The organism is Pseudomonas sp. FBCC-B35, from assembly GCF_059133755.1.
Window position 1 is genome coordinate 517067 of the sequence record NZ_CP101439.1, and the last position, 56790, is coordinate 573856.

Here is a 56790-nt window from a genome sequence, read left to right on the forward strand (position 1 = left end):
AGCTGGTGAATTACTACAAAGAGCCTGCCATCGATTTCCAGCAGACGCTGGACGAGTGCATGGCCTACGCCGAACAGCTCAAGCCGATGATGCTCGACGTCACTGCCGAGCTGCACAACCTGCGTCGTGCCGGCAAGGACATCATGTTCGAAGGCGCACAGGGCTCGCTGCTGGACATCGACCACGGTACCTACCCGTACGTCACCAGCTCCAACACCACCGCTGGCGGTATCTCGACCGGTTCCGGCGTGGGCCCGATGTACCTGGACTACATCCTGGGCATCACCAAGGCCTACACCACCCGCGTAGGTTCGGGTCCGTTCCCAACCGAACTGTTCGATGACACGGGCGCCACCTTGGCCAAGCGTGGCCATGAGTTCGGTTCCACGACCGGGCGTGCCCGTCGTTGCGGCTGGTTCGATGCCGTCATCCTGCGCCGCGCCATCGACGTCAACAGCATCTCGGGTATCTGCCTGACCAAGCTCGACGTGCTCGACGGCCTGGAGACCATCAACATCTGCGTAGGTTACAAGGATGCCAATGGTGAAGTGATCGAAGCCCCGACCGATGCCGACAGCTACATCGGCCTGCAACCGGTGTACGAAACACTGCCGGGCTGGAGCGAGTCGACCCTGGGTGCCAAGACCCTGGAAGCGCTGCCTGCCAATGCGCGTGCCTACATCACCCGCATCGAGGAACTGATCGGCGCACCGATCGACATCATCTCCACCGGCCCGGACCGCAACGAAACCATCGTGCTGCGTCATCCGTTCGCCTGATCTGCCCTCCAGGCTGATCTGACGCCGTGGCCCTGAACAGGGGTCGCGGCGTTTTTCATTGTGGGTACGAAGCTCGTATTGCTTGAGCTTGGCGTGTATCCCCGCTGCTACCGGCATAACCCTTGCTGTAAGAATTGTCTGTCGATGCCATCAAAGTAATGGCGCCAGAAAACACGAGGGTTTTACCGTGTCTGCCATCCTTTCGCTGTTACGAAGCCGCCTGTTGCGGCCTGTTTTTGTGGCCTTGGGTATCGCCCTTTTGGTGCAGGTGCTGGTGGCCGTTGCCCTGACACGAAGCACGGTTTCGGCCCTTGAGCGCGAACTGGCCCAACGCCTTGGGCATGACAGCCAACAACTCACGACTGATCTGGAACAAGCCGGCCAGGAGGTGCGCGCAGGCCTCGATGGCTTGTCTGCCAGCACTCGCCAACGCTTGAGTGCAGGGCTCTCGACACGCCTGCAGGCCGAGCAGCAGCAACTGCGCGAGACCCTCGAAGGCACCTTGAAAGAGTCCGCCAACGACATGGCAGAGTTGCTGGCCTCGGTGGCGCCGCGCGCCATCTGGGACAAGGATGTGCCGGTGTTATCGGATTTCGCCCGACGGGCGCAGCGCAATCCCAACGTTCTGTTCGTGATTTATGACGATGCAGAAGGCCAGCACCTGACCCGCTACCTGAACCGACAGAACCCAATCAACCAGGCATTGCTCGAGAAGGGGCAAGGGGAGCGGGCGCTGGACAAAGTAATCGAGGCCGCACGCCGCGACCCTGCTGTGTACATGGTCGAAGCGTCGATCAACCCGAATGGGGCAGAAATCGGCAAGGTGCTGATGGGTGTTTCAACCGCCGGCATCGATCAGCAGCTGGCCGCTCTGGATCAACGTTTCGCGGCCTTGATCACCAGCAGCGAACAGTTGGTTGGCGACAGCCTGGTGGGGGCGGCTGCCGACAGTGGCAAGACACTGCGTGAACGCCTGGAGGCTGCGCAAGGCAGCGCCGCGGCCATGCAGAACAATACAGCTCAAACCGTGCGCGATGCGGCTGCAGAATTGCGTTGGCGCATCGGCCTGGGCCTGGTGCTGGTGGGGCTGGGCGTGCTGTTGGTGGTGGCCATAGTGCTGGGCCGGCGTGTGGTGAGCAAGTTGCGCCTGTTGATCGCGGCGCTCGATGACCTGGCAGCGGGCGAAGGCGACCTGACCAAGCGGGTACCCCTGGACAGCCGCGACGAGATTGGCGACATGGCCTCAGCGGTCAATCGCTTCGTCGACAAGCTGCAACCTATCGTGCGCGAAGCCGGTGACGTGGCCGAGCGCACCGGTGTGGAGATCGGCGCCATGACCCAGCGCAACGCAGGCGCCGATGCCGCCGCCGCGTTGCAGCGTGATGAGGTGGCGGCCAGCCTGAGCGACCTGTCGAGCATGGCTGAAGAAGCCCAGGCCGAGAGCCATGCCATGCAGGCCGCCTTGCAGCAGGTGGTGGACATTCGCCAGGCCACTGACGAAAACAGTCGCACCTCGACGCAACTGGCCGGGCTCATCGAAAACCTGGCCGGGCAGGTGGATGCAGGCTCGCAGGTCATCGAGCGCCTGGCCAAGCAAAGCGAGCAGATCGAGGTGGTGCTGACGGTCATCCACGGCATTGCCGAGCAAACCAACCTGCTAGCCCTCAACGCCGCCATCGAAGCCGCCCGTGCCGGCGAGACGGGGCGAGGCTTTGCCGTAGTGGCGGATGAAGTCAGGGCGTTGGCGAGCAAGACGCAACGCTCCACCGGTGACATCCAGGCGCATATTGCCGCACTGCAGGCAGGGGCGAAGGAGGCGGTGGCCACGATCAGTCAGGCGGGTACAAAGGCCAGCGAAGGGCTGCTGGTGCTGCGTGACAACGAGCGTCGCCAGCAGTCGGTACAGGCTGCCGTCGAGCAGGTGCATGCGGCGATAGGCCTGGCCACCCGCGCCGCCGAACAGCAGGCCAATGGCGCGCAAGCGGTGCGCGGCAGGGTGCAGAACATTCATACCCAGGCCGAACGTTCAGCCGAAGTGGTGATGCAGACCACGGCAAGCAGCAAGGTGCTTGACGATCTGGCGGCCCAGCTTCGGGCAAGTCTGGGCCAGTTCCGGGCGTGATGCGCTTTGGGCCATCACGCGCGGTTCAGGTACATCCGCGTTGTCAGCAAATACACCGGCAACCCTGAAACCACGATCAGCAGCGCCGCATAGGGTGCCGCCGCTGCGAACTCGACATTGGCCGTGTGTGCCCAGACTTCGGTGGCAAGGGTCGTCATGCCGGTAGGACTGAGCAGCAACGTTGCCGTCAATTCCTTCATGGCGTCCAGAAACACCAGGGCGAAGGCCGCTGCCATCGCCGGGAAGATGATCGGCAGGGTCACTTTGCAGAACGCGGCAAAGCTGCTTGCACCCAGGGTGCGGGCCGCCTCTTCCAGCGTAGGGGATGCCTTGTTCAAGGCCGTGCGCACGGGCGACTGGGCCAAAGGCAGGAACAGCAGTGCATAGGCCAGAAGCAGTAACGCCGTGGTCTGGTACAGCGCCGGCACGTAGTGCAGGGCAAAGAACACCAGCGTCAGGGCAATGACAAGCCCGGGCAGGGCATGCAACAGGTAGGGCAGGCGTTCTGCCCAGATGGCCAGGCGCCCCTTGTAGCGCACCACCAGGAAGCTGATCGGCAGAGCCAGCACGACGCAGAAACCGGCGCCGCCTAGCGACACGGACAGCGATGTGAACAGTGCCCTGGAAATATCCGCAATGGGGAACGCTGCGGATGAACCCACACTGAGCCAGTAACCGAGCATGGCCAATGGAATACCGCTGCCCAATACGGCCAGGCCCAGGCAGAACACTTGAGCAGGTATCGCCCAGCCACGCAGCTTTACAGGTTGAGCGCGGCGTGCCACGCCCTGGCCAATGCGTACATGCCGTGCCTTGCCACGTACCCGCAGTTCCAGCCACAGCATGATCAAGCACATGGCCAACAGCACGGCGGACAACATGGCCGCGTTGGCGTTGCTGAATTCCAGCTCGAACTGCTGGTAGATGGCGGTGGTGAATGTCTGCAAGCCCAGAATCGACAGTGCGCCGAACTCCACGAGCATGTGCAGGGCGATCAGCAGGGCGCCACCCAGCATCGACGGCCACAGCAAGGGCAGGGTGACTTTCCGGTACACGCTCCAGCGGCTGCAACCCAATGTGCGCGCCGACTCCTCAAGGGAGGTGTCCAGGTTGCGTAAAGTGGCCGCCACCGGGAGGAAGATCAGCGGGTACTTGGACAGGGCCATTACCAGAATGGCGCCGCCCAAGCCTTCGAAGTCCGAGCTCAGCGAAACCCAGGTAAAGCTGCTGACGAACGACGGCACGGCAAAGGGCAGGCACAGCACCACCCCCCACAACCTGCGCCCGGGCAGGTCGCTGCGTTCCAGCAGCCATGCCAGCGCCAGGCCTACGACCATACAGGTCAGCGTAACCCCGACCATCAGCAGCAGGGTGTTGCGCATCAGCCCCCATACGTAGGGGCGCCACAACAGGTACAGCGCCTCTCGCCAGCCGGCTTCCCAGGCTTTGATGGCCACGTAGAGCAATGGCAGTACGCTCATCGCCACCAGGAAAAGCACGGGCAGCACCACCCAGATCGAGGGGCGCTTGCGGCGCGGTACGAAACGTACCGGCACCGGCTGGGTCAGGGCGGCAGTCATCAGAGCAGACCGACCTCACGCTCAAGCTCAAGGGCTTCTTCGGCATTGCCGAGGTCGGCCGGCGTGATCTTGGGCGGGCGCAACTCGTCGAACGGCTTCAGGCCGCGATCGGAAACCATGCCCTTGTGCAGTGGGTATTCGGCCGTGGTCTGGGTGATCACGCGCTGGCCTTCTTCGCTGGCCATCCAGTTGAGCAATGCCTGGGCTTCCTTGGGATGCTTGCTGGCCTTCACGGCCGCGGCACCCGAAATGGTCACCAGGTTGCCGGCGTCGCCATCGGCCAGGTAGTACAGCTTGGAGTCAAGCTTGCCGCGCTCGCGCTCCAGGGCGTACCAGTAGTAGTTGTTGACCAGCACCGCGCCCACTTCACCTTTCTCCACGGCCTTGAGGGCGACCATGTTGTTGGTGTAGGTCTTGCCGAATGCCTTCAGGCCGGTCAGCCATTCTTCCGTTGCTTCGCGGCCATGCATCTTCAGGATGGCTACCGCCTGCTCCTGGAAGGCCCCGCTGGTGGGTACGAAGCCAACGCGCCCGTCCCATTCAGGGTTGGCGAAGTCCATGACCGTGGTCGGCAGGTCCTTCTCGTCGATTTTCTTGGGGTTGTACACCACCACCCGGGTCCGCGCGGTCACGCCCATCCAGGTACCGTTGGCGGCGACATATTCCTTGGGCAGCATGTTGAGCGTGGCATCATCGATCTTTGCCAGCAGGCCCAGCTCACCCAGGTTATTCAGGGGTGGCGACTCTTCGGTATAGATGATGTCGGCCGGCGAGCGCTCGCCTTCTTCGATGATCTGGCTGGCCAGCTGGTTGCTGCTGCCCTTGCGGATATTGATATGGATGCCGGTCTTGGCTTCATAAGCCTTGGCGATGGCCTCGCCGATTTCCTTGTGCTGACCGTTGTACATGGTCAAGGTGACCGGCGCATCTGCCATGGCGGCCGGAGCGCCGATGACCAGGCTCAACACGGCGGCGGCCAGGGTGCGCATCAGCGGTTGCGGGCGGATCGTCATGCGGGTACTTCCTCGCTTACGGCTACATATTTGGAAACAATGGTAAACGAAATCGTTTCTCATGTGGCGAGGTGACGATAAATTCATTGAGCGGGGTGCTTGGGGCTATGCACGCGTCGGAAAGGGCGAGGCGTTGGGTTTTGTGCGCCATCTTGCACAACGCCGAAAACACGGAAGGGCGGGGCCATGATGCTAAATTTCAGGCAAGAAAAAACCCACTAGCAAGCTAGTGGGTTTTTGTATGGTGCCCAGGAGAAGACTCGAACTTCCACGACCGTTAAGTCACTGATACCTGAAACCAGCGCGTCTACCAATTCCGCCACCTGGGCAAAGCTTTACATCATCTGATGAAGGCGACTATTGTTCGCTTCACACAGTAGTAACAGATCCTTGGTCATCTATTACTTGAAAATTTTGGTGCCCAGGAGAAGACTCGAACTTCCACGGCCGTTAAGCCACTGATACCTGAAACCAGCGCGTCTACCAATTCCGCCACCTGGGCACACATTCGAGATAAAAGATGCTTTACAGCGCCGCTCATCTCTACTACAACTTCGGGGTTGTCCGTCGTCGTGGTGCGCACTATACGGATGCCCTCGGGGGCTGTAAAGCCCTCGATCAAAAAAAATCTCAAAAAATTCAACTTGTTGATTTCATGGGCCTATTGCCGCTCGCCGGGCGCTCCTCAGGGGGCTGTCCAAGGCTGACATTTCCGGTTTCAATACGCCTATGCCAGAATTCCTATCTATATACCCCAAGGTGAACCCCTTCTGATGGCCGATTGGCAATCCCTCGATCCCGAGGCCGCTCGCGAAGCGGAAAAATACGACAACCCCATTCCCAGCCGTGAGCTGATCCTGCAGCGCCTTGCCGACCGTGGCGAACCGGCCGCGCGCGAGGAGCTGGCGGCAGAGTTCGGTCTGCACGAAGAAGACCAGATCGAAGCACTGCGCCGCCGCCTCAGGGCCATGGAGCGCGACGGCCAGCTTATCTATACCCGGCGCGGCACCTATGCCCCGGTGGACAAGCTGGACCTCATCTGCGGCCGCGTCTCCGGCCACCGCGACGGCTTCGGCTTCCTCATTCCCGACGACGGTAGCGAAGACCTGTTCCTGAGCCCGTCGCAGATGCGCCTGGTGTTCGATGGCGACCGCGCCCTGGCGCGTGTGTCCGGCGTCGACCGCCGTGGTCGCCGCGAAGGCGCCTTGGTCGAGGTCGTCTCCCGCGCCCATGAAAGCGTGGTAGGCCGCTACTTCGAGGAAGGCGGCATCGGTTACGTGACCCCTGACAACCCGAAGATCCAGCAGGAAGTGCTGGTCACGGCCGGGCGTAACGGTGGCGCGAAGATCGGCCAGTTCGTCGAGATCAAGATCACCCATTGGCCAACGGCGCGTTTCCAGCCGCAAGGCGATGTGGTGGAAGTGGTCGGCAACTACATGGCGCCGGGCATGGAAATCGACGTTGCCCTGCGCAGCTACGATATCCCGCACGTCTGGCCCAAGGATGTGATCAAGGAGGCCCGCAAGTTCCGCTCTGAAGTCGAAGACAAGGACAAGGAAAAGCGCGTCGACCTGCGCCACCTGCCCTTCGTGACCATCGACGGCGAGGACGCGCGCGACTTCGACGACGCCGTTTACTGCGAACCCCTGGGCAAGCTGCGGATGTTCTCCGGCGGCTGGCGCCTTTATGTGGCGATCGCCGACGTGTCGAGCTACGTCCGCCTGGGCTCGGCGCTGGATGTGGAAGCCCAGCAGCGCGGAAACTCGGTGTACTTCCCCGAGCGTGTGGTGCCCATGCTGCCCGAGGAATTGTCCAACGGCCTGTGCTCGTTGAACCCGCACGTCGATCGCCTGGCCATGGTCTGTGAAATGACCATGAACAAGGCCGGGCAGATGGTCGACTACCAGTTCTATGAAGGGGTCATCCACTCTCACGCCCGCCTGACCTACAACAAGGTCAGCAGCATGCTCGAGCATTCACGCACCCGTGAAGGCAAGGCGCTGCGCGAGGAATACAAGGAAGTCGTCCCGGACCTGAAGAACCTCTACAACCTGTACAAGGTCCTGCTCGATGCCCGGCACACCCGCGGTGCCATTGACTTCGAGACCCAGGAAACTCGCATCGTCTTCGGCGAAGACCGCAAGATCGCGGAAATTCGCCCGACCGTGCGCAACGATGCGCACAAGCTGATCGAGGAATGCATGCTGGCCGCCAACGTGGCCACGGCAGAGTTTCTGCAAAAGCACGGTGTGCCGGCCCTGTACCGGGTGCACGATGGCCCGCCACCGGAGCGCCTGGAAAAGCTGCGTGCTTTCCTGGGTGAGCTGGGGCTGTCACTGCACAAGGGCAAGGACCCGTCGCCCAAGGACTACCAGGCACTGCTGGCGAGCATCGCCGCCCGCCCGGACTTCCACCTGATCCAGACCGTGATGCTGCGCTCGCTCAGCCAGGCGGTGTACAGCACCGACAACAACGGCCACTTCGGCCTGAACTACGAGGCGTACACCCACTTCACCTCGCCGATCCGTCGTTACCCTGACTTGCTGGTCCACCGCGCCATCCGCAGCGTCATCCGCTCCAAGGTCGATACCCCACACGTCAAGCGTGCCGGTGCCATGAGCATTCCCAAGGCGCGTATCTACCCGTACGACGAGAACACCCTCGAGCAACTGGGCGAGCAATGCTCGATGACCGAACGCCGGGCCGACGAAGCCACACGTGACGTGGTCAACTGGCTCAAGTGCGAGTACATGAAGGACCGCGTGGGCGAGACGTTCCCGGGTGTGATCACGGCGGTGACAGGTTTCGGCCTGTTCGTCGAGCTGACCGACATCTACGTCGAGGGTCTGGTGCACGTCAGTGCGCTGCCGGGCGACTATTACCACTTCGACCCGGTGCATCATCGTCTGTCGGGCGAACGCACTGGCCGCAGCTTCCGCCTGGGTGACACGATCGAGGTCAAGGTCATGCGCGTGGACCTGGACGAGCGCAAGATCGACTTCGAAGTGGCCGACGCCACCCTGGCCGCTCCGATCGGTCGCAAGCAACGCGGTACACCTGCTGCCGCTGCCCCGACCGAGCAAGCGCCGGAGCAAGAGAAGGCCAGGGCCACGCCCAAGCCGCGCAGCCGCAAGAGCGAAGCCTCCGAGGCGTACTTCCCCAAGGACGCCGTGCAGCGCAACGCCGAGGTGCGCAAGAGCCGCGAAATGAAAAAGGCGCTGATGACCGAGGCCCGCAGTACCAGCCACGGCAGCAGCAAGTCGGACAAGGGCAGCAAGACGTCTGGCAAGCCTACCAAGCACCGTAAAGGGCCGTCGAAATCCGGCGCATCACGCAAGAGCAAGAGCAATTCATGAGTCAGTTGGAAAAGATCTACGGCGTTCACGCGGTACAGGCGCTGTTGCAGCACCATCCGAAGCGGGTCAAGCAGATCTGGCTGTCGGAGGGCCGCAGCGAGCCGCGCCTGCAAGCGCTGCTGGCCTTGGCCGCCGAGAACCGCGTAGCTGTGGGTCAAGCCGAGCGCCGCGAGTTGGACGCCTGGGTCGAAGGCGTGCACCAGGGCGTGGTCGCCGAGGTGAGCCCCAGCCAGGTCTGGGGTGAGCTCATGCTCGAGGAGTTGCTCGAGCGCACTGAAACCCCGCCTCTGATCCTGGTGCTGGACGGGGTGACCGACCCGCACAACCTTGGTGCCTGCCTGCGTACCGCTGATGCAGCGGGCGCAACGGCCGTGATCGTGCCCAAGGACAAATCGGCGACCCTGACGCCTGTGGTGCGCAAGGTCGCGTGCGGAGCAGCCGAGGTGATCCCGCTGGTGGCCGTGACCAACCTTGCGCGTACGCTTGAGAAGCTGCAGCAGCGTGGCCTGTGGGTGGTGGGAACCGCCGGCGAAGCCGAGCAGGAAATCTACCAGCAGGACCTGACCGGCCCGCTGGTGATGATCATGGGCGCCGAAGGCAAGGGCATGCGCCGGCTGACCCGCGAGCACTGCGACTTTCTGGTGAAGCTGCCGATGAGCGGCAGCGTCAGCAGCCTGAACGTGTCCGTGGCCACTGGCGTGTGCCTGTTCGAGGCCGTGCGCCAGCGCCAGGCCAAGGGTTGATCCGATGACCGTGCCGGTCTTTTGGCCGGCACGTGCCCGCTTGAACGGATCCTGCACGGGCCGCTGTACCCGCGACGCGACAGATGCCGCGTCGAAGTGTTTCCGGTTGTTCAAATAATCGCCAATTGCCTTGCTTGTCTGTCTGGCCTTCTCTACAATTGCGCCCCTTGCCGAGCTGGCAGGTGCGCATGTGCCTCTACTCCCTGGCAAGACACACCAGTGTCATTCACTCCTTGTCTGACCAGATTCGCTGGCAGACTACTAACCCGTAAGGAGCATTCATGCGTCATTACGAAATCATCTTCCTGGTTCACCCGGACCAGAGCGAGCAAGTCGGCGGCATGGTTGAGCGTTACACCAAGCTGATCGAAGAAGATGGTGGCAAGATCCACCGCCTGGAAGATTGGGGCCGTCGTCAACTGGCCTATGCAATCAACAATGTTCACAAGGCTCACTACGTGATGCTGAACGTTGAGTGCACCGGCAAGGCCCTGGCCGAGCTGGAAGACAACTTCCGCTACAACGATGCCGTTATCCGTAACCTTGTCATCCGTCGCGACGAAGCCGTTACCGGTCAGTCCGAGATGCTGAAGGCTGAAGAAAACCGCAGCGAGCGCCGTGAGCGTCGCGAGCGTCCTGAGCATGCCGAGTCCGCCGAAGGCGACGACAGCAATGACAGCGACTCCAGCGATAACGCTGACGAGTAATCCACGGACCTTTAGAGGAGCCTATTAAATGGCACGTTTCTTCCGTCGTCGTAAATTCTGCCGCTTCACTGCTGAAGACGTGAAAGAGATCGACTTCAAAGATCTCAACACCCTGAAAGCTTACGTATCCGAAACCGGCAAGATCGTTCCAAGCCGTATCACCGGTACCAAAGCTCGTTATCAGCGTCAGCTGGCTACCGCTATCAAGCGCGCCCGCTTCCTGGCCCTGCTGCCCTACACCGACAGCCACGGCCGCTGAGACCGGGTCGTCGACAAGCAGTAAGGGATTAGCATGCGAGCGTTAGCAAGTTTCATCATGCGCGGTCGTGTGCAGGCCACCCTCGTGGTGGTCATCAGCGCGGTATTGCCGCTGCTGTTCTGGTTGAGTGCCGCTGCCGGCAGCCTTGTGCTGCTGCGACGCGGGTTCAAGGATGCTTCAACGGTCATCGCTGGCGGCTTGCTGGCAGGGTTGGCCGTTTGGGTCATGGGCGATCCGATCACCTTCATGGTGATCGCGGGTGCCCTGGCACTTGCCGGCCTGTTGCGGGCCGAGCATCCCTGGAGTCGGGTGTTGGTGGTCAGTGCCGTGTTCGCCGTGGCGTTCAGCCTCGTGCTTGATCTGGCGCTGGCCCCTACCTTCGATGCGCTGGCCAAGGCGTTTGCCGAAGCCATGCCGCAAGTCGAAGGGCAGCCGGTACTCTCCGGTGAAGTGATCCGCCCATTGCTGGTCACTTCCACAGCCGTGACAGTGCAGTTGTTCTGCGTGCTGGCCCTGGTGCTGGCGCGTTATTGGCAGGCAGCGTTGTACAACCCTGGAGGCTTCGGTCACGAGTTTCGTGCCCTGAAGCTGCCGAAACAGACCATGGTGGCCCTGGTGGCAGTGATGGTGGTGGCCCCGTTCATCGGGCCGCAGTTCATCATCCTGGCATCGGCTTGGAGCCTGGTACTGGTGCTGGCCGGCATCGCTTTGATGCATGGGCTTGTGGCGCAGGGCCGACTGGCCGGTTTCTGGCTAGTAGGGATGTACGTGACGCTGCCGCTGATCATGCAGCTGATTTACCCGTTGCTGGTGGTCCTGGCCATTGTCGACAGCCTGATTGATTTTCGCGGTCGCAAGTCCCCCAAAGGGAATGACTCCGCGAACGGTGAAGGTTAAAAGTTAAGAGGTTTTACCAAATGGAACTGATCCTGCTGGAAAAAGTCGCCAACCTGGGCAACCTGGGCGATAAAGTAAAAGTTAAGGCTGGTTACGGCCGTAACTTCCTGCTGCCATTCGGCAAGGCTACCGTTGCCAACGCCGCCAACCTGGCTGCGTTCGAAGAGCGTCGCGCCGAGCTGGAAAAAGCAGCTGCAGACCGTAAATCGTCGGCTGAAAGCCGCGCTGCCCAACTGGCCGAGCTGGAAGTGACCATCACTGCCACCGCTGGCGACGAAGGTAAGCTGTTCGGTTCGATCGGCACCCACGACATCGCTGACGCCCTGACCGCCTCCGGCGTTGAAGTGGCCAAGGCTGAAGTTCGTCTGCCGAACGGCACCATCCGTCAGGTTGGCGAATACGACGTAGCCGTGCACCTGCACAGCGACGTTGAAGCCACCGTACGTGTGGTCGTCGTAGCTGCCTAAGCTGCGCTGACTGGCTGGCCCGTCAGGTGTCAGCCGGTTAACATCGGGCACGGTCCTGTCTTCGACAGGCCGTGCCCTTTGTCTTTTTCATCCTCCAGAATTCTTTCGTGGCCATGAACGAGATCACTACCTCCGAACAGCTCGACCTGCAAACCGCAGCCCTGAAAGTGCCGCCGCATTCCATCGAGGCCGAACAGGCCGTGCTCGGTGGTCTGATGCTGGACAACAACGCCTGGGAGCGGGTGCTGGATCAGGTGTCGGACGGTGACTTCTACCGGCATGACCACCGGTTGATCTTCCGTGCCGTGCACAAGTTGGCTGACGCCAACCAGCCGTTCGATGTGGTGACGCTGCACGAGCAGCTCGACAAGGAAGGCTTGTCGACGCAGGTCGGTGGCCTGGCATACCTGGCCGAATTGGCCAAGAACACGCCTTCGGTGGCCAACATCAAGGCTTATGCCGCGATCATTCGCGAGCGGGCCACGCTGCGGCAGCTGATCAGCATCAGTACCGACATCGCAGACAATGCGTTCAACCCGCAAGGCCGTGATGCGGCGGAAATCCTCGACGACGCCGAGCGGCAGATCTTCCAGATCGCCGAGGCGCGGCCCAAGACAGGCGGCCCGGTAGGGGTCAACGACCTGTTGACCATGGCCATCGACCGCATCGACACCTTGTTCAACTCCGACAGCGACATCACCGGTATCTCCACCGGTTATACCGACCTGGACGAGAAAACCAGCGGCCTTCAGCCGGCCGACCTGATCATCGTGGCGGGCCGGCCTTCGATGGGCAAAACCACGTTCGCCATGAACCTGGTGGAAAACGCCGTGTTGCGTACCGACAAGGCCGTGCTGGTGTTTTCGCTGGAAATGCCAGGCGAATCGCTGGTCATGCGTATGCTGTCCTCACTGGGTCGTATCGACCAGACCAAGGTGCGCTCCGGTCAATTGAGCGACGACGACTGGCCACGCCTCACGTCGGCGGTGAACCTGCTAAACGACCGCAAGTTGTTCATCGATGACACCGCCGGCATCAGCCCATCGGAGATGCGCGCGCGCACCCGACGCCTGGCACGCGAGCACGGTGAGATCGCCATGATCATGGTCGATTACCTGCAGCTGATGCAGATTCCTGGTTCTTCGGGTGACAACCGCACGAACGAGATTTCCGAAATCTCCCGGTCGCTCAAAGCCCTGGCCAAGGAATTCAATTGCCCGGTCATTGCCCTCTCGCAGCTCAACCGCTCTCTGGAGCAGCGCCCGAACAAACGCCCGGTGAACTCCGACTTGCGTGAATCCGGTGCAATCGAGCAGGACGCCGACGTCATCATGTTCGTGTACCGCGACGAGGTGTATCACCCCGAAACCGAGCACAAAGGCGTGGCGGAAATCATCATCGGCAAACAGCGTAACGGGCCAATTGGCTTTGTGCGCCTGGCGTTCATCGGCAAGTACACCCGTTTCGAGAACTTGGCGCCGGGGATGTATAACTTCGACGACGATGAATAACGCCTGATCCTGCTTCACCAGACGCACCTTCTTACCTGAATCGTGGGGCGAACGTGCCCCACAAGGCGTCACGCCCCAACCGTCGCACGCTTGCCAATTCCCACGAAGACAGTCGGATTTGGTTAAAATTTGTGCTATTCTCCGCGCCCGCGATTTCCCTGCACACCAGAGCCGGTCACTGATATGCAAGCAGCCAAACCACTTTACGATTATCCCAAGTACTGGGCCGAATGCTTCGGGCCAGCACCTTTCCTGCCAATGAGCAGGGAGGAGATGGATCTGCTCGGTTGGGATTCCTGCGACATCATCATCGTGACCGGCGATGCCTACGTCGACCATCCGTCGTTTGGCATGGCCATCATTGGCCGGTTGCTGGAAGCCCAGGGTTTTCGCGTGGGCATCATCGCCCAGCCGAACTGGCAGTCCAAAGACGACTTCATGAAGCTTGGCGAGCCCAACCTGTTCTTCGGTGTGGCTGCCGGCAACATGGACTCGATGATCAACCGCTACACCGCCGACAAGAAGATCCGTTCCGACGACGCCTACACCCCGGGCGGCCTGGCGGGCAGCCGGCCTGACCGTGCCAGCCTGGTGTACAGCCAGCGTTGCAAGGAAGCCTACAAGCACGTGCCCATCGTGCTGGGCGGCATCGAGGCCTCGTTGCGCCGCATCGCGCACTACGACTATTGGCAGGACAAGGTGCGCCACTCGATCCTGATCGACGCCAGCGCCGATATCCTCCTGTTCGGCAACGCCGAGCGTGCCGTGGTCGAGGTGGCGCAACGGCTGTCCAACGGCGAGAAGATCGAATCGATCACCGACGTGCGTGGCACGGCCTTCGTGCGGCGGGACACCCCTGACGGCTGGTTCGAAATCGACTCTACCCGTATCGATCGTCCGGGGCGTGTCGACAAGATCATCAACCCGTACGTCAACACCCAGGACACCCAGGCCTGCGCCATCGAACAAGCCAAGGGCGACCAGGAAGACCCGAACGAAGCCAAGGTGGTGCAGATCCTCGACAGCCCGCGCGTGACGCGTGAGAAGTCGGTGATTCGCCTGCCGTCGTTCGAAAAGGTGCGTAACGACCCGGTCCTGTATGCGCACGCTAACCGTGTGCTGCACCTGGAGACCAACCCAGGCAACGCCCGCGCCTTGGTGCAGAAACATGGCGAGGTGGACGTGTGGTTCAACCCACCGCCCATTCCCATGAGCACCGAGGAAATGGACTACGTGTTCGGCATGCCCTATGCGCGCGTGCCGCACCCGGCCTATGGCAAGGAGCGCATCCCGGCCTATGAGATGATCCGCTTCTCGGTCAACATCATGCGCGGCTGCTTCGGCGGCTGTACGTTCTGCTCGATCACCGAGCACGAAGGGCGCATCATTCAGAACCGCTCGCACGAATCGATCCTCAACGAGATCGAGGAGATGCGCGACAAAGTGCCCGGCTTCACTGGCGTGGTATCGGACCTCGGCGGCCCCACCGCCAACATGTACCGTATCGCCTGCAAGAGCCCGGAAATCGAGAAGCATTGCCGCAAGCCTTCGTGCGTGTTCCCGGGCATCTGCGAGAACCTGAACACCGACCACAGCTCGTTGATCGAGCTGTATCGCAAGGCCCGTGCGCTGCCAGGCGTGAAGAAAATCCTCATCGCCTCGGGCCTGCGCTACGACTTGGCGGTGGAATCGCCGGAGTACGTCAAGGAGCTGGTAACCCACCACGTGGGCGGCTACCTCAAGATCGCCCCCGAGCACACCGAGCGTGGCCCGCTGGACAAGATGATGAAGCCGGGCATTGGCAGCTATGACCGCTTCAAGCGCATGTTCGAGAAGTTCTCCAAGGAGGCAGGCAAGGAGCAGTACCTGATCCCGTACTTCATCGCGGCGCACCCCGGCACCACCGACGAAGACATGATGAACCTGGCCTTGTGGCTCAAGGGCAACGGTTTCCGTGCCGACCAGGTGCAGGCGTTCTACCCCTCGCCGATGGCGTCGGCCACCGCCATGTACCACTCGGGCAAGAACCCGTTGCGCAAGGTGACCTACAAGAGCGAGGGCGTGGACATCGTCAAGAGCGACGAGCAGCGTCGCTTGCACAAGGCGTTCTTGCGTTACCACGACCCCAAGGGCTGGCCAATGCTGCGCGAGGCGCTGCAGCGCATGGGGCGTGCCGACCTGATCGGGCCAGGCAAGCATCAGCTGATCCCGTTGCACCAGCCGCAATCCGATACCTACCAGAGCGCCCGGCGCAAGAACTCGACGCCAGCCGGTAGCCACAAGGTGGGCAAGGATCAGAAGATCCTGACCCAGCATTCCGGCCTGCCGCCGCGCGCCAGCGATGGCAGCAAGCCATGGGACAAGCGCGAGAAGGCCAAGGCGGAGGCGTTCGCCCGCAACCAGCAAGCGGCCAAGGAGCGCAAGGAGTCGGCCAAGGGTGGCAAAGGCGGGAAAAAGCCGCGTCAGCCAGTCATTCCACGCTGAAACCCCGGGCCGCCTGGCGGCCCCTCCTTCAGCGACTACCGGTTACTCGATCACTGCACATCGACATCATTCCGGGCATCACTCGGGGCGCGAGAACTCGCAGATCGCGCCTGTGGCAGCGTGGGCATAGGCAGCGAGCAGGCTGTTCAAGAAACTGGACATGGGCATTTGGTACTGCTCCTAAATGAGAGGTTGTCCCATCGTCTATTAAAAGGGCATGATGTGCCCTTAGATTGGTTGTATACAATCCATTGAACAATTCAACTGGCTGGCCCATTGACATCCCCTTGACGCACGTCACCCAGGGGCTGGACGGTTTCAGGCAGTCTCGCTGTTGATAAAACCCTGCCAAGGAGATTCACGATGTTTGCGAAAGCTGTAGCGGTATCCCTGCTGACCCTCGCCAGCGCCTCTGTCTTCGCAGCCGAGTGCTCGGTAACTGTCGATTCGACTGACCAGATGTCCTTCAGCACCAAGGAAATCACGGTCGACAAGAGCTGTAAGGAATTCACCGTCAAACTCACTCACTCCGGCAGCCTGCCGAAGAACGTCATGGGCCATAACCTGGTTATCAGCAAGACGGCCGACATGCCGGGCATTGCCACCGAAGGCATGAGCCAGGGTCTGGAAAAGGACTACATCAAGGCCGACAACGCCGCCATCATCGCCCATACCAAGATGATCGGCGCGCCAGAGAAGGAAACCGAAGTGACGTTCGACGCCACCAAGCTTGCAGCAGACGGCGACTACAGCTTCTTCTGCACCTTCCCAGGCCATATCTCGATGATGAAGGGCAAAGTCGTGGTCAAGTGATTTGACCGCGCGCTAGAACACGAACTGGGGCCGCAACGCGGCCCCAGTTGCGTATTCAAGGGGCGAACGGCAGTTCGCGCTTGTGCTGGGTCTTGCGGTAATTGGCAACGATGACATCGAAAGCGGCTTGATCGATTTCCTGGCCATGCAGGAATGCATCGATTTGCTGGTAGGTGACCCCATGCGCTGCTTCGTCTGGCTTGCCCGGGTCGAGGTCTTCGAGGTCAGCGGTAGGCACTTTCTCCACCAGTGACTCCGGCGCTCCAAAATGCCGCGCGATGGCGCGTACCTGATGCTTGACCAGGCCACTGAGCGGCGCCAGGTCGCAGGCGCCGTCGCCGAACTTGGTATAAAAGCCCATGACCGCTTCGGCCGCATGGTCGGTGCCGATCACCAGACCTGCGCGCGCGCCTGCGATGGTGTACTGGGCAACCATGCGCATCCTGGCTTTGATGTTACCCACCACGAAATCCACAAGCGTGGGCGAGCCGTTTTTCAACGCCTGCGTTTCGCCTGCCAGTGCCTTGACGGCCGGGGCGATGTCGATGGTATGCGTCTCGTCCGGCTTGATGACCTCCAGGCACGCCTGTGCATCATGCTCATCGTGCTGGACATGATAGGGCAGGCGCACGGCGATGAAGGTGTAGCCCTTGTCACCGGTTTCTTCACGCAACTCGTTGATCGCGCGCTGGGCGAGCAGGGCTGCGGTAAGCGAATCGACGCCGCCGCTGATGCCCAGTACCAGGGTCTTGAGCCTTGCATTGGCCAGGCAGTCCTTGATGAACGCTACCCGCCGGGTCACTTCGGCCTCGAGGGCGGCAGCGTCGGCGAACGGCGGTTGTACCTTGAGTGCCTGGGCAATCTCTTGCTGAACCGCTTGCATGGGGTTACTCCTTGCTGGGAACTTTGAAAACGTGACGTAGGTAAGTGACGAAGTTTTCGTCACGACACTGGGTCTTGGCCGCTTCGTCTGAAATCTTGGCCACCGGTGCGCCGTTGCAATCGGTCATCTTCAGCACGATGCTCATTGGCGTTACGCCCGGAATGTCGCAGGTCAGGTTGGTGCCGATACCGAAGCTTACGTTGATGCGACCACGCAGGGCACGGAAGATTTCCAGCGCCCGTGGCAGGTTCAGCCCATCGGAAAACACGAGCGTCTTGGTCATCGGATCGATGCCCAGGTGCTGATAGTGAGCAATGGCTTTTTCGGCCCAGAGCACAGGGTCGCCGGAGTCGTGGCGCAGCCCATCGAAGAGCTTGGCGAAGTACAGGTCGAAATCGCCCAGGAAAGCATCCATGGTCACGCAGTCGGTCAAGGCGATGCCCAGCAACCCTCGGTATTCACGCACCCAGCAATCGAGCGCGGCGATCTGGCTGTCGATCAACCGCGGGCCCAGCTGTTGGTGGGCCATGATCCATTCATGAGCCATGGTGCCCAGCGGCTTGATGTCGAGCTTCCAGGCCAGGTCCACGTTGCTGGTCCCGACGAAGCGGGCCGGGAAGTCATCGCGCAACACGCGCACCACGTCCTCCTGCACGCGGCTGGAGAAACGCCGGCGGGTACCAAAGTCAGCGACCTGCATTTCGGCCAGTTCATCGGTGCTGGCGTTGGCGCGCAGCCAATCGAATTTACGGTAAAGCTGATCCCGGGCAGCGGCCAGGCGCATGTGCGGGTGCAGCGAACGGTTGCGCACCTCGCTGATGATGGCGAGCAGAGGCACTTCGAACAGGATCACATGCAGCCACGGCCCCTTGAGGCGCAGCACCAGCTGACCGTCGTCGATACCCAGGTGCACGTAGCGCAGGTTGAAGCGGAACAACCTTAGAAAGCGCAGGAAATCGGGCTTGAGAAAGCTGATGCGCTCCAGGAAGGCGAGTTGGCCGTTATCCAGCGTCAGTTCGGCAAGCTGTTCGAGTTGCTGGCGAATGTCGTGCAGGTAGGGACGCAGGTCCTCGCCATTGCGGCAGCGAAACTCCCATTCGACATCGGCGTCAGGGTAGTTGTGGAGCACGCCCTGCATCATGGTGAGCTTGTAGAAATCGGTGTCGAGCAGGTTATGCACGATGCGCTCGGCGAATGCGCTCTCGCTCATCAGGGTGGCTCCAGAAACGGCAATAGGCGGTCATTGTGCCAGTCTTTGCCATGCCGATGTGATTGCGACGCAGACCCTGCGGCGAAGCAGCGCGAAACCTTTCAGAAGAATCTGAATACGATGTCGTACCGGCCAAACCGGACGGCGTTACGTTGCGTGTCGAGTGTAGTTACGGTGCGGGCTGTAGCAGTCACGCACCAGCGGTGTGCAGTTCGGTGACGTTAATTGTTACAGGTCGGTTGCCCATTGGCCTGTGCGCCAGTTGCAACACCCTGACGGTGCGGTTGCCCTGCGCCGCGATAATCGGTGCTACCAGAGGTGGGATAGACGGTTGCACGCTCAATAAAGAAACGGGCAGCGCCCGCCCGCCACGATATGCACGGTGGGGTTTGAAGATGATGCGAATCTAATGGCACGGCCCTTGCTCAGAGCACAGGGCTGAGTCGTTGTAGTGCCAATCAAAAAAACTCTAGGAGCACCACCTCATGTCGCAGACGTTTTACAAGAAAGGTTTCCTGGCCCTGGCCGTTGCCACGGCGCTGGGTGTTTCTTCGTATGTACAGGCCGACGTCAAGATCGGTGTCGCAGGCCCGATGACCGGCGCCAACGCAGCGTTTGGCGAGCAATACATGAAAGGTGCGCAGGCAGCGGCTGACAAGATCAACGCAGCCGGTGGGGTCAATGGCGAGAAGATCGTGCTGGTCAAAGGCGACGACGCCTGCGAACCCAAGCAGGCCGTGTCTGTGGCGAACCGGCTGGTTGACCAGGACAAGGTCATTGGGGTGGTAGGGCATTTCTGCTCCTCCAATACCATTCCGGCATCCGAGGTGTACGACGAAGCAGGCGTCATCGCCATCACGCCAGGCTCGACCAACCCGCAGGTCACCGAGCGCGGGCTGTCGGCCATGTTCCGCATGTGCGGGCGTGACGACCAGCAGGGCGTCGTCGCCGGCAACTATATCGTCGATGTACTCAAGGGCCAGAAAGTGGCCGTATTGCACGACAAGGACACCTACGGCCAGGGGTTGGCCGATGCGACCAAGGCACAACTGGAAAAACGCGGCGTCAAGCCCGTGCTGTACGAGGGCCTGACTCGAGGCGAGAAAGACTTCAGCGCCATCGTCACCAAGATCCGCTCCACCGGCGCCGACGTGGTCTATTTCGGTGGCCTGCACCCGGAGGCCGGCCCCCTGGTACGTCAGCTGCGTGAGCAAGGGCTCAAGGACGTGAGGTTCATGTCCGACGACGGCATCGTCACCGACGAACTGGTGTCCACGGCAGGCGGGGCGCAGTACGTCGATGGCGTCTACATGACCTTTGGCGCCGACCCGCGTCAATTGCCGGACAGCAAGGCGGTGGTCGAGGAATTCCGTAAAGGCGGCACCGAGCCCGAAGGCTACACCCTCTACGCCTATGCCTCGTTGCAGGCACTGGCGGCCGCGTTCAACGGCGCCAAGTCCAACAAGGGCGAAGACGCGGCCAAGTGGTTGAAGGCCAACCCTGTGCAGACGGTAATGGGTGAGAAGAAGTGGGACAGCAAGGGTGACCTGACGGTGTCGGACTATGTGGTCTACCAGTGGGACAAGGACGGCAAGTACCACCAGCTGGAAAAACAACAATAACAACGGCTCCAGGCCCCGGGCGCAAGCTCCGGGGCCGGGCCCCGCGGTACCCGTCTTTATCCGAAGATCAGCACAGTGCTGCAGCGCCATGGCTGCCTGGTACCGGGCCCTGCGTGGGCAGCACCGGTGCGATCTCGATCAGGTGAGATTGCGTTATGGATGGTATTTTCCTGCAGCAACTGGTCAACGGCCTGACCCTCGGGTCGGTCTACGGCCTGATCGCCATCGGCTACACAATGGTCTATGGCATCATCGGCATGATCAACTTCGCGCACGGCGAGGTGTATATGATTTCCGCCTACCTGGCGGCGATCAGCCTGGCATTGCTGGCCTATTTCGGCGTCGAATCCTTCCCCCTGCTGATGTTGGGCACCTTGTTGTTCACCATTGTGGTGACCGGGGTATACGGCTTCACCATCGAGCGCATCGCTTACAAACCCTTGCGCAACTCCACCCGCCTGGCGCCGCTCATCAGCGCCATCGGCATTTCCCTGATCCTGCAGAACTACGCGCAGATCAGCCAAGGTGCGCGGCAACAGGGGGTACCTACCCTGCTTGAAGGCGCCTGGCGCGTCGAGGTGGGCAGCGGTTTCGTGCAACTGACCTACACCAAGATCTTTATCCTGGTGGCGGCCTTCGTTGGCATGGGCCTGCTGACCTACGTGATCAAGTACACCAAGCTCGGGCGCATGTGCCGCGCGACCCAGCAGGACCGCAAGATGGCGTCGATCCTGGGCATCAACACCGACCGGGTAATTTCCTACGTGTTCGTCATCGGTGCCGTGATGGCGGCGCTGGCCGGCGTACTGATCACCATGAACTACGGCACCTTCGACTTCTATGCCGGCTTCATCATCGGCATCAAGGCCTTCACCGCTGCAGTGCTCGGTGGCATCGGCTCACTGCCTGGCGCCATGCTCGGCGGCATCATCCTCGGCATCTCCGAATCGCTGTTCTCCGGGCTGATCAACTCGGACTACAAGGACGTATTCAGCTTCTCGCTGCTGGTGCTGATCCTTATCTTCCGCCCCCAAGGCCTGCTGGGTCGCCCACTCGTGGCTAAGGTGTGACCATGTCCGTTGCCAAATCCGTATCCGTTCCCCAAAAGACAGGTTTCGATCTCAAGCGCAGCGTAGTGGAAACCCTGATTGCAGGGCTGCTGGCGCTCATCGTGTTCGGCCCGGTCGTCGGTGTGGTGCTCGACGGCTACAGCTTCAACGCCGAACCGCGGCGTGTGGCGTGGCTGGTCGGCGGCGTGATGCTCGGACGCTTCCTGCTCAGCCTTTACCTGCAAACCGCTGCCGGTCGGCGCATGCTGCAAGGCTTCGACAATGGCGGTTCAGGCGTGCATGTGAACCCGCCGGACTACAAGTCGCGGCTGCGCTACATCATTCCTGCGCTCATCGTGATCGCCATCGTCTTCCCGATCTTTGCCAACAAGTACCTGCTGACGGTGGTGATCCTCGGGCTGATCTATGTGCTGCTTGGTCTTGGCCTGAATATCGTGGTTGGCCTGGCCGGGCTGCTGGACCTGGGTTATGTCGCGTTCTATGCCATCGGTGCCTATGGCCTGGCGCTGGGCTACCAGTACCTGGGGCTTGGCTTCTGGAGCGTGCTGCCCCTGGCGGCCATTGCCGCAGCGCTGGCCGGGTGCATCCTGGGCTTTCCAGTGTTGCGCATGCACGGTGATTACCTGGCCATCGTCACCCTGGGTTTTGGCGAAATCATTCGCCTGGTGCTCAACAACTGGCTGTCGTTCACCGGTGGGCCCAATGGCATGCCGGCCCCGGCGCCGACGTTCCTCGGCCTGGAGTTCGGTCGGCGGGCCAAGGACGGGGGCGTGCCCATCCACGAGTTCATGGGTATCGATTACAACCCCAATCTCAAGTTCGTGTTCATCTACGCGGTGCTGTTTTTGGTAGTGCTGGCCGTGCTGTACATCAAGCACAGGCTGACACGCATGCCGGTAGGTCGAGCATGGGAGGCCCTGCGCGAAGACGAGATCGCCTGCCGCTCCATGGGGCTCAATCATGTGCTGGTCAAGCTCTCGGCGTTTACCCTGGGCGCCTCGACTGCGGGGCTGGCGGGGGTGTTCTTCGCCACCTACCAAGGTTTCGTCAACCCGTCCTCGTTCACCTTCTTCGAGTCAGCGCTGATCCTGGCCATCGTCGTACTGGGCGGCATGGGCTCGACGGTCGGCGTGGTGATTGCCGCGTTCGTGCTCACCGTTGCGCCAGAACTGCTGCGCAGCTTCTCCGAGTATCGGGTACTGCTGTTTGGGGTGCTGATGGTGCTGATGATGATCTGGCGACCGCGCGGGCTGATCCGCATCAGCCGGTCCGGTGTGACCCCGCGTAAAGGAGTGGCGCCATGAGCGACGACATCATTCTTTCGGTAGACCACCTGATGATGCAGTTCGGTGGCATCAAGGCGCTCAGCGATGTGAGCCTGAAAGTCAGGCGCAATCAGATCTTCGCCCTGATCGGCCCCAATGGCGCAGGCAAGACCACGGTGTTCAACTGCCTGACCGGCTTCTACAAGCCCAGCGGCGGACGAATCGAGCTCAATGCACGGGGTAGCCATACCAACGTCATTCAGTTGCTGGGCGAGCGCTTCCAGGCGGCGGACTTCGTCTCGCCATCACGGTTCGCCAGCCGGCTGTACTACAAGATGTTCGGCGGCACCCACCTGGTCAACCGGGCCGGTCTGGCCCGGACGTTCCAGAACATCCGGCTGTTCAAGGAGATGTCTGTCGTCGAGAACCTGCTGGTGGCCCAACACATGTGGGTCAACCGCAACCTGTTGGCTGGCGTGCTCAACACCAAGGGGTATCGCAAGGCCGAGAGCGACGCGCTGGACCATGCCTTCTACTGGCTGGAGGTGGTGGACCTGGTCGACTGCGCCAATCGCCTGGCCGGCGAACTGTCCTACGGCCAGCAGCGACGCCTGGAAATCGCCCGTGCCATGTGCACCCGCCCCAAGGTGATCTGCCTGGACGAACCTGCCGCGGGCTTGAACCCTCAGGAGACCGAAGCGTTGAGCCGCATGGTGCGGGTCCTGCGCGACGAGCATGACATCACCGTGGTGCTGATCGAGCATGACATGGGCATGGTCATGAGCATTTCCGACCACATCGTCGTGCTGGACCACGGCAACGTGATCGCCGAGGGCGCGCCTCAGGATATCCGCAACAACCCGACAGTGATCGCTGCCTATCTGGGTGCCGACGAAGAGGAGCTGATATGACTGCACCCATTCTGGAATTGAAGGACCTGGATGTGTTCTACGGCCCCATCCAGGCCCTGAAGCAGGTGTCCATGCACATCGACGAAGGTGAGACGGTGAGCCTGATCGGTGCCAACGGGGCGGGCAAGTCCACCTTGTTGATGTCCATTTTCGGGCAGCCCCGCGCCGCTTCCGGCCAGATCATCTACCGGGGCACCGACATCACCCGCAAGTCCTCGCACTACATTGCCGCCAACGGCATCGCCCAGTCGCCGGAAGGGCGGCGGGTGTTCCCGGACATGAGTGTCGAAGAAAACCTGATGATGGGCACCATCCCCATCGGCGACAAGCATGCCGACGAGGACATGCAGCGGATGTATACGTTGTTTCCACGTTTGAAGGAGCGACGCAATCAGCGCGCCATGACCATGTCGGGGGGCGAGCAGCAGATGCTGGCCATCGCCCGCGCCTTGATGAGCCGGCCTCGGCTGCTGCTTCTGGATGAGCCTTCGCTCGGGCTGGCGCCCATCGTCGTCAAACAGATCTTCGCCACCCTGCGCGAGCTGGCCAAGACGGGCATGACCATCTTTCTGGTCGAGCAGAACGCCAACCACGCGTTGAAGCTGTCGGACCGGGCTTACGTGATGGTCAACGGGCAGATACGCATGACGGGTACGGGCCAGGAGTTGCTGGTCAATGAAGAGGTGCGCAGCGCTTACTTGGGAGGGCACTGAGCCCTGATGGTGTTCCAGCCCTGAGTCAATCGGGGCTGGTCAACGCTTCAAGAAAGTGGCCTGCACGTTTCACCAGGCGGTGCCTGATGTGGACAACTGCAATGGCCTCGGGCTTATGCACAGGCTCGAAGCGACTGGCCAGCCTTTGTTACCCACAGCCTGATTTAGTCCACCGTTCGTGTGGAGGTGCCTGTGGAAAACATGGTGGCATCTTTCTCCAAGCCAAGGAATTCAGGGGCTCCATAGACTTGATCGTTTTTTGATCAGGATCTAGCTGCATGACGATATCTCTACCTGACTAGTACTTTTCGAGAGTGATGTCATAAACCCGTACGCCTGTGGATAAGGTTGTGGAAAAGCGTTGGACAGACGTCTGGATGCGGCATGGGATAAAGGAATTGGCGCGGTTGAAAAAGGCAGGCGCGACCGTGTAATGCTGAAAGGGTTCCGCCTGGTGCCGCAGTTGCCCCCAATTGGCGGGGAAAGGCTTGTGGATAAGGTGCTCATAGGTGGCTGTAGCCCAGTGTATATGCGGCCTTCAGTGTGTTGATCAAAAAATGATCAGTGCGCGTGACGACTTGCCCGGCGCATCGGGCACGGGCATGCTGCGGTTTCACCCAGGATCTCTTACGTGAGGAACACTGCATGACTTCGACCGTCTTCATCACAGGCGCCACGTCCGGCTTTGGCGAGGCCACTGCCCGCCGGTTTGCCGAGGCGGGCTGGAAGCTGGTGCTCACGGGGCGCCGCAAGGACCGCCTGGATGCCTTGTGTGCCGAATTGTCTGCGCAAACCGAAGTTCATGGCCTGGTGCTGGATGTGCGTGATCGCCAGGCGATGGAACAGGCCATCGCCACCTTGCCAGCGGGCTTCGACACGCTCCGCGCACTGGTCAACAACGCCGGGTTGGCGCTGGGGGTGGACGCTGCACAGCATTGCAGCCTCGACGATTGGGAAACCATGGTCGACACCAACATCAAGGGGCTGATCTACACCACGCGCTTGCTGCTGCCCCGCTTGATCGCCCACGGGCGGGGGGCATCCATTCTGAACGTGGGGTCGGTGGCGGGTAATTACCCCTATCCGGGCAGTAACGTTTATGGCGGTACCAAGGCGTTCGTGGGTCAGTTCTCGTTGAGCCTGCGCTGCGATTTGCGCGGTACTGGCGTGCGGGTGAGCAACATCGAGCCTGGCTTGTGCGAGAGCGAGTTCTCGCTGGTTCGGTTTGGCGGTGATCAGGCCAAGTACGATGCTACCTACGCGGGGGCCGAGCCGATCCAGCCGCAGGACATTGCCGAGACCATTTTCTGGATACTCAACCAGCCGGCGCATATCAACATCAATAGCCTGGAGTTGATGCCGGTTAGCCAGGACTGGGCTGGGTTCTCTATTGATCGCTCGGCGAAGGGGTAATTTGGGTTTTTGACCGGTGGGTATGACTGAGTTCTTCTCCACGGGCGAACCCCCGGCGAAACCCTGCCGCATTCGGAATGGCTATTCGCGAACCTGAATGACCGTTGCCGTTGCCGTTGCCGTTGCTGTTGCTGTTGCCGTTGCTTTGGATTTTGCTTCTAAGCGCGCGGTAGCCCAGACAACACAGATCGCGACTTCAGGAGGCCGAGCGCAGGGCTTGCGGAGGGAGGTGACGGGCATGGATGCCCGTCAAGCGCTGGGCCCCAGGATGGGGCCTGCAGCGCGGTCCTCCCGGGAGCAAGCCCGGAGCGAGGGGACCCCGGAGCGTAGCGTAGGGGCCGGATGATAGGAGCAGGCGGTTTTTGCTTACTTTTTGACAAGACAAAAAGTGAGCCGCCGTAAGGGCGGAAGGGTGACTGTGCGCCACCCGCGCCAATGAATACCAACTCGATATATGCGCCCACGCTTTGAAGTTTGAAGTTCGATGGGTTGGTGTGGGTATTGATAGAGAGCATAGTCCATTTGCGATGGCGACGCTTAATCACCTTTTCGCCCTTACGGCGAGTTACTTTTTGTCAAACGCCACAAAAAGTAACCAAAAAAGGCTGCGCTCCGTTCATACGGCCCCTACGCTGCGCTTCGGGGTTCCCTCACTCCGGTCTTGCTCCCGGGAGGACCGCGCTGTAGGCCCCATCCTGGGGCCCAGCGCTTGACAGGCATCCATGCCTGTCACCTCCCTCCGCAAGACCTGCGTTCGGCCTTCTGAAGTCGCGAAGATCAAAAGCAAGATCAAGATCAAGATCAAGATCAAGATCAAGATCAAGATCAAGATCAAGATCAAGATCAAGATCAAGATCAAGATCAAGATCAAGATCAAGATCAAGATCAAGATCAAGATCAAGATCAAGATCAAGATCAAGATCAAGATCAAGATCAAGATCAAGATCAAGAGCAAGAGCAAGAGCAAGATCAAGAGCAAGATCAAGAGCAAGATCAAGAGCAAGAGCAAGAGCAAGAGCAAGATCAAGATCAAGAGCAAGATCAAGAGCAAGATCAAGATCAAGAGCAAGATCAAGATCAAGAGCAAGAGCAAGAGCAAGAGCAAGAGCAAGATCAAGATCAAGAGCAAGAGCAAGAGCAAGAGCAAGAGCAAGAGCATCTATAGTGGGGATGATAACGTCTAAACTTGCCGCTATACATAGCCTGTGTAGTGTTCATGGAGTGTGCAAGCGTTAACTAATTTTGAAGTTATATTTGCTAGTGCAAGAGCAGAGAACTTTGATTTTCGGTTATGTCATATTCCAAGTATTAGGCAGCGCTATTAGCAGTACGAACATGCGGCGCCATCAAGTCAAGCGCTTGATACTGTGGCAGTTCCTACAACACTCGCCCTTGTACGTATTCCAGTGACGAAAACGTGCCAGCGCACTGGACGGCTCCAGGATCTGAGCCTCACTGCCCATTACGGTAACAACATTGCAGGCCCCGACCTCACCCCTCCAATCGCTTCAACCCTTCCAGGCAGGTGGCCAGATGATAAGGCGTAGTCGACGGCATATCATGCCGGCTGACATCGCCTTGCCCGTCCCGGCATTCATACCATCCCGCTTGCCGCAAGAACCGCCCCTGCAGGGCCTGCAACAGCTTGGGCAGCTTTACATCTGCATCAGGGCGCAATGCCAGGGCCCTGGCGTATTCGGCCTGTGCCCAGATCCGCTGAGTCGCATCCAGCACATGCCCTTGCACATCCAGCATCGCCAGCACCGCCTCGTCCTTCACGCCATGGTGCTCGGCAAAAACAAAGCCCCGCTCAATGGACGCATGCAACGCCGTCCCACGCAGCAGCGGCGAAGTGTGCAGCAAATAGAACCACTCGAACTGATGACCCGGCTCGAACCAGTTATCCACAGTGCCCCGGGGCTTTTCCAGCATCACCCCGTGGGCAGGGTCGATGAAGTGGGCCTGCATCGCTGTGCATAACTGTAGAAGCAATTGCTGCACAGCCTGATCATCACGCACGGCCAACACCTGCAAGAAGGCCTCTGCCAGGTGCATCTGCGGGTTTTGCAGCGCGCCACTGCCCAGGTTGCCCCAGTCTTCACCCAGACTGGCCTCGTACAAGCCATCATCCCGGGCAAAGCGATGCTCGATGACGTCTAGCGCACCAGCCAGGGTGGAGGCCACCAGGCTGTCGCGGACCTGGCCCCAATAGTGCGCGCAGGCGAAGACGATGAACGCGTGGGTATAGAGGTCCTTGCGTCGGTCCAGCGGTTTGCCCTGGGCGTCGATGCTGTAGAACCAGCCACCGTGCTCGGGGTCATGAAAGTGCTTTTGCAAGGAGCGGAACAATGCCGCGGCGCGTTCGGCCGCGCCCGGTTGACCGATGCGGCTGCTGAACAGGTACAACTGGCGTGCGCAAGCCATGGCCCGATAGCGCTGCACCGGCAGCGGCTGATGCTCGGCGTCCAGGGCCTCGTAAGGCAACGCCATCTCGGTGTTCCAACCTGGCCCCTGCCATAGGGGCACGATGCACGCGGCAAAGTGCTGATTGAAGCGGGTCAGTTCGGGCAGGGTAGGGCGGGGGTTGGACATCTTGGCGCTCGTCGCTGTCGGGCAGGGCGCCATGGTAGCAGAAGTCGGGTCTGCCGAGCCCGTCAGCCGGGGTTGCCGAGCCCTTGCCAGTGCCGCGCACCGACGAAAATGAAGCGCAGCTGCTGGGTGATCTTCTCCTGAGGGGTCAACGCCTGCGGCTCACCCCTTTCCGGCCTGTCGATCAATTCGGGCAAGGTGGCGAACACGGTCTTGACCACCAGGTCCGCCATGACGGTAAGCGCCGCATTGTCCAGGTGCTGCCAACGCTGCATCCGGGCCAGGTCGGTGGCCAGGTCAGCGGTAATGTTTTCCCGCAATTGGGCGATGGCCTGGCGCACGGGCTGCGACCCTCCGTACTGCTCCCGTGCCAGGAATAGAAACTGGGCGCGGTGGGCAGCGACTACATCGAGAAATATACGAACTGACGCATCCGTGATACCGCCCAGCTCGAACTCGTTGTGCCGCACCAGCCGGATGGTCTGGCGGAAGGTATCGTCCACCTCATTGACCAGTGCCAGGCCCAGTGCATCCATGTCCGGGAAATGCCGGTAGAAACCGGTGGGCACGATGCCGGCCGCCTTGGCCACTTCGCGCAAGCTGATGCTGCCAAAGCCACGACCACTCTCCATGAGCAGGCAGGCGGCATCGAGCAGGGCCTGGCGGGTCTGTAGCTTCTGTTCGGCACGCGGCAACATGATGCAGGTTTCTATAAAGGGTGGCTGGGCACTCTAGTTAAAAAAACGAAGCCCGGTCAATGGACCGGGCTCGAAGGGGGAGGTCAGGTAGACGACAGCGCGGTGCGTCTTCCATAAGGTCAGCTCACCCGTGCCGTTTGCGACAAGCGATCTGCACCGCCCTCGGCGACACGGGCGCTGCGCTCGATCAGGCGATCGGAACCCCCTTCGGCAACACGGGCGCTGCGCTCGATCAGGCGGTCGGAACCCCCTTCGGCAACACGGGCGCTGCGCTCGATCAACCGGTCGGAGCCGCCTTCGGCGAGTGTTTCAAGTGGTTGGATGGTTTGAACAGCGCTCGAACGCGATTCGGCCGTCAGGTGCTGCTCGGCACCTGGCAGGGCGAACGCATTGGCTGCAAGCAAGGAAAAGGTGAGGGTCAACAGATGGCGTTTCATGATTCGGTGCTCCTCTGCGGGGCTGGAAAGTGGGTGTGTAGCCAATGCTACGCCTCGCACCTGCACAGAGAAGTTCATCCGGGTAATGGTAGAAATCGACCCCATTGATATCAGGCGTCAAAGGCTCTATTCAGAGCCTTGCAGGGCCGCCGGTGGGCTTGATGGTAGGGGTGCGTAAGGGATGCACCGAGTGAGCATGACGAGCCAAACGCACCCAGACGCGGGAAATTCTTGGCTATCCTCCCCCTGAGATAAAACCCTCACGCCTTTCATCAGTCCCAGATACATGACCCCTCACCGCTACGCTTGTTTTCGCCTTGCCGCATGGAGACTCACGCAATGACGCGCCCCGCCAGAATCATCCTCTGGACCCTGACCACACTGCTGACCGTGCTGGCAATCCTGGTCGTGGTGATTGCCACCTTCGACTGGAACCGCGTCAAGCCGCTGCTCAACGAGAAGGTGTCCGAGGCCTTGCATCGGCCCTTCGCCATCAACGGCAACCTTGCAGTGCACTGGCGCACCGAGCCTGAAGAAGGGGGCTGGCGGGCATGGATACCTTGGCCGCATTTCACGGCTGAAGACCTCACCCTGGGCAACCCGGACTGGCTCAAAGAGCCGCAGATGGTTGCACTGGAGCGCGTGGAGTTTCGCCTGTCGCCGCTGCCCCTGTTGTTTCACCAAGTCAGCATCCCGCGCATCAACTTGACCAAGCCGACTGCCAGCCTGACACGCCTGGCGGACGGCAGGGCCAACTGGAACTTCGACTTCGGCCCGAAAGACGAAAACGAAGCACCGTCCAAATGGGAAATGGACATCGGCGCGATTGGTTTCGACCAAGGTAACGTCAGCTTCGACGACCAGACGCTCAAGGCTCGCATGAAGGTCCAGATCGATCCGCTGGGTAAGCCCATTCCGTTCAGCGACATCGTGGGCAAGGCCACGGCCGAGAAGTCGGCGCCTGCACAGGACTATGCATTCGGCCTCAAGGCGCAGGGGCGCTACAAGGATCAGCCCGTGTCCGGCACTGGCAAGATCGGTGGCCTGCTGGCACTCAAAGCATCCGATCAACCCTTCCCACTGCAAGCGGATGTGCGCATCGCCGACACCCATGTGGTACTGGCCGGTACCCTGACCGATCCGCTCAACCTGGGTGCACTCGACCTGCGACTGCGCCTGTCGGGCGCGAGCCTTGGCAATCTGTTCCCGTTGACCGGCGTGACATTGCCTGACACCCCGGCATATTCCACCGATGGCCACCTTAGCGCCAACCTGCACGCTGAGCAGGGCGCCACCTTCAAGTACCAAGGGTTCAATGGCAAGATCGGTGACAGCGACATTCATGGTGACCTGGCGTACGTCGCCAGCAAGCCTCGGCCCAAGCTCACGGGCAAGCTCGTTTCCAACCAGCTCCTGTTCAAGGACCTGGCGCCACTGATCGGCGCTGACTCCAATGCCGAGCAGAAAGCCCGTGGCGGTGCCAGCAAGCAGCCGTCCGACAAGGTCCTGCCGGTCGAGGAATTTCGTACCGACCGCTGGCGCGCCATGGATGCCGATGTCACCTTCACCGGCAAGCGCATCGTGCACAGCGAGCAGCTTCCCTTCAACGACCTGTCGGCCCACGTGATCCTGGAAGACGGCCTGCTGCGCCTGGAGCCTTTGAGGTTTGGCGTAGCGGGCGGCAACCTGGCATCGCGCATCCGTCTGGACGGCCGCAACGTTCCGTTGCAGGGGCGTGCACGGCTGACCGCCAGGGGATTCAAGCTCAAGCAGCTGTTCCCTTCTTTCGCGCCGATGCAAAGCAGCTTTGGCGAGCTCAATGGGGATGCCGACATTACCGGTAGCGGCAACTCCGTGGCAGCACTGCTCGGTAGCGCCAATGGCGACCTGCGCATGCTGGTCAACGATGGCGCCATCAGCCGCAGCCTCATGGAAATCGCAGGGTTGAACGTGGGCAACTACATCGTCGACAAACTGTTCGGTGATGAAGACGTGAAGATCAACTGCGCCGCTGCCGATGTCGGTATCAAGGATGGCCTTGCCAGCACGCGTCTGTTCATTTTCGATACCGAGAACGCGATCATCTACATCAACGGCACCGCCAACTTCGCCAATGAGCGCCTGGACCTGAAGATCACACCGGAATCCAAGGGGCTGAGGCTGTTCTCCCTGCGCTCGCCGCTGTATGTGCGGGGGGCTTTCGCCAAACCGAGCGCCGGGGTGCAGGCCGTACCGCTGGCGCTGCGCGGTGCCGGCATGGTTGCCCTTGGGGTGGTCGCGGGGCCTGCGGCCGGTCTCCTGGCGCTGGTCGCGCCCAGCAGTGGTGATGATCCCAACCAGTGCACACCGTTGTTGCAGCAGATGAAGGAAGGCAAGGCGCCGGCGGCCGTCAAAGGCCGCAAGTGATGGAAGACGATGGGCGCGGCGGTTCAGAGGTCCTGCCGCGCCCTGCGGCCCTGTTAGCTGCCGAGCTGGAATGCTGGGGGCTGCGCAGCAGCCCCGACCCTCTGAGCTGCCGAGCTGGAATCCCTTGGCGCTGCGTGGCCTGGCAGCCAGCCCAGCACCTCGGCGGGACCGATCACAGGGTTCAGTAACTCAAAGGTCTGGGACAAGACAGTCGGCGCTTCACAATCACCGAGGCTGGGAACGGTCCGATCAGGGCGCCGGACCGACCGCAATGGGCTGCGAAGCAGCCCTGCGTGACGAGCATTACCGCATCAGCGGCCTTGCGTGTTGCGATTGGCCTTACAGACCGTCGAGCAGGTCGGACATGTCATCGGCGTGCTCTTCTTCTTGCGCCAGAATGTCTTCGAAGATACGGCGAGTGGTCGGGTCCTTGTCGCCGATGTACTGGATGATCTCGCGGTAGCTGTCGATGGCGATACGCTCGGCCACCAAGTCTTCCAGGACCATTTCCTTGAGGGTCGCACCTGCCACGTACTGGGCGTGGGAGTTCTTGCTCAGGTTGTCCGGGTTGAAGTCAGGCTCACCGCCCAGTTGCACGATACGCTCGGCCAGCTTGTCGGCATGTTCGGATTCCTGGTTGGCATGCTCCAGGAATTCTTCGGCAGCCACACTGGCCTTGACGCCAGAAGCCATGAAGTAGTGGCGCTTGTAGCGCAGGGTGCAGACCAGCTCGGTGGCCAGCGAATCGTTGAGCAGCTTGATGATGCGCTCGCGATCAGCATTGTAGCCTTCGGTCACTGCACCATTTTCTACATGCTCGCGTGCACGCTGGCGCAGGGTCTGGATATCGGTCATTTCAGTCGTGTTCATGTTTCATCTCCGAAAAGCATCAGGTAGTCGTAGTCAGGTAGCGGAAGCCTTACGCGCCTTTGACGGCCTCGCGGTCTTCTTCACGTTGTTTGCAGGTCTTGAAACCCTTGGCATCCACATGGCCGGTGGCATCGAAGCGCACGTAGTACGGCTGCTGCTTGCCGTCGCGGTTGAGGATGTAATCGTTGCAGGTGCCGCCATTGGGCAGGTCGATGACATTGGACGGGCTGCCGCCGATGGCGATCACGCGCTGCATGGTCATGCCATTTTCGACCTGCTTGACCAGGGGCTCGTTGCGGTAGGTCACATAGTCCACCGGGTTTTCCGGGCGGCTGCCGCATGCCGCCAGGGTGGCGCTGGCCAGAAGGATTGCCAGAGTCTGCTTGAACATCGTCCCGCTCCTTGCACAAAAGGGTATGTGCAGGTTTTGAACCTCACGCAGCGCCAGGAGTTCGATCGAGCTAGCCAATTGCCTGCGTGCAAATGGTTGTCGTGCGCTTGATGGCAAACCGGGCCTCGCGCCAGGCTTGTCTACACTGCTGGTGTCACCGTGCGTTGGGCGCGGGCTCAGGAGAACACGACATGAAACGGCTGCACATTCCGTTGCTGATGGTCGCGCTGATGTTCAGCGCCCAGGGCTTTGCGGCAACTACTACCCAGCAGGAAAAGATGAAAACGTGCAATGCAGATGCCACGGCGCAATCGCTCAAGGGCGACGCCCGCAAGGCCTTCATGAGTACGTGCCTGAAGAAACAGGTGCCACCTACCCAGCAGGAAAAAATGAAGACGTGCAATGCCGACGCCACTGCCAAGGTGCTCAAGGGTGATGAGCGCAAGGCGTTCATGAGTGACTGCCTGAAGAAGAAATGATCGGTGCCTATGCCTGCAGGCCTAACGCTGGCAGACTGCGGATCTTCTTCGCTGGCTGCCGCTGAGGCTGTATGACCTTCACCCCCCGCCAAGTCACCCTGGCAAGTTTGATCATCGTATTCGCAGGCTTGCTGATGGCATTGCCGTTGAAGCTGCTGCCCAGCCTGCTGGCAGGCCTGCTGGTGTTCGAACTGGTCAACATGCTCACGCCGCGCCTGCAGCCGTTGATTGCCGGGCAGCGTGCGCGCTGGCTGGCAGTGGCGCTGCTGGGGACGCTGGTGGTGATCAGCCTTGCGCTGTTGATCGCCGGGGCATTCAGCTTCCTGTTGCATGAAGCGGAAAATCCAGGCGCTTCGCTGGACAAGTTCATGGCGCTGGTGGAGCGGGCACGCGGCCAGTTGCCGCCGTTCATCGAGGGCTACCTGCCGGCCAGCGCGGCAGAGTTCAAAGTGGCGATCGGCGACTGGATCAAGAGCCACCTCAGTGATTTGCAACTGGTGGGCAAGGGCATGGCACACATGTTCGTGACCCTGCTGATCGGCATGATCCTGGGGGCTATCGTCGCCCTGCAGCGCATACCCGACATCTCTCGGCGCAAGCCACTGGCTGCCGCCCTGTTCGAGCGCCTGAGCCTGCTGGTCCAGGCGTTTCGCAACATCGTTTTCGCCCAGATCAAGATTTCCCTGCTCAATACCGCATTCACCGGTATCTTCCTGGCCGTGGTGCTGCCGTTGTTCGGGGTGCATCTGCCGCTGACCAAGACCTTGATCGTGCTGACGTTCCTGTTGGGTCTGCTACCGGTCATTGGCAACCTCATGTCCAACACCCTGATCACCATCGTGGGGTTGTCGTTGTCGGTGTGGGTGGCTGCGGCGGCGTTGGTCTACCTGATCGTCATCCACAAGGTGGAATACTTCCTCAACGCCAAGATCGTCGGGGGGCAGATCAGGGCCAAGGCTTGGGAACTGCTGTTGGCGATGCTGGTGTTCGAAGCGGCGTTCGGCCTGCCGGGGGTGGTAGCAGGGCCGGTCTATTACGCCTATCTCAAGAGCGAGCTGCGCAGGATGGAGCTGGTTTGAATGCGGCCACGGCGGGCCTGCTCAGGGCATAGCAGGGCCGGCGTCAGGCTTGGTCAGGCGGTGTTGACCAGCGCCACCGCCAACGAGGGGCGACCCAAGCGCCCCTTACCCCGGTCATTTCGTCACGCGCCGTAGCGCTTGCGTGCCTCGATGGCCAGCCCACTGCCGATGCTGCCAAAGATGTTGCCTTCCACATGACGTGCATTGGGCAACATCGCCGCCACGCTGTTGCGCAGGGCTGGAATGCCGCTGGAGCCGCCCGTGAAAAATACCGTGTCGACCTGGCCCTGGCTGACCCCGGCCTTGGCCAGCAAGTCCGTGACACTGGCCCGCACCCGTTCCAGCAGGCTTTCGATGGCCATCTCGAACAAGCTGCGAGACAGGTCCACGCCAAGGCCGGGTTCGATGCGGCCGAGGTCGACATGACGACTGGGCTGTTCGGTCAGCTCGATCTTGCTGGCTTCCACTTCCATGGCCAGCCAATGCCCGGCGCGCTCCTCGATGAGCTTGAACAGCCGATCCACGCCGAGGGTGTCCTCGATGTCGTAGCGCATGTTGCCCAGGGCCAGCTGCGACTTCTGTGAGTACAAGGCGTTGATCGTGTGCCAAGTGGCCAGGTTCAGGTGATAGCTGGTTGGCATCAAGGCACCGCTTTTCATGCGGCTGCCATAACCGAACAGCGGCATCACCCCTTGCAGGCTCAGCTGCTTGTCGAAGTCCGTGCCGCCGATGTGTACGCCACCGGTCGCAAGGATGTCGCTCTGGCGCTCGGCTACCGCGTGCCGCTCAGGCGACAGCCTGATGAGGGTGAAGTCGGAAGTACCGCCGCCGATATCGACGATCAGCACCAGTTCCTCCCGGCTGATGCCCGACTCGTAGTCGAACGCCGCAGCGATGGGCTCGTACTGGAACGACACGTCCTTGAAGCCGATCTTGCGTGCTACCTCGGCCAGCGTGTCCTCGGCTTCCTGGTCGGCTGCCGGGTCCTCGTCGACGAAGAATACCGGGCGGCCGAGTACCACCTGATCGAACTCACGGCCGGCCTCGGCCTGCGCGCGGTTTTTCAGCTCACCGATGAACATGCCCAGCAGGTCCTTGAACGGCAGTGCGCTGCCCAGCACGCTGGTGTCGTGCTTGATCAACTTGGACCCGAGCAGGCTCTTGAGCGAGCGCATCAGGCGCCCCTCGTAGCCTTCGAGGTATTCGTGCAGGGCCAGCCGACCGTAGACAGGGCGGCGCTCCTCGATGTTGAAGAACACCACCGAGGGCAACGTGATCTTGCCGTCTTCCAGGGCAATCAGCGATTCCGTGCCCGGTCGGTGCCAGCCAACCGTCGAGTTGGAGGTGCCAAAGTCGATGCCAAGGGCGCGGGCCGGGGATACGTCGGACATGGGGAAAAGGCTTCCGGAGGCAAAACGGCCGCGCAGTGTATGCCAGCTGGCGACAGAATCAAGACCGGTCGTCTGCCATGGAGCAACCCCAAGCGGGCCTTGAAAGGCTATGCTTGATCCCTATCTTCTCCAGCAACACGCACATTCTCACTGGTGATCCCTAGATGGACTTCAAAGACTACTACAAGATACTTGGCGTAGAGCCCACAGCGGACGACAAGGCGATCAAGGCCGCGTACCGCAAGCTGGCCCGCAAGTATCACCCTGATGTCAGCAAAGAGCGCGACGCCGAAGACAAATTCAAGGAAGCCAACGAGGCCTACGAAGTGCTGGGCGATGCGCAGAAACGCGCCGAATTCGATGAAATTCGCAAGTACGGCGGCCAGCATGGTCGGCCATTCCAGGCGCCGCCAGGCTGGGAAAGCCGAGGCGGGGCCGGAGGCGGTTTCGAGAGTGGCGATTTTTCGGACTTTTTCAGCTCGATGTTCGGCGGTCGTGGAGGCAACCCGTTCGGGGGCGCCCGTCAACAACAGCGCAGTGCCGGCAGGCGAGGGCAGGACGTGGAGCTTGAACTGGCGGTATTTCTGGAAGAAACCCTGAGCAAGGAGTCCAAGCAGATCAGCTTCCAGGTTCCGCAAACCAATGCCATGGGCCAGCGTACGGGGTTCACCACCAAGACCCTGAACGTCAAGATCCCGGCCGGCGTGACCGATGGCGAGCGCATTCGCCTCAAGGGCCAGGGTGCCCCGGGTGTCGGTGGCGGTGCCAATGGCGATTTGTTCCTGACCATCCGCATGGCCCCGCACCCGCTGTTCGACGTCGAGGGGCATGACCTGATCATCACCGTGCCGCTGGCGCCTTGGGAAGCGGCCTTGGGCACCAAGGTGGCGGTGCCCACGCTCGAAGGCAGGATCAACCTGACCATCCGCCCCGACAGCCAGAGCGGGCAGCGCCTGCGGGTGCCAGGCAAGGGCCTGGCCGACAAGCATGGCCAGCGCGGCAACCTCTATGCACAGCTCAAGGTCGTCATGCCGACCACCTCTGACGAATCTACCCGGGAACTGTGGGCCAAGCTTTCCGAGAAGGCCGCGTTCGACCCGAGGGCACAATGGAGTAAGTGATCATGAGCAGCACCCTGATCGTTCAACTGGACATGCATACCTTGTGTCAGGAAGCCGACCTTACGGCGGACTGTGTGATCGAGATCGTCGAGCACGGCATTGTGGAGCCAACCGGGCGCAGGCCTGAAGACTGGCTGTTCGACGATAAGGCACCGCTGCTGGCAAGGCGCGCGGCCAAGCTGCACCAGGAGTTGGAGCTGGAATGGGAAGGCGTGGCGCTGGCCCTGGAATTGCTCCAGGAGGTGCAGCAGCTGCGCAACGAGAACAGCATGTTGCGCCAGCGCCTGGGCAGGTTCACGCAGATGTGAGGGGAGTCAGGCGCGGGCAGGGCTGGAGCGCTGGCCTGCGCAGCCTTGTGTCACCGGGCAAGGCTGCGTGAAGGCGGCCTTGCCCAGTGTCATGACAGGTCTGGCTCGGCCCCTGGGTTCAGCACCCGCTGCATGAAGGTCAGGTCCAGCCAGCGCCCGAATTTCACCCCCACCTGCGGCATCTGCCCGGTGACCACGAACCCCAGGCGCTCGTGCAGGTGCACAGACGCTGCGTTGCCGCTTTCGATGGCCGCGACCATGACGTGCTTGCCGCCACCTTGTGCGCGCTCGATCAATGCACGCATCAGCGCCGGCCCAAGCCCTTTGCCGCGCTGATCGCTGCGCACGTACACCGAATGCTCGACCGTGTGGCGGAACCCCTCGAACGGGCGCCAGTCCCCGAACGAGGCGTAGCCCAGCACGTCGGCGCCGTCCACGGCTACCAGTATCGGGTAACCCTGTTGCGCACGGGCGTCGAACCAGGCCTGGCGGTTGGCCAGGTCCACCGGCGTCTCGTTCCAGATAGCCGTGGTGTTGCGCACGGCATCGTTGTAGATGTCGAGGATGGCCGGTAGGTCGGCAGGCAGGGCGTCGCGGATTTCGTGACTCATGGCAGCGTCTCGCAAGGTCGAAGCGTGCAGGTTAAATGGTTACCAGCCCGCGTACACCTTCGGCCTGCATGTTTTCGCCCCGGCCACGCTGTACGATCTGGCCGCGGGCCATGACCAGGTAGTGATCCGCCAACGCTTCGGCAAAATCGTAAAACTGCTCGACCAGCAGGATGGCCATGTCGCCGCGCTGCGCCAGCCGCTGGATCACCGCGCCTATTTCCTTGATCACCGAAGGCTGGATGCCTTCGGTGGGCTCATCGAGAATCAGCAGGCGCGGGCGACTGGCCAGTGCCCGGCCAATAGCCAGCTGCTGTTGCTGCCCCCCGGACAAATCCCCGCCTCGGCGTTGCTTCATTTGTTCGAGCACAGGGAACAACTCGTAGATGAAGGCAGGCACTTCACGTGCCTCGCGCCCCGGAAAGCGTGACAAGCCCATCAGCAGGTTTTCCTCGACGCTCAGGCGCGGGAAAATTTCGCGGCCCTGCGGTACGTACGCGATGCCGGCCTGCACCCGGTGGTGCGGCTTGAGTGCGGTAATGGGCTTGCCTTCCCACTCCACGCTGCCTTCGCGCACAGGCACCAGGCCCATCAGGCAACGCAGCAACGTGGTCTTGCCCACGCCGTTGCGACCCAGCAGGCAGGTGACCTCGCCCAGCCTGGCTTCGAAGGACAGGCCGCGCAGGATGTGGCTGCCGCCGTAGTACTGGTGCAGCGTATCGATCTTGAGCATGCGAGGCTCCTGAAGTAACCGGTTGTGCGACCCCGGTAGCTCACCGGTGTACGCATGATTAAACGTGCACTTGCTCAACGACCGAGGTACACCTCGACCACACGATCATCGGCCTGCACCTGCTCAAGCGGCCCCTCAGCCAGCACCGAACCCTGGTGCAGCACCGTCACATGGTCGGCGATGCTGCCCACGAACCCCATGTCATGCTCGACCACCATCAGCGAGTGCTTGCCTGCAAGCCCCTTGAACAGCTCGGCAGTGAAAGCGGTTTCGGCGTCGGTCATGCCGGCCACGGGTTCATCGAGCAACAGCAATTGGGGTTCCTGGACCAGCAGCATGGCAATTTCCAGAAATTGCTTCTGGCCGTGGGACAGCAGCCCGGCCTGGCGCGAGGCCAGCCCGTTCAGGCGCACGGTGGTCAGGACTTCGTCGATCCTGTCGCGTTGCTCGCTGCTCAAGCGCGACCTCAGGCTCGCCCACACCGACTTGTCGGTCTTGAGCGCCAGCTCGAGGTTTTCGTACAGGCTCAACGCCTCGAACACCGTGGGTTTCTGGAACTTGCGGCCGATACCCGCCTGGGCAATCTGGTATTCGCTCATGCGCGTCAGGTCGAGCGTGTCGCCAAAGTAGGCACTGCCTGCGCTGGGCCGTGTCTTGCCGGTGATCACGTCCATCATCGTGGTCTTGCCGGCGCCGTTCGGGCCGATGATGCAGCGCAGCTCGCCCACGCCGATATACAGCGTCAGCGCATTGAGCGCCTTGAACCCATCGAAACTGACGCTTACCTCTTCAAGGCTCAGCACGGTGCCGTGCCGCGCGTCCAGGCCAGGTACCCGGGCATGGCCCAGGCCTATGGCGTCGCGGCCGATACCCTGCGGGTCGAAGGCAGGTTCGAGCATGAACTCCGGGTGTACCGGGGGCAGGCCTCTCATGGCTGGCTCCTTTTGTTCCACAGGCCGACCAGGCCCTTGGGCAAGTACAGGGTCACGAGGATGAACAGCGCGCCGAGGAAAAACAGCCAGAATTCCGGGAAAGCCACGGTGAACCAGCTCTTCATGCCGTTGATCAGCCCTGCGCCCAGCAGGGGACCGATCAGGGTGCCGCGCCCGCCCAGCGCCACCCAGACAGCGGCCTCGATGGAGTTGGTGGGCGACATCTCGCTAGGGTTGATGATGCCGACCTGTGGCACGTACAACGCGCCTGCCAGGCCACACAGCATGGCACTGAGCACCCATACCAGCAGCTTGAAACCACGCGGGTCGTAGCCACAGAACATCAACCGGTTCTCGGCATCGCGAACGGCTGTCAACAAGCGCCCGAACTTGCTGCGCGTCAGCCGCCAGCACAGGTACAGGCTTGCGACCAGCAGTGCGACGGTGAGCAGGAACAGCACCGCGCGGGTCCCGGGTGCGGCGATGTCGAAGCCCAGCAGGGTGCGAAAGCTGGTGAAACCGTTGTTGCCGCCAAAACCGGTCTCATTGCGAAAGAACAGCAACATCCCGGCAAAGGTCAGGGCCTGGGTCATGATCGAGAAGTACACACCCTTGATCCGCGAGCGGAAGGCAAACCAGCCGAACACCAGGGCCAGCATGCCAGGCGCCAGCACCGCCAGGCACAAGGCCCAGGCAAAGTGCTGGGTCCCTGCCCAGTACCAGGGCAGCTCGCTCCAGGACAGGAACGTCATGAAACCCGGCAGCCCGTCCCCGGCGGCCTGGCGCATCAAGTACATCCCCATGGCATAGCCGCCCAGGGCAAAGAACAGGCCATGGCCAAGCGACAACAGCCCCGCATAGCCCCAGACCAGGTCAAGGGCCAGGGCCACGATGGCGTAACAGAGGATCTTGCCCACCAGTGTGAGCACATAGGCCGACACATGCAGGGCGTGATCGGCGGGCAGCAGTGACAACAGCGGCAAGGCGAGCAGCAGGGTCAGGGCGGCGATACCCAGCGCCAGCGACAGGCGAGGGCCGGCTTTGTGCGCGGCGGTGACAAGCAGTGGCTGGTTCATCAGTCGATCACCCGTCCCTTGAGGGCAAACAGGCCTTGCGGGCGCTTCTGGATGAACAGAATGACCAGCGCAAGGATGAGGATCTTGCCGAGCACCGCACCGATCTGCGGCTCCAGCAGTTTGTTGGCGATGCCCAGCCCGAACGCCGCCCAGAGGCTTCCGGCCAGTTGGCCGACCCCCCCAAGCACCACCACCAGGAATGAATCGATGATGTAGCTTTGCCCCAGGTCCGGCCCCACGTTGCCGACCTGGCTCAAGGCCACGCCGCCCAGGCCTGCGATGCCCGAGCCCAGGCCGAAGGCGAGCATGTCCACACGCCCGGTGGACACGCCGCAGCAGGCCGCCATGTTGCGGTTCTGGGTGACGGCGCGCACGTTCAGGCCCAGACGCGTGCGATTGAGCAGCAGCCAGGTCAGCAGCACCACGGCCAGGGCGAAGGCGATGATCACCAGGCGGTTGTAGGGCAGGATCAGGTTGGGCAGGACCTGGATGCCACCCGACAACCAGGCCGGGTGGCTGACCTCGACGTTCTGTGCGCCGAACAGCAACCGCACAGCCTGGATCAGGATCAGGCTGATGCCCCAAGTGGCCAGCAGGGTTTCCAGCGGCCGGCCGTACAGGTGGCGGATCACCGTGCGCTCCAGCGCCATGCCGACACCGGCACTGACGGCGAACGCCACGGGCAGGGCGATCAGCGGGTAAAACTCCAGGGCGCCCGGGGCGTAGCGCTGCACCACGACCTGCACCATGTAGGTGCTGTAGGCGCCGAGCATCAGCATCTCGCCGTGCGCCATGTTGATCACCCCCAGAAGGCCGAACGTGATCGCCAGCCCCAGCGCCGCCAACAGCAGGATCGACCCCAGCGACAGGCCACTGAAGGCCTGGCCGAGCACTTCACCGACCAGCAGCTTGCGTTTGACCTGGGCCAGGCTGGTTTCAGCGGCGGTACGCACCGTGGGGTCCGTTTCCATCTCTGGTTGCAACAGCGCCTCCAGGCGGGTGCGGGCCGTTGGGTCACCGGTTTCTCCCAACAGGCGCACGGCCGCCAGGCGCACCGACGGGTCGCTGGCACCGAGCTGCAGGTTGGCCAACGCCAGGCCCAAGGCTGCCCGCACGGCCGCATCCGGCTCGCTGGCGTAGCGCCGGTCGAGCAAGGCGACCTGGGCCGGTTGTGCACTCTTTTGCAACTGCCTGGCGGCAGCCAGCCGGGTGGCGCTGTCGTCACTGAGTAACCGGTGGCTGGCCAGGGCATTGTCGATCAGCCCGCGCAGGCGGTTGTTCAGGCGCACCTTGCGGTTGTCGTCCTTGGCAATGCGGCCGGCCTGCAGGTTTTCCAACAGCGCCAGCCGGCCCGGCTCGGGTTGGGCGGCCCAGGTATCGAGCAGGCGCGCCTGCTCGGCGGGCTTGGCGGCGAGGAAAAACTCGCCCTCGCTGGCTTGGGCTGCCATGGGCAGCAGCAGTAGCAGGGTAAGCAGGAATCTGAGCATGAGGCTCTCCTGTAAATCAGCGCTTACGCGCAGGCGTACCCGAACGCCGGGCCGCCTACGGGCGGGCTGCAAAGCAGCCTTGGGCCTCAGTTGCCTTTCACGGCGTAATCAGGGCGCTTGTCGTTGCCTGGGATGAAGGGGCTCCAGGGTTGTGCCCGCAGCGGTTGCTCGGTCTCCCACACCACGCTGAACTGCCCATCGTCCTGGATCTCGCCGATCATCACGGGCTTGTGCAGGTGGTGATTGGTCTTGTCCATGGTCAGGGTGTAGCCCGAAGGGGCCTTGAAGGTCTGCCCGGCCAGCGCTTCGCGCACCTTGTCCACATCGGTGGATTTGGCTTTTTCCGCCGCCTGCGCCCACATGTGAATGCCCACATAGGTGGCTTCCATCGGATCGTTAGTTACCGCCTTGTCGGCGCCAGGCAGGCCTTTGGCCTTGGCATACGCCTTCCAATCAGCGACGAACTTCTGGTTGACCGGGTTATCCACCGACTCGAAGTAGTTCCACGCGGCCAAATGACCCACCAACGGCTTGGTGTCGATGCCCCGCAGCTCTTCTTCCCCCACCGAGAACGCCACGACCGGCACATCGGTCGCTTTCAGGCCCTGGTTGGCCAGCTCTTTGTAGAAAGGCACGTTGGAGTCGCCGTTGACGGTAGAGATGACCGCGGTCTTGCCACCAGCGGAGAACTTCTTGATGTTGGCGACGATGGTCTGGTAATCGGCGTGGCCGAACGGCGTGTAGACCTCTTCGATGTCCTTGTCGGCCACGCCCTTGCTGTGCAGGAACGCACGCAGAATCTTGTTGGTGGTGCGCGGGTAGACGTAGTCGGTGCCCAGCAGGAAGAAACGCTTGGCGCCGCCGCCATCCTCGCTCATCAGGTATTCCACCGCCGGAATCGCTTGCTGGTTGGGCGCAGCGCCGGTGTAGAACACGTTCGGCGACATCTCTTCGCCCTCGTATTGCACCGGGTAGAACAGCAGACCATTGAGCTCCTCGAATACCGGCAATACCGATTTGCGCGACACCGACGTCCAGCAACCGAACACCACCGCGACCTTGTCCTGGGTCAGCAACTGGCGGCTTTTTTCGGCGAACAGCGGCCAGTTGGACGCCGGGTCCACCACCACCGGCTCCAGCATCTTGCCGTTCACCCCACCTTTGGCGTTGATCTCATCGATGGTCATCAAGGCCATGTCCTTGAGCGACGTCTCGGAGATGGCCATGGTCCCGGACAGCGAATGCAGGATGCCGACCTTGATGGTCTCGGCGGCCTGGAGGCTCCAGCTAAGGCCCATCGCCGCCATCGAGGCGCTGAGGGTGAAGGCCTTGATCAGACTGCGTCGCTTCATGTGCTCTCTCCGCTGAGTTGTTGTGGTGTGGGCAGAAGGGCGATTGCAAAGGCTGTGCCGTGGTGCGCAAGGCTGCGGTCTAGAAGGGTTGTGCTTCTATGCAGGGCTTGGATAGGGGCCAGATTGGTGCTTGCGCGACTGGCCTGCACAGGATTGGGTCCAGGGCGGTGAACAGTTTTGACACATAAGCGGTACTTGAGTACCGTTCGGCACCGCAGTAGATTCTGCGACCGGGATTGGCGTCCCGTTTTACAGAGAGATCGAGCATTGACGCTCCTTGCGACTTTGCTCTGCATGGCTGCACCCGTCATGGGCGGAGCCGTGTGTGGGAGCCTTCGGGCTCACCGGTTCTCTCTGCCGGCACGCCAACCCGCACGGCTCCGTCCACCCATATTGGCGTATGGGCTCGGAGCGTCATAAAGAGAGAGCTGCAAGGAGATGCACCATGCTCAAGAAGATCGTTCCAGATCCACCCCGCACATCGCGTTCCGTGACCGCCAGTGCCGATTTCGGCACCTGCAATCAGGCTCATGATCCAATACTGTCGGTTCAGGCTGGAATCGATAGCGAGGATGCACTTGTGTGCGCCGTTGCCGCGCTGAAAGCGGCTTATGAAACCAATGCCGCAGCACTGGAAAGGGTGGGAGAGCCGCTTCGTAGTTTACTGACCGCGACGGAAAACTCGCTAGAGAAAGGCTTGGCCCTGGCCGAGGCAGTGCTCAAGGGGTTGGAGCAAGGCTGAAGCGGCCTGGCTGTTGTGCGCCCATTCGCCAGTTCTGCCTGAGAATGGGCTGCACAGTTTCCTCATCAGTTGCTCGACGACCCACGTACGGCAGTACGCGGCTGGCGCCGGCTACGCACGAACTGGTAGGTCACCGCCAGGATCACAAACCAGATCGGCGTCACCAGCAGCGCCGAGCGGGTGTCGGCTTCCAGGCTCAGCAGCACCAGAATGCCGGCGAAGAACGTCAGGCACACGTAGCACATCAAGCGCCCGCCAGGCATCTTGTAAATCGACTGCTCGTGCAGCGCTGCGCGGTGCTTGCGGTAGCTCAGGTACGACAGCAGGATCAACGTCCAGACGAACATGAACAGCACCGCCGACACCGTGGTGACCAGGGTGAAGGCTTCGATCACGTTCGGGACCAGGTAGATCAGCACCGCGCCGAGCAACAGGCACAGGCAGGAGAAGTACAAGCCGTTGGCCGGCACGGCGCGACGGGACAGTTTCTCGAACGCTTTGGGCGCATCGCCTTCCTGGGCCAGGCCGAACAGCATGCGGCTGGTGGAGAACACCCCGCTGTTGGCAGACGAGGCCGCCGAGGTCAGCACCACGAAATTGATGATGCTCGCCGCCGCTGGCAGCCCTGCCAGCACGAACAGCTCCACGAACGGGCTCTTGCCCGGAACCACGTCGCGCCATGGGGTCACGGCCATGATCGCGATCAGTGCCAGTACATAGAACACGATGATGCGGATCGGGATCGAGTTGATCGCCCTGGGCAGCGTGCGCTCCGGGTTCTTGGCTTCGGCCGCCGTGGTGCCGACCAGCTCGATGCCCACGAAGGCGAACACCGCGATCTGGAACCCGGCGAAGAAGCCCATCACGCCATGGGGGAACATGCCGCCGTCATTCCACAGGTTGGCCAGTTGAGCCGTGCGCCCGCTGGGGGAGGTGAAACCGGTGATGACCATGTACAGACCGGTGGCGACCAGGCCCAGAATGGCGATGATCTTGATCAGGGCAAACCAGAACTCCATTTCGCCGAACAGCTTGACCGTGACCAGGTTCAGCGACAGCAGCACGGCCACGCAGGTGAGCGCCGGTATCCACTGAGGCAGGTCGGGGAACCAGAACTGGGTATAGGCCGCAATGGCCACCACGTCGGCAATGCCAGTGACTACCCAGCAGAACCAGTAGGTCCAGCCGGTGAAGTAGCCCGCCCAGGGACCGAGCAGGTCGGCGGAGAAGTCGATGAACGACTTGTAGTTCAAGTTCGACAGCAGCAGTTCGCCCATTGCACGCATGACGAAGAACAGCATGAAACCGATGATCATGTAGACGAAGATGATCGACGGCCCAGCCAGGCTGATGGTCTTGCCCGAGCCCATGAACAGGCCGGTGCCGATGGCACCGCCAATGGCGATGAGCTGGATGTGTCGGTTGGTGAGGTTGCGTTGCAGGTGTTGATCGTCGGATGGAGTCGGCGCAGTTTGCGTCATAGGCTGCATTCCCTTGTAGAGGTCAGTCGCGTTGGCTGACGTAGCCGGCTAGGCTATCACGCACTGCAAAGGTGCGGGCGTGACAGATCGACACGATATCGTGAGTGCAGGGCGCTTTAGAAATGATCGGGGTCAAGCGTCGGCGCTTTGGACAATAAAGCTGCACCGACCGGCAGGGCCGTGAAACGCTCGGCGGGCCTTTCGGCTCGCCTGAGGTTCCACGACAGCCGCCTACCGTGCCCTATGCCTGCGCCGCCAACCTGGCGCGCCGTACCATCAGGTTGTCGAGTACCCACATCAGCACCATCGACACCCCCACCAAGGGGAAGACGAGCCCCAATGCCAGCATCACCACCACGGCCGTCTTCCAGCGCGGCAGGTCGTGGCGCAACGGGGGGACGCCCAGGCCGCCTTCGGGCCTGCGCTTCCACCACATCACCAAGCCACTGACCGACCCCAGCAGAATCATCAGGCACACCAGCGCAATGACGATCTGGTTCAGTGGGCCGAACATCTTGCCCTCGTGCAGCATGACCCCCAGTTCCGTTGCGCGGGCCACAGGGCTGTAGTCCTGCCAGCGCACATCGGCCAGCACCTTGCCGGTGTACTGGTCCACATGCAGGGTGGCATCGTTGCGTGGATCGTCGGCGAACACCGCAACGGTGAATACGCCGTCGGCCGTGGTAGGCAAGGTAATGCTGTAGCCCGGCTCCACCTGCCGCGCCGTGGCGATGTCCTCGACCTGTTGCACGCCCACGTTCGGTGCGGCCGGTTGGCTGGACAGGGTGTGATGCCCGGCGTGCTCGGCATGGGCGCCGGACTGGGGCATCGGCGTGTTCTCCACGGCCCAGGGTACGGTCTGGCGGTGAGCATGGTTGAGCTCGCGTGCCTGCTGGTCCGACTTTGGCACATCGTTCCACATCGCTACCGGAAAGCGGTTCCACAGGTCGGCATATTGCTTGCCCCAGAACCCGGTCCAGGTCATGCCGCTGAGCAGCATCAACAGCAGCAGCGCCGAGCCCCAGAACCCACTGACCGCATGCAGGTCGCGCCAGAACAGCCGGCCTCGGGCGGCCAGGCGCGGCCACAGTACGCCTGCGCCCAGGCGCCCGCGTGGCCACCACAGGTACAGGCCCGAAACCACCAGCACGATGCCCCAGCCTGCGGCCAGTTCCACCAGGCGATCACCCAGGGTGCCCACCATCAACTCGCCGTGCAGGGCGCGGGCGATGGCTTGCAGGTTGCGCTTGCCGTCCTGCTCGCCGAGGATCTTGCCGCTGTACGGGTCGACGAACACATTCAGCTCGCGCCCGCCGTCGTGCACCACGAACTGCGCACTGCGCTGCGCGTTCAGCGGCGGCAGGTACTGGCCCACATGGCCTTCGGGGTACGCCGTGCGCACCTCGGCCAGCATCACATCGGCCCCTTGGCGATGATGGCCGGCCTCGACCACCATCAGGTCGCGGTACAGCCACGGATCGAGCTGCGGCTTGAACAGGTACACGAGCCCGGTAAGTGCCAGCAGGATCATGAAGGGGGCCACGAACAGCCCTGCATAGAAATGCCAACGCCAGGCCAGGTTGTAGAATGAAACGCGTGTTCCTCTCATGGGAACCTCCAGGTAAACGCACAGGGCGCGGTCACTGCCGCGCCCGCGGTGGATGTCAGAAGCTGAAATCGACTTTGGTCCAGACGGTCCGGCCGGGCTCGTTGACCGGTTGAGGGTCGCTGGCCGGGTAGCCGAAACCGGCGTTGCCTGCCAGGTTCAGGTGTTCGGCGTAGGTCTTGTCGAACAGATTGTCGACCCCGGCGCTGAGTTTCAGATTTTTACTGACCTTGTACGCGCCGTTGAGCGAGAACACCCCAAACCCTGCACTGGCGTCATAGTCCTTGCCGACCACATTGCCCTGGTTGAAGGCGATGCGGTTCTGCGCCGCGACCAGCCGCCAGAGCGCACCTGCACTCCATGCATCGCGGCTGTACGTCAGGCCCAGGCGGCTTTCCAGGGGCGGCATCTGGGGCAGCGCCTTGCCGTCGCTGCTGTTCTTGCCCCAGGCGTAGGCCAGCGTGGCATCGGCCTTCCAGGTATCGCTCAGCGAGTAGGCCGCACCCACCTCGCCACCCATGATGCGGGCGTCGATGTTCTGCGCCTTTGAAGCCCCCATGCCCATCATGCCGGTGCGGTAGTCGAACAAAATGTAGTCGCGGATCTGACCGACATAGCCCGAAGCCCAGGCTTCCAGCCGTTCGCTACGGTACTGGACACCAAAGTCGAGCTGGGTCGTTTTCTCGGGCTTGATGCCGTCGAAGGCATTGACCGACCCGGTGGGCGCCGTCTTCGGCGAAAACAGCTCCCAGTAGTCCGGGAAGCGCTGGGCGTGCCCAAGGCCGATGTAAGCCGTTGCCGGCAGGGCTGCCATGTCGTGTTCATAGCGCACGAAGCCGCTGGGCAGCGTATCGGCGCGGGTGTCGTTGCGGGTCGGACTGGCCTGACGCAGATCCCGCGCAGACGCGCGGTCCAGGCGGGCACCGGTGATGACCCGGTCGTCGCCGCTGAGCGACCAGGTCAGCTCGCCGAACACGCCGTAATTATGGAAATCGGCATCCTTGGTCCAGGCCTGGCCTTTGTGCGCGTCTACACCCATGCCGCCGCGCTGGCGATGCGCGTTGGTCTGCGCGTCGATACCGCTGATCAACTGCACATCGGCCCAGCGCCAGGTCGCCTTGATGCGTGCGCCCATCGTGCGGCGGTCGACGTTGCTGACCATTGGCATGCCCATCATGCCGCTGCCAGAGGGTGTGCGCAGGCTGTAGTTGTCCATTACATGGTCGGCATAGTTGTAATAAGCCTGGGCTTCGAGCTTGTCGAGGACCTCGCCCAGGTTGGACTTTTCAAAGCGCAGGCCCAGGCTTTCACGCTTGAACTGCGAGCCGTCCATGCCCCGACCGGCATAGCGCGCCTCCCCATCGCCCTTGCCTGCGGTGAGTTCGAGCACTGTATCGGCATCGGGCGTCCAGCCCAAGGCGACATCGCCGTTCCACTTTTCCCAGCGCGACGGTACCGAATCGCCAGCCCCGTCGTGGTAGTCATCAGCGCGCGACTGATTGCCGACGAAACGGGCATAGGCCTGGCTGTTGCCGGCAGCAGCGTCCAGCACCTTGTCGAAGCGGCCATTGGAGCCGGTGAGCAGGCTGGCATTGACGCGGCTGCCAAGGGTGCCGAATGCCTCGGGATCACGCTCGAACAGGACAGTGCCTGCCGAGCCGCCCGGCCCCCAGATCACGCTCTGTGGGCCCTTGATCACGGTCAGTCGGTCGTAGGTTTCCGGGGCGATGTACGAGGTTGGGGCATCCATGCGGTTAGGGCAGGCGCCCAGCATCAGCCCGCCATTGGTGAGGATGTTCAGCCGCGAGCCGAACATGCCGCGCAGTACTGGGTCGCCGTTGGTGCCTCCGGCACGAATGGCTGAAAAACCGGGGATGGTTTTCAGGTAATCGGCACCGTCACTGGCCGGCACGGGCTGGCGAGGGTCCTTGGGGTTGGTGACCACGGTCAGTGGCGAACTGGGGGCGATGGCGGTGATCACCGTAGGGCCGAGTTCAGGTGCATCGGATGAATGGGCAAGGTGCCCAGGGTCTGCCGCCAGTGCGACAGGCGTCAACAACGAGCCACACAGGGCGGCGATGGTCCCGCGCAGGGACAAAAGAGGGGTGCAGCCGGACATAAGGATTCCAGTCGATCAGTCGTGAGAAGACGCGAAGCGATCAGGCTTCGCGCGCAAACGGGTCAAACACTGATCGATGCAGGCGGCGCGCGGCTGCGGGCGCCGGGGAAGACGGCCTGCCTGGCATGCCCGTGGCGCGTGGCAGGCTGAAGGTGGACTTGAGGCAGGGCGGCTGCCAGGCTGAGCGGGCTGAGCGCCTGGGGCAATGCAGGGCAGTTGAACAACAGGCTGCAATAGCCGCACTTCTCCCACATCACATGAAGCTGGCCGTCCTGGCTCGGGCCGTGATGAGCGTCGCCATGCTGATGAGCAGCCGGCATCGGCATGTCCATCGGCATGGCCATGCCGCCGCCGTGGTGATCCATGGGCATCGACTGGGAAACCAGCGGCCCGATGAAAATCATCCACATGGCGAACAGGCTCAGCCATCCGCCACCGGCGCGCCTGCGATCAGGGCGGGTGGTACGGGGCTGGCGGTGTGGCAGCGAGCGCATCACGCCCTGTCAGCGCCAATCAGTGCTGATGGGCCTGCGGCTGGCCGGTCGGCGGTGCTTTCTGCACCGCCACTTGCACGGTGACGGGGCCAGCTTTCTCGAAGCGAAGGGTCAGCGGGAAACGCTGGCCATCGGTCAGCAGGCTGCGATCCTTGGGCTGCATGAGCATCACATGGTAAGCGCTGGGCGCGAACACCAGATCCTTGCCTGCAGGCACTACTACGTTTGGCACTTGCTGCATGCGCATGGCACCGGCCGCGCTCATGGCGTGCGCATGCAACTGGGTGTCATCGCTGATAGGGGATTCGGCGCTCAGCAGGCGGTCATCGGTGTTGCCATTGTTGTGCACCACGAAATACGCGGCGACGTTGGGGGCATTGGGCGGCAGCTGCAAAGACCAGGGATGAGCGATATGCAGGTCGCCCACGGTGTATTCGTGAGCATGGGCGAAGACGGCGGGCAGCAGGAGGGCGGCCACGGCAAGGGCGTGCTTGAGCATGATGGATGTCCCGATGAAATGAGGTTCAGGCAGACAGCGAGAAACACTCAGGCAAGCGGGGAGGCACGGGGATTGAGCGCGGGCCGGAGCTGGCGCGGCGTAGGCGTGGGTGGCGCATCCAACGACAGTGGGCCGGCAAGACGCACAGGCGGGGCATGCAGTTGTAACGCTTGGCCGCCTGATGCGAGCGGCGGCGCAGCACCCAGGCAGCACCAGCAGTGCATCGTGCTGGCGCTGTCATCGCTTTGCGGACCCAGGTCGATCTTGGCCAGGGCCTGCACATCGACCTTGGCTTTGTTGGCCATGCTGGAACAGAACGCCCCCCACAGCAGTTGCTCTGCCGGGCCTTTGGGCGCAGCAGAGGACAACGGCATGGCCAGCAGGTTGAACAGCACCGCTAGGCAGGCTATCCAGGCGATGTGCCGACGTGGGGGCATGGAGAGATCCGGTCAGGAATCGTGGCGACTATTGTACGGCCGAGTATAAGCAAATTTGGCGGGGTGCGGTGACGTGACGCAGGTGGCGTGCATGGCGGCTGGCTTCGCGATGCTCTGGCACCGCGAAGCCGTTCAGGTTCAGGCCTTGTGGCGGCCCATCAGGCCGCGTACGGTTTCCTGCAGGTCGGCCGGCAGTACCACCACCTTGGCGTTAGTGCTGCTCGCCAGGTTTTCCATGGCGCCAACGTAGCGCTCACCGAGCAGGTACATGGCCGGGACGGTTTCGTTGCCGACCGCTTCGGTGACCAGCGAGATGGCCCGCGCCGAAGCTTCGGCCAGGCTGATCTGCGCCTCGGCATCCAGCCGGGCGGCTTGCAGGCGCGCTTCGGCTTCGAGTACTGCCGCCTGCTTGGCGCCTTCGGCACGGGTGACGTCGGCCTTGCGCTCCCGCTCGGCTGCCGCCTGGCGCTCCATGGCCAGTTGCATGTTCTGGGACGGCTTGATGTCCTGGATTTCTACCGAGCGTACGGTTACGCCCCAGTCCTCGGTCTGCTCGGACATGGCCTCGCGCAGGCGCGCTTTGATCTGTTCGCGGCTGGAGAGGGCTTCGTCCAGGTCCATGGCGCCGACGATGGCGCGCAGGGATGTCATGGTCAGGCTGGTGACGGCAAAGGCATAGTTCTGCACGCCATAGGACGCCTTCTGCGGGTCGATGACCTTGGCGAAGCACAGGGCGTTGGCGACGATGACGGCGTTGTCGCGGGTGATGATTTCCTGTTCCTGCACGTCGAGGATGATGTCCTTGGTCGGCAGGCGATAGGCGACTACGTCCATGTAGGGGATGACGACGTTGAGGCCAGGCTTGAGGGTGGTGTGGTAGCGGCCCAGGCGCTCGACGATCCATTCCTCGCCCTGGGGGACAATGCGCACCCCCTTGAACACGGTGATCAGTACGAACAGGGCGATGGCGCCGACGACGATGAGGCTGGTCATGATGACAAATTCCTTTTTTACGGATTCAGGCCCGCATGACGCGGGCGGTATTTCCTTCGACGGCGATCAGGCGTACCCGCTCGCCTGCCGGGATGGTGGTATCGGCAATGCAGGTCCACTCCTCGTTGCCCAATACGGGCTTCTGGAAGCGCACCCGGCCTTTCTGGAACTCGGACACACCTGTGGTCAGCAAGCCGACCTCGCCGATCACGCTGGCGGCGGTCCAGCGCTCATCGGGCTGCTTGCGGCGAAACACCTTGAACCACAGCAGGGTAGTCAGCGATGACAGCACGACCCAGAGCAGCCCTTGCATGGCCAGTTCCAGGCCTGGAAACGCCAGGGAAACCAAGGCCACCAGCACGGCGCCGATACCGAACCAGAGGATGAAGAACGTAGGCAAGACCAGCTCGAGCAACGTCAGCGCGATGCCGAACACCAACCAGATCCACCATTGCAATTCCATATCAGGCACGTCTTCCGAGGGGGGCGCCCGAGTTTAAGGCAGGACTGCGACACATGGCCACTTGCGGGCGCTCGGAAAAAGCCTAAGGGTGTGTAGGAGTCCAACCCCACCAGGCGCGATGCAAGGGGCTTTCGCCACTAAGCAAACAAGGCCGCTACCAGTTCCGGCAGGGCATGGAACGTCCGATCGGTGATCGGCAATGTCGGGCGCTTGAGAATGAACACCGGCAGACCCAGCGCGCGGGCTACCTCCAGCTTGGGTTCGGTGGCGACGCTGCCGCTGTTCTTGCTGATCAGAACGTCGATGCGCCGGTCGATGAACAGCGCACGTTCCTGGTCCAGGTCGAAAGGCCCGCGTGCACCGATCACCTCGCAGCGCGCATTGCCAGGGCAGGCCTGCAAGGCGCGCAGGGTCCAGAACTGGCCATCCGGGATGGCGTCCAGGTGTTGCAGGGGTTCCCGACCCAGGGTGAACAGCGGTCGGGCATAAGGCCCAATGCCCTGCATCAGCGCCGGCCAGTCTTCCACTTCTCGCCAGTCATCCCCCGCTTGTGCCTGCCAGGCTGGACGGTGCAGGGCCCAGCAAGGAATCCCGACACGCTGCGCGGCGCTGGCCGCGTTGGCGCTGATACGAGCGGCATAGGGGTGGGTGGCATCGACCAGCAGTGTGATGCCGTTTTCACGCAGGTACTGGGCCAGCCCCTCGGTCCCTCCGAAGCCGCCCACGCGTACCTGGCACTGCAGGTCGTCGGGCACCCGGCCGATGCCGGCCAGGCTGTAGATGTGGTCTGGGCCCAGCAGGCGCGCGATGGCCAGCGCCTCGGTAATGCCGCCGAGCAACAGAATGCGCGCGTTCATGGCTGACCCGCCCGGCCGACGATGCCGCCCTGGCGGTCGATGGCGACCACCTCGACGCTGACCTGCGCCGGCACGACGCTGCGGGCGAAGGCGAGGGCATGCTGGCACACGGCATCACCCAACTGCACACCCGCGCTATGGGCCAGCGCCAGGGCTTGCTGGCTGGTGTTGGCGGCCACGATGGCTGCCTGAAGCGCCAGATCGGCCCCGCCTGCCGCCGCCCAGCCCGCCAACTGTGGCAGGTCGATGCTCGAATGACGGCTGTGCAGGTCCATGTGCCCGGCGGCGAGCTTGCTGATCTTGCCAAAGCCTCCGCACAGGGTCAGGCGGGGCACCGGGACCTTGCGCAGGTGCTTGAGTACCGCGCCCACGAAGTCGCCCATCTCGATCAGTGCGATTTCCGGCAGCCCGTAGACACGACGCATGGTGTCCTCACTGGCGTTGCCGGTGCACGCGGCGATGTGGGTGTAGCCGTTGGTGTGTGCCACATCGATACCTTGATGGATGGAGGCAATGTAGGCTGCGCAGGAGAAGGGGCGGACGATTCCGCTGGTGCCCAGGATCGACAGGCCGCCGAGGATGCCCAGGCGTGGGTTCATGGTCTTGAGCGCCAGGGCTTCCCCGTCCCGCACGTTGAGGGTGACCTCGAACCCGCCGGTGTAGCCGCATTCGACGGCCAGGCCCTGCAGGTGGTCCGTGATCATGCGCCGTGGCACCGGGTTGATGGCCGGTTCGCCCACTGCCAGAACCAGCCCCGGCCGGGTCACGGTGCCCACGCCTGCGCCCGCGACGAAGTGCACACCGGGCTGGACACGCAGGCGTACCTGGCTGAACAGCAGTGCACCGTGGGTCACGTCCGGGTCGTCGCCGGCGTCCTTGAGGGTGCCTGCTTCGGCGTAATCGTCGACCAGCCGGCAGAACTCAAGGCGCATCTGCACCACCTTGCCCTTGGGCAGGGTGATGCTCACCGCGTCGCTGTCTGCACCGGTGAGCAGCAGACGCGCTGCCGCCAGGCTGGTCGCGGTGGCGCAGCTGCCAGTGGTCAGGCCACTGCGCAGCGGGGCGGCCTGTTCGCGGGTTTCTTCACGCATCGGCCGGCTTGACCACGTCGAGCAAGGTGATGGGCAATGCTTGGCGCCAGGTATCGAAGGCACCCAGGGGCTGGGCATGGGCAACATGGATGCGGGTCAGTTCGCCGCCGTGCTGCTCCTTGAAGTGGGCCAGGGCCAGTTCGCTTTGTACCGTCACGGCGTTGGCCACCAGCCGTCCGCCTGGGCGCAAGCTGGACCAGCAGTGGGCTAGAACCCCTGGACGGGTGACTCCGCCACCAATGAACACCGCATGCGGGGGTTCCAGCCCGTCCAGTGCCATGGGGGCTTTGCCGCGCACCAGGTGCAGACCAGGCACGCCCAAGGCATCGCGGTTGTACTCGATCAACCCCTGACGGCCCTCGTCGGCCTCGATGGCCACTGCGCGGCATGCCGGGTGTGCACGCATCCATTCGATGCCGATCGAGCCGCAGCCCGCGCCCACGTCCCAAAGCAGTTGCCCAGGCTCCGGGGCCAGCCGGCCCAGGGTGATGGCGCGCACATCGCGCTTGGTCAGTTGGCCGTCATGCCGGTAGGCGTCATCGGGCAGGCCTGCCAGACGGTGCAGGCGCGGCGCTTCGGGCGCTGCCACGCATTCGATGGCCACCAGGTTGAGCGCGGCCGTTTGCCCGTGCTGCCACGTGGATGCATGCCCGTGCAACTGGCCCTGAGCCTCGCCACCCAAGTGTTCGAAGACCCACAGGCGGCTGGGGCCGAAACCCCGTTCGCGTAACAACGCTGCAATTGCCGCCGGGCTGTCTCCATCGTTGCTCAATACCAGCAGACGCAGCCCACCATGCAGGTGCGCGTTGAGTGCGGCCAGAGGCCTTGCCACCAGCGACACCACCTGCACGTCCTGCAGCGCCCAACCCAGGCGCGCAGCCGCCAGGGCGCACGAGGAGGGCATCGACAGCACCTGCATCTCGTGGGCAGGCACCTGGCGCGCCAGGCTGGCGCCCACCCCATAGAACATCGGGTCGCCACTGGCCAGCACGCACACAGGCGCGCCACGCAGCGCAAGCACGGGCGCGAGCGAAAAAGGGCTCGGCCAGTGCAGCCGTTCGCCGGTCACGCAACGCGGCAGCAGGGCCAGCTGGCGGGGGCTGCCGAAAATCCGCGCGCCACTGAGCAGCGCTCGGCGAGCTTGTTTGCCCAGACCGCTGAAACCGTCTTCGCCGATGCCTACTACCGTCAGCCAGGGTGCCATTGATACCTCTAGAGTTCGTGCGTGTGCAGCACGCCCAATTGTGCCTTTACCCGAAAGATGCTCGACCACCGGCTTTTCATGCGGGCGGCCAAAGCAGGCATAATACCGCGCCTTCTCCACTCAAGCGCAGTTTCACGGATTGCCGGACACCTCAGCGATGCCACCTCACGCTTCCTACAGTTCGCCTCGCCCCTCGGCTTGCCCGGGGTTGTGGCGTATCGTCAGCGCCCTGGATGGCGGCATCTGCCGGATCAAGCTGCCGGGCGGGGTGTTGCTGGCCCAGCAGGCCGAGGCCGTCGCCAGCGCCGCCGAGCGCTTCGCAGGCGGTGTGATCGAGGCCACCAACCGGGGCAACCTGCAGATCCGTGGCGTGGGGCCTGATCACCCGGGCTTGGTAGCGGCGCTGCTCGCCGCTGGGCTGGGCCCGCGTGAAGCGGCCGGCGACGATGTTCGCAACCTGATGCTCAGCCCCCTGGCCGGGCTTGACCCAGCGGGGGGGCTGGACGTCAGGCCGCTGGCAGGGCAGATCCTCGACCTGCTCGAGGGCACGCCACGCTTTCACGCGTTGTCGGCCAAGTTCGCCCTTCAGCTCGATGCTGGTGAACGCCTGGCCATGCTCGATCACCCGCACGACCTGTGGCTTTCGGTGCTTGAGCTTGAGCAGCGGCCCTGGCTCGCATTCGGCCTGGCCGGCAGCCTTGGTGAGGGTGACGTACTGGGTGCGGTGCCGTTCAGCCAAGGCCTGACCCTGGTGCGCGCCGTGCTCGAACGTTTTCTGGACCTGGCCACCCCAACCCAGTCGCGCATGCGGCATGTGCTGCAGGCCTGCACGGCAGCCGATTTCATCGGTGGGCTTGGCGTGGCGTTGCGCCAAGACCCCGCCGTGCTGGGCTGGCGCCGACCGGTTCGCCCGGTGACGTGGCTGGGGGCACTGCCTCAGCGGCGTGGGGTTGCGCTGGGCGTGGCACCGCCACTGGGGCGGCTCACCCCGGCCATGCTGCGTGAGGCGGCGCGTGTCGCGCGTGAACA

General features: G+C 62.3%; 52 protein-coding genes and 2 tRNA genes (2 of these 54 only partly in view). 25 read left to right on the forward strand and 29 right to left on the reverse strand.

Going from position 1 to position 56790, the window contains the following annotated elements; all coding sequences use genetic code 11:
• Together NMB38_RS02210 and NMB38_RS02215 are read left to right on the forward strand one after the other, a co-directional pair.
• Positions 1-779: the 3' portion of an adenylosuccinate synthase gene (locus NMB38_RS02210; protein WP_023533002.1), read on the forward strand. It extends 514 nt beyond the left edge of the window; 779 of the gene's 1293 nt are visible here — the last part of the coding sequence; its start codon lies beyond the left edge, outside the window; its stop codon occupies positions 777-779.
• Positions 780-966: 187 nt separating this feature from the next.
• A complete protein-coding gene (locus tag NMB38_RS02215) occupies positions 967-2901 on the forward strand; it encodes a methyl-accepting chemotaxis protein (protein WP_125922705.1) in 1935 nt (644 codons plus the stop codon).
• Positions 2902-2915: 14 nt separating this feature from the next.
• On the opposite strand, the gene NMB38_RS02220 is transcribed toward NMB38_RS02215, so the two are convergent.
• From NMB38_RS02220 to NMB38_RS02235, 4 genes are all read right to left on the reverse strand, one after another.
• Entirely contained in the window at positions 2916-4481 is a 1566-nt protein-coding gene (locus NMB38_RS02220) for an ABC transporter permease (protein WP_027913947.1), read from the reverse strand.
• Entirely contained in the window at positions 4481-5494 is a 1014-nt protein-coding gene (locus NMB38_RS02225; protein ID WP_027913946.1) for an extracellular solute-binding protein, read from the reverse strand. The genes NMB38_RS02220 and NMB38_RS02225 overlap by 1 nt, the downstream gene beginning before the upstream one ends.
• Before the next feature lie 242 nt (positions 5495-5736).
• Positions 5737-5823 (reverse strand) — tRNA-Leu (locus NMB38_RS02230).
• 86 nt (positions 5824-5909) lie between these two features.
• Positions 5910-5996: transfer RNA gene (locus NMB38_RS02235), tRNA-Leu, on the reverse strand.
• 271 nt (positions 5997-6267) lie between these two features.
• On the opposite strand from NMB38_RS02235, the gene rnr reads away from it, so the two are divergent.
• The 9 genes from rnr (at position 6268) to azu (ending at position 16731) form a co-directional block, all read left to right on the forward strand.
• Entirely contained in the window at positions 6268-8850 is a 2583-nt protein-coding gene (gene rnr / locus NMB38_RS02240; protein ID WP_027913945.1) for a ribonuclease R, read from the forward strand.
• A complete protein-coding gene (gene rlmB / locus NMB38_RS02245) occupies positions 8847-9593 on the forward strand; it encodes a 23S rRNA (guanosine(2251)-2'-O)-methyltransferase RlmB (protein WP_027913944.1) in 747 nt (248 codons plus the stop codon). The genes rnr and rlmB overlap by 4 nt, the downstream gene beginning before the upstream one ends.
• Positions 9594-9874: 281 nt before the next feature.
• Positions 9875-10300, forward strand: a complete 426-nt coding sequence (gene rpsF / locus NMB38_RS02250) for a 30S ribosomal protein S6 (protein WP_021783885.1) — start codon at positions 9875-9877, stop codon at positions 10298-10300.
• Positions 10301-10328: 28 nt separating this feature from the next.
• Positions 10329-10559 (forward strand): 30S ribosomal protein S18, encoded by a 231-nt coding sequence (gene rpsR / locus NMB38_RS02255; RefSeq protein ID WP_003249563.1) that lies wholly within the window; start codon positions 10329-10331, stop codon positions 10557-10559.
• A 33-nt stretch (positions 10560-10592) separates the two neighbouring features.
• On the forward strand, positions 10593-11456 hold the full coding sequence (locus NMB38_RS02260) for a hypothetical protein (RefSeq protein ID WP_494354881.1): 864 nt from the start codon (positions 10593-10595) through the stop codon (positions 11454-11456).
• 20 nt (positions 11457-11476) lie between these two features.
• Complete coding sequence (gene rplI, locus NMB38_RS02265; protein WP_012316464.1) at positions 11477-11923, forward strand: 50S ribosomal protein L9; 447 nt, start codon at positions 11477-11479, stop codon at positions 11921-11923.
• Between the two features lie 113 nt (positions 11924-12036).
• Positions 12037-13434 (forward strand): replicative DNA helicase, encoded by a 1398-nt coding sequence (gene dnaB, locus NMB38_RS02270; RefSeq protein ID WP_023532900.1) that lies wholly within the window; start codon positions 12037-12039, stop codon positions 13432-13434.
• Between the two features lie 183 nt (positions 13435-13617).
• Positions 13618-15918, forward strand: coding sequence for a YgiQ family radical SAM protein (locus NMB38_RS02275; RefSeq protein WP_027913943.1), 2301 nt, complete (start codon positions 13618-13620; stop codon positions 15916-15918).
• 363 nt (positions 15919-16281) lie between these two features.
• Positions 16282-16731, forward strand: coding sequence for an azurin (gene azu, locus NMB38_RS02280; protein WP_049696701.1), 450 nt, complete (start codon positions 16282-16284; stop codon positions 16729-16731).
• Positions 16732-16786: 55 nt separating this feature from the next.
• Here azu and nadE read toward each other — a convergent pair whose 3' ends face one another.
• On the reverse strand, positions 16787-17614 hold the full coding sequence (gene nadE, locus NMB38_RS02285; protein ID WP_028687883.1) for an NAD(+) synthase: 828 nt from the start codon (positions 17612-17614) through the stop codon (positions 16787-16789).
• Positions 17615-17618: 4 nt separating this feature from the next.
• Entirely contained in the window at positions 17619-18824 is a 1206-nt protein-coding gene (pncB, locus tag NMB38_RS02290) for a nicotinate phosphoribosyltransferase (RefSeq protein ID WP_027913940.1), read from the reverse strand.
• A gap of 485 nt (positions 18825-19309) precedes the next feature.
• On the opposite strand from pncB, the gene NMB38_RS02295 reads away from it, so the two are divergent.
• From NMB38_RS02295 to NMB38_RS02325, 7 genes are all read left to right on the forward strand, one after another.
• The gene (locus NMB38_RS02295; RefSeq protein ID WP_023532927.1) at positions 19310-20446 is read left to right on the forward strand and encodes a branched-chain amino acid ABC transporter substrate-binding protein; all 1137 of its coding nucleotides are present in this window, start codon (positions 19310-19312) and stop codon (positions 20444-20446) included.
• A gap of 155 nt (positions 20447-20601) precedes the next feature.
• Entirely contained in the window at positions 20602-21516 is a 915-nt protein-coding gene (locus tag NMB38_RS02300) for an ABC transporter permease subunit (RefSeq protein WP_023533025.1), read from the forward strand.
• Between the two features lie 2 nt (positions 21517-21518).
• Complete coding sequence (gene livM / locus NMB38_RS02305; protein ID WP_111475910.1) at positions 21519-22820, forward strand: high-affinity branched-chain amino acid ABC transporter permease LivM; 1302 nt, start codon at positions 21519-21521, stop codon at positions 22818-22820.
• A complete protein-coding gene (locus NMB38_RS02310) occupies positions 22817-23692 on the forward strand; it encodes an ABC transporter ATP-binding protein (protein WP_023532980.1) in 876 nt (291 codons plus the stop codon). Before livM ends, NMB38_RS02310 begins: the two co-directional genes overlap by 4 nt.
• Positions 23689-24405 (forward strand): ABC transporter ATP-binding protein, encoded by a 717-nt coding sequence (locus tag NMB38_RS02315; protein WP_023532899.1) that lies wholly within the window; start codon positions 23689-23691, stop codon positions 24403-24405. The genes NMB38_RS02310 and NMB38_RS02315 overlap by 4 nt, the downstream gene beginning before the upstream one ends.
• A gap of 645 nt (positions 24406-25050) precedes the next feature.
• Entirely contained in the window at positions 25051-25818 is a 768-nt protein-coding gene (locus tag NMB38_RS02320) for an SDR family oxidoreductase (protein WP_027913938.1), read from the forward strand.
• Between the two features lie 722 nt (positions 25819-26540).
• Positions 26541-27002, forward strand: coding sequence for a hypothetical protein (locus tag NMB38_RS02325; protein WP_494354882.1), 462 nt, complete (start codon positions 26541-26543; stop codon positions 27000-27002).
• Between the two features lie 307 nt (positions 27003-27309).
• On the opposite strand, the gene NMB38_RS02330 is transcribed toward NMB38_RS02325, so the two are convergent.
• The 3 genes from NMB38_RS02330 to NMB38_RS02340 form a co-directional block, all read right to left on the reverse strand.
• Positions 27310-28410, reverse strand: coding sequence for an AGE family epimerase/isomerase (locus NMB38_RS02330; protein WP_028687185.1), 1101 nt, complete (start codon positions 28408-28410; stop codon positions 27310-27312).
• A 62-nt stretch (positions 28411-28472) separates the two neighbouring features.
• The gene (locus tag NMB38_RS02335; RefSeq protein WP_027915307.1) at positions 28473-29105 is read right to left on the reverse strand and encodes a TetR family transcriptional regulator; all 633 of its coding nucleotides are present in this window, start codon (positions 29103-29105) and stop codon (positions 28473-28475) included.
• A 119-nt stretch (positions 29106-29224) separates the two neighbouring features.
• Complete coding sequence (locus NMB38_RS02340; RefSeq protein ID WP_027915306.1) at positions 29225-29542, reverse strand: hypothetical protein; 318 nt, start codon at positions 29540-29542, stop codon at positions 29225-29227.
• Between the two features lie 339 nt (positions 29543-29881).
• Between NMB38_RS02340 and NMB38_RS02345 the strand changes: the two genes are divergently transcribed.
• Positions 29882-31948: an AsmA family protein gene (locus tag NMB38_RS02345; RefSeq protein WP_027915305.1), complete on the forward strand. Its 2067-nt coding sequence runs from the start codon at positions 29882-29884 to the stop codon at positions 31946-31948.
• A 339-nt stretch (positions 31949-32287) separates the two neighbouring features.
• Here the strand turns inward: NMB38_RS02345 and NMB38_RS02350 are convergent, their stop codons facing one another.
• Both NMB38_RS02350 and osmE read right to left on the reverse strand, forming a co-directional pair.
• A complete protein-coding gene (locus NMB38_RS02350; protein WP_023534650.1) occupies positions 32288-32818 on the reverse strand; it encodes a ferritin-like domain-containing protein in 531 nt (176 codons plus the stop codon).
• A gap of 49 nt (positions 32819-32867) precedes the next feature.
• Entirely contained in the window at positions 32868-33209 is a 342-nt protein-coding gene (osmE, locus tag NMB38_RS02355; RefSeq protein WP_027915304.1) for an osmotically-inducible lipoprotein OsmE, read from the reverse strand.
• 191 nt (positions 33210-33400) lie between these two features.
• Here osmE and NMB38_RS02360 point away from each other — a divergent pair, with 191 nt between their 5' ends.
• Together NMB38_RS02360 and NMB38_RS02365 are read left to right on the forward strand one after the other, a co-directional pair.
• Positions 33401-33688 (forward strand): PsiF family protein, encoded by a 288-nt coding sequence (locus NMB38_RS02360; RefSeq protein WP_027915303.1) that lies wholly within the window; start codon positions 33401-33403, stop codon positions 33686-33688.
• 71 nt (positions 33689-33759) lie between these two features.
• Positions 33760-34767: an AI-2E family transporter gene (locus NMB38_RS02365; protein WP_027915302.1), complete on the forward strand. Its 1008-nt coding sequence runs from the start codon at positions 33760-33762 to the stop codon at positions 34765-34767.
• A 122-nt stretch (positions 34768-34889) separates the two neighbouring features.
• Here the strand turns inward: NMB38_RS02365 and NMB38_RS02370 are convergent, their stop codons facing one another.
• On the reverse strand, positions 34890-36158 hold the full coding sequence (locus NMB38_RS02370; protein WP_028687180.1) for an Hsp70 family protein: 1269 nt from the start codon (positions 36156-36158) through the stop codon (positions 34890-34892).
• A 164-nt stretch (positions 36159-36322) separates the two neighbouring features.
• On the opposite strand from NMB38_RS02370, the gene cbpA reads away from it, so the two are divergent.
• Both cbpA and NMB38_RS02380 read left to right on the forward strand, forming a co-directional pair.
• Positions 36323-37279: a curved DNA-binding protein gene (gene cbpA / locus NMB38_RS02375; protein ID WP_023534572.1), complete on the forward strand. Its 957-nt coding sequence runs from the start codon at positions 36323-36325 to the stop codon at positions 37277-37279.
• Positions 37280-37281: 2 nt separating this feature from the next.
• A complete protein-coding gene (locus NMB38_RS02380) occupies positions 37282-37587 on the forward strand; it encodes a chaperone modulator CbpM (RefSeq protein WP_490805807.1) in 306 nt (101 codons plus the stop codon).
• 89 nt (positions 37588-37676) lie between these two features.
• Here NMB38_RS02380 and NMB38_RS02385 read toward each other — a convergent pair whose 3' ends face one another.
• The 6 genes from NMB38_RS02385 to urtA all read right to left on the reverse strand — a co-directional run bounded on the left by NMB38_RS02385 (position 37677) and on the right by urtA (position 43775).
• A complete protein-coding gene (locus NMB38_RS02385) occupies positions 37677-38198 on the reverse strand; it encodes a GNAT family N-acetyltransferase (protein WP_111475503.1) in 522 nt (173 codons plus the stop codon).
• Positions 38199-38229: 31 nt separating this feature from the next.
• Positions 38230-38928 (reverse strand): urea ABC transporter ATP-binding subunit UrtE, encoded by a 699-nt coding sequence (gene urtE / locus NMB38_RS02390; protein ID WP_027915298.1) that lies wholly within the window; start codon positions 38926-38928, stop codon positions 38230-38232.
• Between the two features lie 74 nt (positions 38929-39002).
• The gene (gene urtD, locus NMB38_RS02395; RefSeq protein WP_286928145.1) at positions 39003-39860 is read right to left on the reverse strand and encodes an urea ABC transporter ATP-binding protein UrtD; all 858 of its coding nucleotides are present in this window, start codon (positions 39858-39860) and stop codon (positions 39003-39005) included.
• A complete protein-coding gene (urtC, locus tag NMB38_RS02400; RefSeq protein ID WP_027915296.1) occupies positions 39857-40936 on the reverse strand; it encodes an urea ABC transporter permease subunit UrtC in 1080 nt (359 codons plus the stop codon). The genes urtD and urtC overlap by 4 nt, the downstream gene beginning before the upstream one ends.
• A complete protein-coding gene (gene urtB, locus NMB38_RS02405) occupies positions 40936-42423 on the reverse strand; it encodes an urea ABC transporter permease subunit UrtB (RefSeq protein ID WP_494354883.1) in 1488 nt (495 codons plus the stop codon). The genes urtC and urtB overlap by 1 nt, the downstream gene beginning before the upstream one ends.
• A gap of 86 nt (positions 42424-42509) precedes the next feature.
• Positions 42510-43775 carry an urea ABC transporter substrate-binding protein gene (urtA, locus tag NMB38_RS02410; protein WP_028687175.1) on the reverse strand — a complete coding sequence of 422 codons (1266 nt, stop codon included), beginning with the start codon at positions 43773-43775 and terminating at the stop codon, positions 42510-42512.
• 445 nt (positions 43776-44220) lie between these two features.
• Here urtA and NMB38_RS02415 point away from each other — a divergent pair, with 445 nt between their 5' ends.
• Complete coding sequence (locus tag NMB38_RS02415) at positions 44221-44517, forward strand: hypothetical protein (protein WP_027915293.1); 297 nt, start codon at positions 44221-44223, stop codon at positions 44515-44517.
• A 65-nt stretch (positions 44518-44582) separates the two neighbouring features.
• Here the strand turns inward: NMB38_RS02415 and cycA are convergent, their stop codons facing one another.
• The 11 genes from cycA to cbiE all read right to left on the reverse strand — a co-directional run bounded on the left by cycA (position 44583) and on the right by cbiE (position 55761).
• On the reverse strand, positions 44583-45998 hold the full coding sequence (gene cycA / locus NMB38_RS02420) for a D-serine/D-alanine/glycine transporter (RefSeq protein WP_288502974.1): 1416 nt from the start codon (positions 45996-45998) through the stop codon (positions 44583-44585).
• Between the two features lie 241 nt (positions 45999-46239).
• Positions 46240-47607 (reverse strand): PepSY-associated TM helix domain-containing protein, encoded by a 1368-nt coding sequence (locus NMB38_RS02425; protein WP_027915291.1) that lies wholly within the window; start codon positions 47605-47607, stop codon positions 46240-46242.
• A gap of 55 nt (positions 47608-47662) precedes the next feature.
• Positions 47663-49723 (reverse strand): TonB-dependent copper receptor, encoded by a 2061-nt coding sequence (locus NMB38_RS02430; protein WP_288502975.1) that lies wholly within the window; start codon positions 49721-49723, stop codon positions 47663-47665.
• Positions 49724-49785: 62 nt separating this feature from the next.
• Positions 49786-50217, reverse strand: a complete 432-nt coding sequence (locus tag NMB38_RS02435) for a DUF2946 domain-containing protein (protein ID WP_345956533.1) — start codon at positions 50215-50217, stop codon at positions 49786-49788.
• A gap of 19 nt (positions 50218-50236) precedes the next feature.
• Positions 50237-50716, reverse strand: coding sequence for a copper chaperone PCu(A)C (locus NMB38_RS02440; RefSeq protein ID WP_027915288.1), 480 nt, complete (start codon positions 50714-50716; stop codon positions 50237-50239).
• A 47-nt stretch (positions 50717-50763) separates the two neighbouring features.
• Positions 50764-51153 carry a DUF2946 domain-containing protein gene (locus NMB38_RS02445; RefSeq protein ID WP_027915287.1) on the reverse strand — a complete coding sequence of 130 codons (390 nt, stop codon included), beginning with the start codon at positions 51151-51153 and terminating at the stop codon, positions 50764-50766.
• A 138-nt stretch (positions 51154-51291) separates the two neighbouring features.
• Positions 51292-52146 (reverse strand): SPFH domain-containing protein, encoded by an 855-nt coding sequence (locus NMB38_RS02450; protein WP_027915286.1) that lies wholly within the window; start codon positions 52144-52146, stop codon positions 51292-51294.
• A 25-nt stretch (positions 52147-52171) separates the two neighbouring features.
• On the reverse strand, positions 52172-52609 hold the full coding sequence (locus tag NMB38_RS02455) for an NfeD family protein (protein WP_027915285.1): 438 nt from the start codon (positions 52607-52609) through the stop codon (positions 52172-52174).
• Between the two features lie 137 nt (positions 52610-52746).
• Complete coding sequence (locus tag NMB38_RS02460; protein ID WP_027915284.1) at positions 52747-53466, reverse strand: cobalt-precorrin-6A reductase; 720 nt, start codon at positions 53464-53466, stop codon at positions 52747-52749.
• Entirely contained in the window at positions 53463-54557 is a 1095-nt protein-coding gene (locus tag NMB38_RS02465) for a cobalt-precorrin-5B (C(1))-methyltransferase (protein WP_110607096.1), read from the reverse strand. The genes NMB38_RS02460 and NMB38_RS02465 overlap by 4 nt, the downstream gene beginning before the upstream one ends.
• Positions 54550-55761 (reverse strand): precorrin-6y C5,15-methyltransferase (decarboxylating) subunit CbiE, encoded by a 1212-nt coding sequence (gene cbiE / locus NMB38_RS02470; RefSeq protein WP_125922146.1) that lies wholly within the window; start codon positions 55759-55761, stop codon positions 54550-54552. The genes NMB38_RS02465 and cbiE overlap by 8 nt, the downstream gene beginning before the upstream one ends.
• 157 nt (positions 55762-55918) lie before the next feature.
• On the opposite strand from cbiE, the gene cobG reads away from it, so the two are divergent.
• Positions 55919-56790 carry the 5' portion of a precorrin-3B synthase gene (gene cobG / locus NMB38_RS02475; protein ID WP_140174797.1) on the forward strand. Its footprint extends 442 nt past the window's final position, so 872 of the gene's 1314 nt are visible here — the first part of the coding sequence; its start codon is at positions 55919-55921; its stop codon lies beyond the right edge, outside the window.

Bases quoted from the DNA above. Each gene is read 5' to 3' on its own strand.
- cycA (WP_288502974.1), bottom strand. From the start codon at position 45,998: ATGACGCAAACTGCGCCGACTCCATCCGACGATCAACACCTGCAACGC.
- NMB38_RS02350 (WP_023534650.1), bottom strand. From the start codon at position 32,818: ATGAACACGACTGAAATGACCGATATCCAGACCCTGCGCCAGCGTGCA.
- dnaB (WP_023532900.1), top strand. From the start codon at position 12,037: ATGAACGAGATCACTACCTCCGAACAGCTCGACCTGCAAACCGCAGCC.
- urtD (WP_286928145.1), bottom strand. From the start codon at position 39,860: ATGAGAGGCCTGCCCCCGGTACACCCGGAGTTCATGCTCGAACCTGCC.
- cbiE (WP_125922146.1), bottom strand. From the start codon at position 55,761: ATGGCACCCTGGCTGACGGTAGTAGGCATCGGCGAAGACGGTTTCAGC.
- urtC (WP_027915296.1), bottom strand. From the start codon at position 40,936: ATGAACCAGCCACTGCTTGTCACCGCCGCGCACAAAGCCGGCCCTCGC.
- livM (WP_111475910.1), top strand. From the start codon at position 21,519: ATGTCCGTTGCCAAATCCGTATCCGTTCCCCAAAAGACAGGTTTCGAT.
- NMB38_RS02325 (WP_494354882.1), top strand. From the start codon at position 26,541: ATGCCTGTCACCTCCCTCCGCAAGACCTGCGTTCGGCCTTCTGAAGTC.
- NMB38_RS02455 (WP_027915285.1), bottom strand. From the start codon at position 52,609: ATGGAATTGCAATGGTGGATCTGGTTGGTGTTCGGCATCGCGCTGACG.
- nadE (WP_028687883.1), bottom strand. From the start codon at position 17,614: ATGCAAGCGGTTCAGCAAGAGATTGCCCAGGCACTCAAGGTACAACCG.
- NMB38_RS02460 (WP_027915284.1), bottom strand. From the start codon at position 53,466: ATGAACGCGCGCATTCTGTTGCTCGGCGGCATTACCGAGGCGCTGGCC.
- NMB38_RS02430 (WP_288502975.1), bottom strand. From the start codon at position 49,723: ATGTCCGGCTGCACCCCTCTTTTGTCCCTGCGCGGGACCATCGCCGCC.
- NMB38_RS02345 (WP_027915305.1), top strand. From the start codon at position 29,882: ATGACGCGCCCCGCCAGAATCATCCTCTGGACCCTGACCACACTGCTG.
- NMB38_RS02260 (WP_494354881.1), top strand. From the start codon at position 10,593: ATGCGAGCGTTAGCAAGTTTCATCATGCGCGGTCGTGTGCAGGCCACC.
- rplI (WP_012316464.1), top strand. From the start codon at position 11,477: ATGGAACTGATCCTGCTGGAAAAAGTCGCCAACCTGGGCAACCTGGGC.
- NMB38_RS02445 (WP_027915287.1), bottom strand. From the start codon at position 51,153: ATGCCCCCACGTCGGCACATCGCCTGGATAGCCTGCCTAGCGGTGCTG.
- NMB38_RS02300 (WP_023533025.1), top strand. From the start codon at position 20,602: ATGGATGGTATTTTCCTGCAGCAACTGGTCAACGGCCTGACCCTCGGG.
- NMB38_RS02385 (WP_111475503.1), bottom strand. From the start codon at position 38,198: ATGAGTCACGAAATCCGCGACGCCCTGCCTGCCGACCTACCGGCCATC.
- rnr (WP_027913945.1), top strand. From the start codon at position 6,268: ATGGCCGATTGGCAATCCCTCGATCCCGAGGCCGCTCGCGAAGCGGAA.
- NMB38_RS02360 (WP_027915303.1), top strand. From the start codon at position 33,401: ATGAAACGGCTGCACATTCCGTTGCTGATGGTCGCGCTGATGTTCAGC.
- urtA (WP_028687175.1), bottom strand. From the start codon at position 43,775: ATGAAGCGACGCAGTCTGATCAAGGCCTTCACCCTCAGCGCCTCGATG.
- NMB38_RS02380 (WP_490805807.1), top strand. From the start codon at position 37,282: ATGAGCAGCACCCTGATCGTTCAACTGGACATGCATACCTTGTGTCAG.
- NMB38_RS02330 (WP_028687185.1), bottom strand. From the start codon at position 28,410: ATGTCCAACCCCCGCCCTACCCTGCCCGAACTGACCCGCTTCAATCAG.
- cbpA (WP_023534572.1), top strand. From the start codon at position 36,323: ATGGACTTCAAAGACTACTACAAGATACTTGGCGTAGAGCCCACAGCG.
- azu (WP_049696701.1), top strand. From the start codon at position 16,282: ATGTTTGCGAAAGCTGTAGCGGTATCCCTGCTGACCCTCGCCAGCGCC.
- NMB38_RS02340 (WP_027915306.1), bottom strand. From the start codon at position 29,542: ATGAAACGCCATCTGTTGACCCTCACCTTTTCCTTGCTTGCAGCCAAT.
- NMB38_RS02425 (WP_027915291.1), bottom strand. From the start codon at position 47,607: ATGAGAGGAACACGCGTTTCATTCTACAACCTGGCCTGGCGTTGGCAT.
- NMB38_RS02220 (WP_027913947.1), bottom strand. From the start codon at position 4,481: ATGACTGCCGCCCTGACCCAGCCGGTGCCGGTACGTTTCGTACCGCGC.
- NMB38_RS02225 (WP_027913946.1), bottom strand. From the start codon at position 5,494: ATGACGATCCGCCCGCAACCGCTGATGCGCACCCTGGCCGCCGCCGTG.
- NMB38_RS02310 (WP_023532980.1), top strand. From the start codon at position 22,817: ATGAGCGACGACATCATTCTTTCGGTAGACCACCTGATGATGCAGTTC.
- NMB38_RS02435 (WP_345956533.1), bottom strand. From the start codon at position 50,217: ATGCGCTCGCTGCCACACCGCCAGCCCCGTACCACCCGCCCTGATCGC.
- urtE (WP_027915298.1), bottom strand. From the start codon at position 38,928: ATGCTCAAGATCGATACGCTGCACCAGTACTACGGCGGCAGCCACATC.
- NMB38_RS02275 (WP_027913943.1), top strand. From the start codon at position 13,618: ATGCAAGCAGCCAAACCACTTTACGATTATCCCAAGTACTGGGCCGAA.
- NMB38_RS02450 (WP_027915286.1), bottom strand. From the start codon at position 52,146: ATGACCAGCCTCATCGTCGTCGGCGCCATCGCCCTGTTCGTACTGATC.
- NMB38_RS02440 (WP_027915288.1), bottom strand. From the start codon at position 50,716: ATGCTCAAGCACGCCCTTGCCGTGGCCGCCCTCCTGCTGCCCGCCGTC.
- urtB (WP_494354883.1), bottom strand. From the start codon at position 42,423: ATGCTCAGATTCCTGCTTACCCTGCTACTGCTGCTGCCCATGGCAGCC.
- pncB (WP_027913940.1), bottom strand. From the start codon at position 18,824: ATGAGCGAGAGCGCATTCGCCGAGCGCATCGTGCATAACCTGCTCGAC.
- rpsR (WP_003249563.1), top strand. From the start codon at position 10,329: ATGGCACGTTTCTTCCGTCGTCGTAAATTCTGCCGCTTCACTGCTGAA.
- NMB38_RS02320 (WP_027913938.1), top strand. From the start codon at position 25,051: ATGACTTCGACCGTCTTCATCACAGGCGCCACGTCCGGCTTTGGCGAG.
- NMB38_RS02370 (WP_028687180.1), bottom strand. From the start codon at position 36,158: ATGTCCGACGTATCCCCGGCCCGCGCCCTTGGCATCGACTTTGGCACC.
- NMB38_RS02365 (WP_027915302.1), top strand. From the start codon at position 33,760: ATGACCTTCACCCCCCGCCAAGTCACCCTGGCAAGTTTGATCATCGTA.
- osmE (WP_027915304.1), bottom strand. From the start codon at position 33,209: ATGTTCAAGCAGACTCTGGCAATCCTTCTGGCCAGCGCCACCCTGGCG.
- NMB38_RS02465 (WP_110607096.1), bottom strand. From the start codon at position 54,557: ATGCGTGAAGAAACCCGCGAACAGGCCGCCCCGCTGCGCAGTGGCCTG.
- NMB38_RS02295 (WP_023532927.1), top strand. From the start codon at position 19,310: ATGTCGCAGACGTTTTACAAGAAAGGTTTCCTGGCCCTGGCCGTTGCC.
- NMB38_RS02315 (WP_023532899.1), top strand. From the start codon at position 23,689: ATGACTGCACCCATTCTGGAATTGAAGGACCTGGATGTGTTCTACGGC.
- NMB38_RS02415 (WP_027915293.1), top strand. From the start codon at position 44,221: ATGCTCAAGAAGATCGTTCCAGATCCACCCCGCACATCGCGTTCCGTG.
- rlmB (WP_027913944.1), top strand. From the start codon at position 8,847: ATGAGTCAGTTGGAAAAGATCTACGGCGTTCACGCGGTACAGGCGCTG.
- NMB38_RS02335 (WP_027915307.1), bottom strand. From the start codon at position 29,105: ATGTTGCCGCGTGCCGAACAGAAGCTACAGACCCGCCAGGCCCTGCTC.
- rpsF (WP_021783885.1), top strand. From the start codon at position 9,875: ATGCGTCATTACGAAATCATCTTCCTGGTTCACCCGGACCAGAGCGAG.